Annotated in this window: 39 protein-coding genes; 15 read left to right on the forward strand and 24 right to left on the reverse strand. The window is 47.1% G+C overall.

Going from position 1 to position 44,253, the window contains the following annotated elements:
- Positions 1-752: 752 nt before the first annotated feature.
- A complete protein-coding gene (locus ACUVJL_RS26105; RefSeq protein WP_445248497.1) occupies positions 753-1,151 on the forward strand; it encodes a hypothetical protein in 399 nt (132 codons plus the stop codon).
- Positions 1,152-1,537: 386 nt separating this feature from the next.
- Here ACUVJL_RS26105 and cobT read toward each other — a convergent pair whose 3' ends face one another.
- From cobT to ACUVJL_RS26125, 4 genes are all read right to left on the reverse strand, one after another.
- Entirely contained in the window at positions 1,538-2,644 is a 1,107-nt protein-coding gene (gene cobT, locus ACUVJL_RS26110) for a nicotinate mononucleotide-dependent phosphoribosyltransferase CobT (protein ID WP_445248498.1), read from the reverse strand.
- 242 nt (positions 2,645-2,886) lie between these two features.
- Positions 2,887-3,639 (reverse strand): DUF2232 domain-containing protein, encoded by a 753-nt coding sequence (locus ACUVJL_RS26115; protein ID WP_445248499.1) that lies wholly within the window; start codon positions 3,637-3,639, stop codon positions 2,887-2,889.
- 257 nt (positions 3,640-3,896) lie between these two features.
- Positions 3,897-4,394 carry a universal stress protein gene (locus tag ACUVJL_RS26120; RefSeq protein WP_445248500.1) on the reverse strand — a complete coding sequence of 166 codons (498 nt, stop codon included), beginning with the start codon at positions 4,392-4,394 and terminating at the stop codon, positions 3,897-3,899.
- Positions 4,395-4,484: 90 nt separating this feature from the next.
- The gene (locus tag ACUVJL_RS26125; RefSeq protein ID WP_332955597.1) at positions 4,485-5,195 is read right to left on the reverse strand and encodes a Crp/Fnr family transcriptional regulator; all 711 of its coding nucleotides are present in this window, start codon (positions 5,193-5,195) and stop codon (positions 4,485-4,487) included.
- A gap of 292 nt (positions 5,196-5,487) precedes the next feature.
- Here ACUVJL_RS26125 and ACUVJL_RS26130 point away from each other — a divergent pair, with 292 nt between their 5' ends.
- The 7 genes from ACUVJL_RS26130 to pgsA all read left to right on the forward strand — a co-directional run bounded on the left by ACUVJL_RS26130 (position 5,488) and on the right by pgsA (position 13,317).
- A complete protein-coding gene (locus ACUVJL_RS26130) occupies positions 5,488-5,682 on the forward strand; it encodes a hypothetical protein (RefSeq protein ID WP_445248501.1) in 195 nt (64 codons plus the stop codon).
- Between the two features lie 203 nt (positions 5,683-5,885).
- A complete protein-coding gene (locus tag ACUVJL_RS26135) occupies positions 5,886-6,119 on the forward strand; it encodes a hypothetical protein (RefSeq protein ID WP_445248502.1) in 234 nt (77 codons plus the stop codon).
- A 164-nt stretch (positions 6,120-6,283) separates the two neighbouring features.
- Entirely contained in the window at positions 6,284-8,590 is a 2,307-nt protein-coding gene (locus tag ACUVJL_RS26140) for a hypothetical protein (RefSeq protein ID WP_445248503.1), read from the forward strand.
- A 26-nt stretch (positions 8,591-8,616) separates the two neighbouring features.
- On the forward strand, positions 8,617-10,659 hold the full coding sequence (locus tag ACUVJL_RS26145; protein WP_445248504.1) for a hypothetical protein: 2,043 nt from the start codon (positions 8,617-8,619) through the stop codon (positions 10,657-10,659).
- A 272-nt stretch (positions 10,660-10,931) separates the two neighbouring features.
- The gene (locus ACUVJL_RS26150; RefSeq protein WP_445248505.1) at positions 10,932-11,645 is read left to right on the forward strand and encodes a sugar transferase; all 714 of its coding nucleotides are present in this window, start codon (positions 10,932-10,934) and stop codon (positions 11,643-11,645) included.
- Positions 11,646-11,735: 90 nt separating this feature from the next.
- The gene (locus ACUVJL_RS26155; RefSeq protein ID WP_445248506.1) at positions 11,736-12,581 is read left to right on the forward strand and encodes an ADP-ribosylglycohydrolase family protein; all 846 of its coding nucleotides are present in this window, start codon (positions 11,736-11,738) and stop codon (positions 12,579-12,581) included.
- 217 nt (positions 12,582-12,798) lie between these two features.
- Positions 12,799-13,317 (forward strand): CDP-diacylglycerol--glycerol-3-phosphate 3-phosphatidyltransferase, encoded by a 519-nt coding sequence (gene pgsA, locus ACUVJL_RS26160; RefSeq protein ID WP_445248507.1) that lies wholly within the window; start codon positions 12,799-12,801, stop codon positions 13,315-13,317.
- Positions 13,318-13,514: 197 nt separating this feature from the next.
- On the opposite strand, the gene ACUVJL_RS26165 is transcribed toward pgsA, so the two are convergent.
- The 6 genes from ACUVJL_RS26165 to ACUVJL_RS26190 form a co-directional block, all read right to left on the reverse strand.
- Positions 13,515-13,724: a type II toxin-antitoxin system HicB family antitoxin gene (locus ACUVJL_RS26165; protein WP_445248508.1), complete on the reverse strand. Its 210-nt coding sequence runs from the start codon at positions 13,722-13,724 to the stop codon at positions 13,515-13,517.
- A complete protein-coding gene (locus ACUVJL_RS26170; protein WP_333132296.1) occupies positions 13,711-13,977 on the reverse strand; it encodes a type II toxin-antitoxin system HicA family toxin in 267 nt (88 codons plus the stop codon). The genes ACUVJL_RS26165 and ACUVJL_RS26170 overlap by 14 nt, the downstream gene beginning before the upstream one ends.
- Before the next feature lie 114 nt (positions 13,978-14,091).
- Complete coding sequence (locus tag ACUVJL_RS26175) at positions 14,092-15,837, reverse strand: diflavin flavoprotein (protein WP_445248509.1); 1,746 nt, start codon at positions 15,835-15,837, stop codon at positions 14,092-14,094.
- Between the two features lie 63 nt (positions 15,838-15,900).
- On the reverse strand, positions 15,901-16,143 hold the full coding sequence (locus tag ACUVJL_RS26180) for a hypothetical protein (protein ID WP_445248510.1): 243 nt from the start codon (positions 16,141-16,143) through the stop codon (positions 15,901-15,903).
- Positions 16,109-17,251 (reverse strand): RNA-guided endonuclease InsQ/TnpB family protein, encoded by a 1,143-nt coding sequence (locus ACUVJL_RS26185; RefSeq protein WP_445248511.1) that lies wholly within the window; start codon positions 17,249-17,251, stop codon positions 16,109-16,111. Before ACUVJL_RS26185 ends, ACUVJL_RS26180 begins: the two co-directional genes overlap by 35 nt.
- Before the next feature lie 528 nt (positions 17,252-17,779).
- Complete coding sequence (locus ACUVJL_RS26190) at positions 17,780-19,507, reverse strand: diflavin flavoprotein (protein ID WP_445248512.1); 1,728 nt, start codon at positions 19,505-19,507, stop codon at positions 17,780-17,782.
- Between the two features lie 623 nt (positions 19,508-20,130).
- On the opposite strand from ACUVJL_RS26190, the gene ACUVJL_RS26195 reads away from it, so the two are divergent.
- A complete protein-coding gene (locus tag ACUVJL_RS26195; protein WP_445248513.1) occupies positions 20,131-20,421 on the forward strand; it encodes a hypothetical protein in 291 nt (96 codons plus the stop codon).
- Positions 20,422-20,466: 45 nt separating this feature from the next.
- The gene (locus ACUVJL_RS26200) at positions 20,467-20,676 is read left to right on the forward strand and encodes a DUF4129 domain-containing protein (protein WP_445248514.1); all 210 of its coding nucleotides are present in this window, start codon (positions 20,467-20,469) and stop codon (positions 20,674-20,676) included.
- 370 nt (positions 20,677-21,046) lie between these two features.
- Here the strand turns inward: ACUVJL_RS26200 and ACUVJL_RS26205 are convergent, their stop codons facing one another.
- Complete coding sequence (locus ACUVJL_RS26205) at positions 21,047-22,891, reverse strand: Calx-beta domain-containing protein (protein ID WP_445248515.1); 1,845 nt, start codon at positions 22,889-22,891, stop codon at positions 21,047-21,049.
- 676 nt (positions 22,892-23,567) lie between these two features.
- Here ACUVJL_RS26205 and ACUVJL_RS26210 point away from each other — a divergent pair.
- A complete protein-coding gene (locus ACUVJL_RS26210) occupies positions 23,568-23,915 on the forward strand; it encodes a DUF4350 domain-containing protein (protein ID WP_445248516.1) in 348 nt (115 codons plus the stop codon).
- A gap of 274 nt (positions 23,916-24,189) precedes the next feature.
- Here ACUVJL_RS26210 and ACUVJL_RS26215 read toward each other — a convergent pair whose 3' ends face one another.
- Positions 24,190-24,411 (reverse strand): hypothetical protein, encoded by a 222-nt coding sequence (locus ACUVJL_RS26215; RefSeq protein ID WP_445248517.1) that lies wholly within the window; start codon positions 24,409-24,411, stop codon positions 24,190-24,192.
- A gap of 115 nt (positions 24,412-24,526) precedes the next feature.
- Here ACUVJL_RS26215 and ACUVJL_RS26220 point away from each other — a divergent pair, with 115 nt between their 5' ends.
- A complete protein-coding gene (locus ACUVJL_RS26220) occupies positions 24,527-24,985 on the forward strand; it encodes a hypothetical protein (RefSeq protein ID WP_445248518.1) in 459 nt (152 codons plus the stop codon).
- Between the two features lie 211 nt (positions 24,986-25,196).
- On the opposite strand, the gene ACUVJL_RS26225 is transcribed toward ACUVJL_RS26220, so the two are convergent.
- Entirely contained in the window at positions 25,197-27,302 is a 2,106-nt protein-coding gene (locus tag ACUVJL_RS26225) for a GAF domain-containing sensor histidine kinase (protein ID WP_445248519.1), read from the reverse strand.
- Between the two features lie 321 nt (positions 27,303-27,623).
- Between ACUVJL_RS26225 and ACUVJL_RS26230 the strand changes: the two genes are divergently transcribed.
- Positions 27,624-28,538: a pantothenate kinase gene (locus ACUVJL_RS26230; protein WP_445248520.1), complete on the forward strand. Its 915-nt coding sequence runs from the start codon at positions 27,624-27,626 to the stop codon at positions 28,536-28,538.
- Between the two features lie 53 nt (positions 28,539-28,591).
- Here ACUVJL_RS26230 and ACUVJL_RS26235 read toward each other — a convergent pair whose 3' ends face one another.
- The 3 genes from ACUVJL_RS26235 to ACUVJL_RS26245 all read right to left on the reverse strand — a co-directional run bounded on the left by ACUVJL_RS26235 (position 28,592) and on the right by ACUVJL_RS26245 (position 31,391).
- The gene (locus tag ACUVJL_RS26235) at positions 28,592-29,398 is read right to left on the reverse strand and encodes an alpha/beta fold hydrolase (RefSeq protein WP_445248521.1); all 807 of its coding nucleotides are present in this window, start codon (positions 29,396-29,398) and stop codon (positions 28,592-28,594) included.
- 161 nt (positions 29,399-29,559) lie between these two features.
- Positions 29,560-30,015 carry an NUDIX hydrolase gene (locus tag ACUVJL_RS26240; protein ID WP_445248522.1) on the reverse strand — a complete coding sequence of 152 codons (456 nt, stop codon included), beginning with the start codon at positions 30,013-30,015 and terminating at the stop codon, positions 29,560-29,562.
- Between the two features lie 161 nt (positions 30,016-30,176).
- Positions 30,177-31,391 (reverse strand): RNA-guided endonuclease InsQ/TnpB family protein, encoded by a 1,215-nt coding sequence (locus tag ACUVJL_RS26245; protein ID WP_445248523.1) that lies wholly within the window; start codon positions 31,389-31,391, stop codon positions 30,177-30,179.
- 841 nt (positions 31,392-32,232) lie between these two features.
- Here ACUVJL_RS26245 and ACUVJL_RS26250 point away from each other — a divergent pair.
- Positions 32,233-32,424: a hypothetical protein gene (locus tag ACUVJL_RS26250; RefSeq protein ID WP_190738786.1), complete on the forward strand. Its 192-nt coding sequence runs from the start codon at positions 32,233-32,235 to the stop codon at positions 32,422-32,424.
- 99 nt (positions 32,425-32,523) lie between these two features.
- Here ACUVJL_RS26250 and argH read toward each other — a convergent pair whose 3' ends face one another.
- The 8 genes from argH to ACUVJL_RS26290 all read right to left on the reverse strand — a co-directional run bounded on the left by argH (position 32,524) and on the right by ACUVJL_RS26290 (position 42,764).
- Positions 32,524-33,909, reverse strand: a complete 1,386-nt coding sequence (gene argH / locus ACUVJL_RS26255; RefSeq protein WP_445248524.1) for an argininosuccinate lyase — start codon at positions 33,907-33,909, stop codon at positions 32,524-32,526.
- Between the two features lie 288 nt (positions 33,910-34,197).
- Positions 34,198-34,437: a hypothetical protein gene (locus tag ACUVJL_RS26260; protein ID WP_445248525.1), complete on the reverse strand. Its 240-nt coding sequence runs from the start codon at positions 34,435-34,437 to the stop codon at positions 34,198-34,200.
- Positions 34,427-35,914: a PP2C family protein-serine/threonine phosphatase gene (locus ACUVJL_RS26265; protein ID WP_445248526.1), complete on the reverse strand. Its 1,488-nt coding sequence runs from the start codon at positions 35,912-35,914 to the stop codon at positions 34,427-34,429. Before ACUVJL_RS26265 ends, ACUVJL_RS26260 begins: the two co-directional genes overlap by 11 nt.
- A 690-nt stretch (positions 35,915-36,604) precedes the next feature.
- Complete coding sequence (ftsY, locus tag ACUVJL_RS26270) at positions 36,605-38,365, reverse strand: signal recognition particle-docking protein FtsY (RefSeq protein WP_445248527.1); 1,761 nt, start codon at positions 38,363-38,365, stop codon at positions 36,605-36,607.
- Positions 38,366-38,562: 197 nt separating this feature from the next.
- Positions 38,563-39,195, reverse strand: coding sequence for a transcription antitermination factor NusB (gene nusB, locus ACUVJL_RS26275; RefSeq protein ID WP_445248528.1), 633 nt, complete (start codon positions 39,193-39,195; stop codon positions 38,563-38,565).
- Between the two features lie 28 nt (positions 39,196-39,223).
- Complete coding sequence (locus tag ACUVJL_RS26280; RefSeq protein WP_445248529.1) at positions 39,224-40,243, reverse strand: RRXRR domain-containing protein; 1,020 nt, start codon at positions 40,241-40,243, stop codon at positions 39,224-39,226.
- A gap of 492 nt (positions 40,244-40,735) precedes the next feature.
- A complete protein-coding gene (locus ACUVJL_RS26285) occupies positions 40,736-41,461 on the reverse strand; it encodes a DUF502 domain-containing protein (protein WP_445248530.1) in 726 nt (241 codons plus the stop codon).
- A 70-nt stretch (positions 41,462-41,531) separates the two neighbouring features.
- Complete coding sequence (locus ACUVJL_RS26290; protein ID WP_445248531.1) at positions 41,532-42,764, reverse strand: RNA-guided endonuclease InsQ/TnpB family protein; 1,233 nt, start codon at positions 42,762-42,764, stop codon at positions 41,532-41,534.
- Positions 42,765-43,795: 1,031 nt separating this feature from the next.
- Here ACUVJL_RS26290 and ACUVJL_RS26295 point away from each other — a divergent pair.
- The gene (locus ACUVJL_RS26295) at positions 43,796-44,191 is read left to right on the forward strand and encodes a hypothetical protein (protein ID WP_445248532.1); all 396 of its coding nucleotides are present in this window, start codon (positions 43,796-43,798) and stop codon (positions 44,189-44,191) included.
- Positions 44,192-44,253: the final 62 nt, after the last annotated feature.

Raw genomic sequence — 44,253 nt, forward strand, 5'->3', positions numbered from 1 at the left:
ATATATAGATGGTTGCGACCCACTCACTCGGCTGTAATAACAAAACGGTCATAGTAGCAGTAATATGCTTACCGGGAAACTGCGAGAGAAAGGAGGAAAAGGCAGACCGCTGGTTAGTATGGTATGCCCTGCTGTAAAAAATAACCCATGTTTGTTGTACGAAAAGAGTTTTTGGTCTTAGGAAATAGGACTTCTGCGTGGGTTCCCTACGAGGGGATAAAGGGCGTAAAAGCTCAGAGATGCTGTGTAAGACTCCGATCGTCTTTGATGACGAATATTCAGCAATGAATATCCCCAATAGAGCGACGGCAAACGAGACACGAAGCCCGAATTATAACGGTACTCCGTTTAGTTTGGGTATTTCACATCCGCGACAGCTTAATAACTAAAAATCCACTCCTCTGAATCCTAAAAGCGCTGGCGAGGGCGAAGTCAATCTAATAGGACGCTGCACGATCCGACTCTCAGAAACCAGATTTTTTAACTCTGATTGAAGGTTTCAACGAAGTATGGGGGTTAAAAAACCTGATTCCTGCGTCCAAGACTATCTAAAACCTAAAATCTAAAATCTTAAATCTAAAATCGACTCATGAATGCCGATCGATTATCTTCAGCCTGAGTCCATAAATTTACCGTCAGGATTGGGAACACAACAATTACATCAAAAATTAAATAATTTAGTGATAAATCAGAGTTATGTAAAGATTTCCCTTATATGTAAATATATAAGTTACGATCCAAAGGATGATTGTATGGAAGCGCTCCGCCAGCAAGTTACAGTATTGACGCAACAAGTAGAAGCCCTCTACAAACTCATAGAAAATCTCAATGAAAAGTTCTTGGAGTCCGCCCAGGAGACGAAGCTGGCCCAGCAGCAGAGAAACGACTGCTCTGGAACGGTAGGAAATGACAAAATCTCGTCTTATCAAAGCTACAGCCGTCTCGACGGGCTCCTCGAACACAAAGACATACTGTTAGATGACAGCTACTTCGACAAGAATTCTCAAAGTCTGGACAAAGAGCTGAGCGCAGAGATTCAAATCCAGCGCTTAACAGCTCAGCTAACAGCAGCTTACAATCGAATTGCCGCCTTGGAAGAACAGTTGCTCGCCAAAAGAATCCACTCGCAACAGGTAGGCGGGTCAAATTAACTATTGCTAGGGGGGATCGGGCATTAATCTCAAAAAAAATACAATTTGCGTTGATTTATGCTCGTCAACTTATAGGGTCATTGCAGAGAGTTTTTTCTCTCGCGCAATTAACAGGAACAATACTTCAAAGCGACATATTGTGTATAAAATTATGTAAATCTGAGAACAGAAAGGCTACAGAAAATGATATAATTATTCAGCCAAAACGAAGCGGGTTGAGCAAGACAACCAGGTTCGCAGCTCGATCGCCGCATCTGAATTTTTAATGTTTAATTCCTCACACTCCTGGACGCACAGAAAACTAAAAACCCCGTTTTTGAGTGTATTCCTCGCTGCAAAACCCCAATATTTGAAGTAAAAAACGGGTTTTTGGCATCCACGACTATCTAATGTTTAATTTCAGACCGCGAGGCTAAAGCTTCAACAGCTTGAAGGAGTTGAGTAGGAGTCCAATTTGCAGCCAAGCCACTGGCGATCGCACACCCTCCCGCACCGACACCTTCCTTAACATAGCCACGATCGTAAGCTTGCAGTTGCCCGTAGCGAGATCCAGCAAAACTTAGCTGCGCGCCCAACAGAGGCACACCGCCGATCTCCGACGCAAGTCCTACAGTGTCTCCTGTTGGGTCTTTCGCCACCCAGCGCGTAGTCCCCACCGCGACTTGTTCGGGAAGCCATAGCAGAGCATATTCACGGGCTAAGGCTTGCATCAAAGCGTACACGGCCAGCATTTGCGTGCCCCCGGCTAGGAGCACCCCGCAAGTCCGACTCGCGGCGATCGCCATTGCAGCCACCGCTATTTGCATCGGATCGCCCACCGCCGCTACCAATTCCAGGGGAGTGCTGTTTTGTCCGTTAATTTCCCACTCAGCATTATTGAGTCCCGCTGTCACCGCAGCTAATTTTTGAGCGTGATTGCAGCGAGGGTGAGAACTGTTAACTTTGCCCGCCGCTGCAATACCCAAACCCATTAACACGCCCAAAGCAGTAGTCGTTCCTCCAACTACGCACTCCCCTAAAATTAAATAGCTGCCATTAGTTTCAGCGGCCAATTTAGCTCCCCAAATTAATCCTTGTTCGAGCAAATGTTTGACTGTTTCGAGTTCTAAAGCATTCCCAGAAATCACACACTTTGCCGGAGTGCCGCCCAAATCAATTGCAGGTACCGGAGGCGGGATGGGCAAACCAGCATTAAATAGGTAAAGGGGAATTTCCAAAGCTTCGACTACAGCGCGAGATATCAGTACCGGCGAGGCACCCGCTTCTAGGGGCGGCAAAGGATATTGGGGCGACGGTTGGGGACCGTTATACAAAAATTCTGCATCGGCTAAACAAGTAAATTGTCGATCGTGCGGGGTTGCTCCTGCTGCTGAAATCCCCGGAATTAAGCCAGTAGCGGTAAATCCTAACACGCAGGCAAATATCGGTTTTCGTCCCCGATAGCGTTCCAGCCACCGCTGACCCTGTTCAATTTCTGTATAAATATGAATCATAATTAGTCATTAGTCATTAGTCATTAGTTAGCAGTCATTAGTCATTAGACCTCTCCAATAATTATTGTGGAACAGGCATCCTGCCTGTTCAAGACTTGCTTTTCAGGAGAGGTCTATTAGTCATTAGTCATTAGTTATTTAGTAGCAATTAGCAATGCCCGATGCCCGATGCCCGATGCCCGATGCCCGATGCCCGATGCCCGATGCCCGATGCCCGATGCCCGATGCCCGATGTCCAATAACTACTCTTCATAATCGATCAAAAGTTGCACCCAGCGCGGCGGCCGTGGAATCGGATTTCCCAAACGATCTAACAGCAGCAAAGCTACTAAATGCACTACAAATAAATAGACAATATTGTTAACCAAAATCATCCCGGCGGCGATCGCCCCAATCGTGTTAAGACTTGGTACACTAAGCCAGCCCAGCTTCACAAAAACCCATTCCACTATCTCTGTTACCTGGGCTGTTACGTAAACCCAGAGGTCTTGGCCCACCAAAGCTGACAGCAGCCAAAACCGAAAAAAGAAGCCGACAGTACCAATTAGCGCACCCACACTAATAGACAAAGACCAACTCGCTTTGCGCCTCCAAAGTCCTCCCAGCGCAACTCCCATAATTCCAAAAGGAATCACGTATAAAATGCTCCGCGTCGGGCCCATGAGTACCGACAGCAACAAACCCGATACCAAAGCTGTCATCCAAGCGGCTCGGTGGCCCCAGCGCAGGTAAACTAGGGCGATGGGTATCGGGAAAAAAACCCGCAGCAAAGGCCCCAGCGGAAAGTAATAATTTACCAGCCATATCAAGCTAGCGGTACTTGCCAAAAATGCCGTTTCTACGACCCTTAAAGGCGCTTCCCCTAATTCGCGCCGCGGCTCGGGATTTGTGTTCTCGCCAGCCATTGCTGAAATATCGGCGGTTTGCGGGTCGTTATTTGTACTGGGTGAACTGCCGGAATTAGACGCAGCATCTGCTGACAAAAAATCACTCATCCGATTTTAGATTTTAGATTTTAGATTTTAGATTTTACGGTCCTGGGGGGCTATACGGCTGATTCCCGGTTAGACGATTTTAGATTTTAGATTTTAGATTTTAGATTGTACGGGACTCGCGCGCGATACGCCTGATTCCCGGTTTCACTATTTGGATACTTCGCCGCCAAAATTAATCTTGCTCGCAGAAACCGGGTTTAGGTACGAAGGCGAGTCTTATTTTAGATGGACTTTCTCAGCAAAAATTTTCAGCAGCATCATTTTTCGGCTTTGACTTCCTGAATTACAAAAACCGAACAAGATGCGTGGTGAACGACATAATTGCTGACGCTGCCGAGGAAAGCTTCTGTGAACCCCGTGCGGCCGCGCCTCCCCAATACTATTAAATCTGCGCCCCAATTTTTGGCGGATTCACAGATAGAATGCCCCGGATCGCCGTCCATTTTGCAGTCAAATTCCACCTGCAATCCTTGTTTGGCTGCGGCGTCGCAGTAATTTTTCAGCAAACCCGAAGCGTGTTTTTGGTCGGTTTCCAGCCGCAAACGTTGAGCTTGATAAGCTTGATTCATTAACTCGGCATTCATGCCCAAATCTACCGGAATTGGCACTGCTGTCTGGCCGAGCGAGTTGACAGTAACGCAGTTAAATAGCATCACCTGGGCGCGATCGATCAGAGCTAATTCTAAAGCTTGACTGAAGACGCGGTGGCTCAGTTCAGAATCATCTAAGGGAACAAAAATTTTCTTAAAACTCATAGCTTTACCTCCGGGGGGAAATCATCAATATCAGTTACTTAACAGAGAGAGCTTGTGAATTAGATTCAATGAAAGCCAACTCTGATGCTTCTAGACTAACAGACGCTCCAAGGCGTGCAGGTCGGGAATGCACAAAACGTCACGTTCGCGCTGAATAGTTCCTTTTTTTTCGAGCTTGCTGAGCACTCGCGTTACTGTTTCGCGAGCCAGCCCGCTGAGGCTGCTCAATTCTCTGTGTGGCAGGTTGGGAATTTCTGTACCTCCTGTTGACATGATTTTCCCTTGCCCCTCTGCCAAAAATAATAGAATATCTGCTACTCGCGAGGTACTGTCCGACTCTCGCAAACGCAGGCGGCGGTTGACTTGTCGCAGGCGACGGGCCATCAGTTGAGCTAGGCGAATGCCTGCGAGCGGCTCGGTATGAATGAGCTGCACAAAATCTTGAGATGGCATATTGCCGATCAGTGTCGGCGCTAGGGTGATGACATCTGTCGATCGCGGTGCTTCTTCGATCGCGGCCATTTCCCCGAACAGTTCTCCTTTTCCTAAAATATTCAGTGTTACTTCTTTTCCGTCTAGGTTGTAGGTGCGAATTTTCACCCAACCATCCAATATAAAATACACGGATGTTCCCCAGTCATTTTCGAGTAAAATCACTTGATTTGACGGATGACTGCGGGTAACAATGTGGAGAGTTGCTCTCTCGATTACAGGTTGGGGCAAGCCTGCAAAAAAAGGAGTAGAAACTATCAATTGATTTATATTGGACTGCGGATCTCGGGTGTTAAAGCGGTCTTCCATGAGGCCATCATTTTAATTTATGCGCTTGATCTGCGCTGGGCAGTTAGAAATAGCTTGCAGCCGAGTCATTCGATTTGAGATTCAAGATTTGAGAAACAAGTATCTAAAATCTGCAATTTTACCTCTAAAGTTTTGCGGTCAAAGGTCGAATATGGGAATTAATAGCCTTAAGCTCTGATTGCGAGCTAGAAACTAAAGAATATACCATAATTTTTTAGATACATACCACTGAGCAAATTTTATTAACAAAATTTTAGCCGGGTGGCAAGGGACTGAGCCGATCGAATTACCTTTGAAAGCACTTCGCGAAGACAAGCTTAACACTGCTGAGAGATTTGTTGTCAGCGGGCCCCGCACTCGATCGCCAGAATCAGGAGAGCACAAGCCTCCAAGCACGGCAGACAGATCCCAAATCCGACTGCAACTGCCCCGAACAAGTCAAATGTCAGCACGATCGGCAAAATCCACAGCTATTGCGAGCCTTTAGGCTGGCGCTCTTGGCGAGCAAAACCGACGCAGTTGGCAGCAAACTTTTCTGCCCCCCGAGATTATTGTATCATTAGTATCTAGTCATGAATACATATAAAAGGCTATTATAAAAGGTTACTCAAACCGACTGTACGGGGACAATCCCGAATCCCGGCATCCCAAATCGCAAATTGTTTGAGGTTTTTTCTAAGTCGGTGAAAGATGAAGAGAGAGTGGCGCGTCGCCACCCTAGCCAAACTCGGGGTGACGGGTGTGGGGCCCGCCGTTGTTGCGGGTGGGGGCATTCATTTCGTGCGATCGCAGCTATCCCGAGCACTCAGCGGCCCTCCGGGCCCGCTTGAAACTCCAAAGCAGCCGCACAATTTGACAGCACTTGCAGTTGATAGAAGCGGGAATTTGGTGCAGAAGTACCGGCTAACCTATCATAGGCAATAGAAGTTATCGGAAGACAAAAGGTTAATTAACAGTTGTCAGAAAATATTAGTCAATTATTGACGGACTCGCATTCAGATTATTCTATCTATTGCCATCGCTGCCGCCTGACTTCAGTCTTTTTTCGGTAAAGTTTCTCCCAAGCCGCATTCCCAGAGGTTCCGCCCTTGAATTCTCAGAAGTACAAAATTCAAGCATTGATTGCTGAGATTGACGAGGTACTCAGCAAGCCCGCACCCCGCTTGCCTTGGACGGGTTCGATGGATACTGTCCACCAGCGCCAACTTTTAGAGCGAGTTCGCGCTTATCTGGTTTCCTCAGACTCAAACCTAACCGCAGGCTCGGGGCCCGCCAGCCCAAATGTCCGCCCGCAACCAGTTCCAGTGCCCAAAGTGCCGCAAGCGGCCCCTCGCCCCTCAGCAGCAGAGCAAATCATGCTTGCCGTAACCGGAGAAATCAGCCACCTGCGTTCAAGCCTGACGGAGCCGCTTCAAGAAGACATAGAAGCTCTGCGGATGCAGCAGCAAGCTCTAATTCAAGAAATCAAACAGCTAGAAGCACAACGGCAGCAGCAACAATCGCTGGCTCAGCAACAAGCAAACCAACAGCAAATCATTTCTGAATTCTTGCAGGTACTGACTGCGCGCTTGCAAGAAACCTTGACTAGCAATTTCTCCCAAATTCTAAGTTCCCTAGAAAATCAGTTATTGCAAAGCAGCGCAGCACCTTACTCTTTGGGCAGTGCACAATCAGAACAACCGGCTCTTGAGGTAACAGTTAACCCACAAACCTCAGGAGAACACCCGCAGATGACGGCGGCTCAAAGGTTGGACCAAATGCAACTGTTCCAATCTCGTGTGGACAGTCTGCTGATGAGTCTCGATTCTAGGATGGGTACTGTGTTCGAGGCTTTGCAAGCAAATCTGGAAAGCTATCAAGCTTCCTTGGGACAAGGACTCGAAAATATGCATGGTTTGAGCCAGCAGAGCGAGGCGATGTTCGTGGCTTTGGTCAACCACTTGGCTGCACAGTTGGGGCGAGAAGTGTCTTCCTACGTGCAGCAGCCGATCGATTTAGCAAATCTCGAAACCGTCATCCCACCCGGAGCCGATGGGTCTGAAGCCACTGGCGCCCTCTCAAATACTCCGATCGAGCAGTCAGCCGCCGAGATTCAGAGTGGAGAGTTGGTGCAGTCCAATCGTACCGGCGAATTCGGAGAACAAAACAGATTGCGCTACGCCGATACAGAACTTTCTCCGCAATTGGGACAGTCCAAGGGCGACGGCGATCGCCTTCAATCCCCAATTTCGCTCCCGGAGTTGGCAGATAATTTGTTCAGTTCGGCACCGGAAAAACCTCAACCGAAAACTCCGTTTTCCGGCGCGGAATCGGAAAATATGTTAGCAGAAACAGGCGAAGATGTTGAGGATTTGTATGCAAGTTTGTTCGCGGGAGAAGCCGTCGCTGAAGTAGAATTAGAAGTCGAAACTTTCCCGATTGAAAAGACAGGAAGTGAGGTAACAAGTGAAGCTGTACAATATCAAGCTGCAGCGCCTCATGAAACGACCGAATCCCAAAATATGACCGAAGATTTGTTCGTAAATCTGCTGGATGAAGGCGAATCGCTGGAAAATATTTTAGTAGGTGAAGATTCAGAATTCGTAATCGGTAATTCTGTAAACGATCTAACTTTAGATACTGCCAATTTATTTGAACCGCAAGTTGCAACAGTATCTCAGGTTTCAGAACCGCCAGCCTCAACCGCCTCGCGGCAAATTGACCCGGACGAACGAGAAAATCTAGAAACGGCTCAAAACCGAGGCGAGCCGGAAGATGCTGCTGTGCTTCAATCAGGCTCTTTGCCGTTGAGAACCCCTGCTGAAATTAGCCGGAACCTCCCCACTGCCGAACCCCGTGTGCCGAGTTCTGGTGATGTTCACAGTGGCGAGTTCGACCCCGGATGGCAGCGGCTCGATGATGCCTACATCCAAGCTTCGCCGGACGAGGATTTGCTGCCGCTCGAGGCATTAGAAGATGACCTCGATCGAGCTCTAAATTTGGATAACAATACTCTGGAACAGTTGGAGGCAGACCTCTACAATCTGGAGGGATTGGAAAATACTAGCTCCCGGCGATCGATTTCTGAAGCCGCTAACAGCTTGGATTTATCGGCGAGTTCCCCTTCCGGCGGTGTAAAAAATCCCTTTGCTCTTGCTGCAGAGGAAGAACTCGGCACGCTGGAGGATTTGTTCTCGGATGTGTTGGAACTCTCATTTGAGGATGAACCCTTTGTTTTGGAAGACGAACTTGATGATGATTTGTTTGCTGAGGAAGACGAATCGAACTTGACGCTAGACGAGATTTTGGCTAGTTTCACCGAGAGCGATCGACCTTTGACTGATTCTCCCCCTCCAGAAACTGCCCCAACTAACGAACTGCGCTCGAGTCCTCCAGAAAATAAAAAAAAAACCTAATTTCGACAGAGAGTAAAGCAGGACTTGTGGAGAGGGAAACCGAGTTGAGTGAGTTGGCGCCGCAGCAGCAAAAGTCGGCGCCGTATTCTGTTGCAAGTGCGATCGCCCCGGTCTACCCTGACTCAAACACTCAATCCCGGGAACGCCCGAATTCTCGCTGGTATTTGGGTATTGATTTCGCCTCCAGCGGACTGTCGGCGACTTTGCTCGATCGCGCCTGCAGTCAGTTGTACCCGATTTACTGGGAAGCATCGCAGGCTGAGGGTTCCGAGAAAGTCGCCAGCTTTCGGATTACGCAGGCTGCGGTGCTTGCGGAAACAGCCCCAGGGATCCCAGGGTCTCCGGTGACAATCAAGTCGGTGGGATTCCGGCAGTTGGCTTTGCCTGCGGGAGAATTTTTACTGCAAAATTTTAAATTGCCTTTAAAGGTGGGCATTCCTTATCAGCGGGAGGCTGCTGGGATGTACGAACCGCTGTTGCAGTGGTCGCCCTTGCAGGCTTTTTCGATCGCCTTGCCGCTGCAAGGTGTGCGGGCACTGCTGGCTACTTTGAATCCGAGGAAGCAGGGGCAAAAATTTGGCGGCCTTGGGGAAGTTTTGGATTCTGCACCGAGGGCGATTTTTGCAGGATTGCCAGTTTCCCATTTAATCTGTAGGGCTTCGGGACTGACGGCCCCAACTCTCGATGCGGCGCTTTTAGACTTGCAGGGTGTAATTTTGGGGACTCCGGCCGGCTGGTCGGATGCTTATAGGTTTAACCTGCGGGAGGCTGTTTTGGGCGCGTCTCTAGTGGCTTCGGCTTCGCAAATTTTTGTGGTGGAAGATGCTATCGCCACTTTGATTGCTGCTGTAACTCCTGTGAACAATGCCACAAAAGTGCAGCCGTGGGCCGGGGATTCTGCTCAGGGCCCTCAAGAAGCTGCACCCCTGACTGTGAATGCTTCGTCTTTTAGCGGGGGAACTTTGATTTTGAATGCGGGGGCGGCGACGGTGGAATTAGCTTTAGTTGAGTTGCCGTCCAATCTTGAAGATTTAACTCGTGCTGATTTTACTTGCCACAGTTTTGCTTTTGGTGGCGATGCTTTCGATCAGGATATTATCTGTCAGTTGTTGGCTAAAAATGAAACTTGGGGAATGTCGATCGATTTGCCACGTCCGGGTCATCCTGATTTGCCGAGCCGCTATCAATTGCAGCAGCGGTTACAAGGTTCTGCTTTTGGGCTGCAATTGTTGGAGGCGGCAAGGCACATAAAAGTTATTTTGCAACATCAAAAAAGTTTTGCTTTCGATATTGACCAGCAGCTTTGGGATGTGAAGCGGAAAGATTTGGAAAGCCTAGTTTTAGTGCCTTTTGTGCAGCAGTTGAACCGCGAATTGAATGCTTTGCTCAGCCGCGCGGGAATGTCGCCGGCGGGGATTAATCAGGCGATTTGTGCAGGGGGTATGGGTGCTTGGCCTGCGATCTCCCGCTGGTTGCGGCAGAAGCTGCCGAATGCTATCGTGGTTCAAGACCATGAATTGGAGGTCGATCGAGATATTTTTGACATTCACAATTCTGCATTAAATTCTAATTCTCAAAGTACAAATTTTTCAGGAAAAATTGGTTTAGTTGCCTGCGGGTTGGCAAGTTTACCTCTCTATCCTCAAATTTTGGATTTGTCGCAGCAGCAGTACAGCGACTTTTTTCTGCTGTGGGAATTAATGCAGGTTTTGGGCGGGGAAACTCTGAGCTTTCAGGAAATTTTGCAGTTGTTGGAGAGCCAAGGCGTGAATACCCGCACCTGTGAGCCCCGGATTCTGCGGATTTTGGAAGGAAAATTGCCGGGGGGAGTTGTTCCTGCGGAGGAAGATTTCATGCTGCTGGGCGAGGAGTCCAGGCAAAATCCCGATTGGGAAGCAATTTTGGCCGAGCCGCTTTTCTTTGAAGATGTCTCACGGGGTTATCGCTTGAATGTCGAACACGCCTCTGTTGTTCGCGAATATTTAGGCAAACTCGCCAATAGCAGCCAGCAAAAATTGTTAGAGCCGCTAACTATTGCTTGGGATGTTCGCACCGATATTTATCGCTAAACGGCAAAAAACCTTTTTCTCAGTGGAATCCTCCCTGTCTTCCCGAAAGATTCCTTGTAGAAACCGGGTTTTTTGCGGGCAAGACTCACTTTTTTATGTAAATGTACTTAAGTTTACTAAAAACTTATACTCTTTCAGAAGAAATACACAGAAACTTTATAAAAGTGTTGTTGCTTTTTAAAGATTGTGCAAAGCTCAGCATTTCACGTTCTGCAGATTTAGCTAGACCAATAAGATGAACGTGAGATATCGTTATAGTTGACACAGATCACATGAAAGTTCCGATGGGTGCCTGTAAATCATCAGTATTGTCAGAAATGCTGTACTTATTTTATCAAAAAACAATTACTTACAAAGTGTGTGTATCAAAAGAGCCGGTTCACCGCTCCGTCACGTGTAAGGTAAAGCGGTCGATCGATATTTTGGGCTCGCTGCTGGGACTGGCAATTGCTGCTGCGGTGGCGGTGCCGGTGGCAGTGGCGATGCTGTTGGACAATCCGGGCCCGCTGCTGTACAGTCAAGTCCGCTGCAGCTTCAAAGGGCGACATTTCAGAATGTGGAAATTTCGATCGATGGTTGTCGATGCAGAAAAGCTCAAACATTTAGTCAGCAACCAAGCCAAGGGTCACATTTTTAAGAATGAAAATGACCCGCGAATTACTCGCGTCGGCCGCTTCTTGCGGAACACGAGTTTGGACGAGTTGCCTCAATTCTGGAATGTGTTAGTCGGCGACATGAGTTTGGTGGGAACTCGACCGCCAACTCCCGATGAGGTTGCTGCCTATGAGGAGTTCCACTGGCAGCGTTTAAATGTCAAACCCGGGCTGACTGGGGAGTGGCAAGTCCACGGACGGTCTGGAGTTAAAGACTTTGACGATATTGTGCAGATGGATCTCGACTATCAGCGCAAGTGGTCTGTTGTCTACGACATCACTCTGATTTGCCAAACAATTTTGGTTGTCTTGAGTAAAAACGGTGCCTGTTAGATAGGTAGGCTGTTTTGGGTTGGTTTTTTATTTTAAATTTTAGTTTAGGAGAAAACAGGGGAGAAAATATTTGGAAACGGGATTAAATATATGTTAATAGAATTAGCGATTGGTGACGCTTACGGTGCGGGTTTTGAATTTGTTGACCCGCAGACCATTGAATTGTACAACAATCTCAACGGCTACATCAAGCATCCCCGTCACGACATCGGGCCTGGATGTTACACAGACGATACACAGATGAGTTTAGCCGTCGCAGAAGCTATTGTCAGCCGAGAACCTTGGACGCCGGAACTTTTAGCCACCAAATTTGTTGCAGCTTTTCACCGCGATCGCCGATTCGGTTATGCTGGCAAATTTTACAATTTTTTGCTACAAGTTCAAGACGGAAAAGAATTCTTAGAAAAAATACACTCCGCTAGCGATAAAAGCGGATCTGCGATGCGATCAGGCCCCATTGGCATTTTTCCTACTATTGAAAAAGTCATCGAAAATGCTACCATTCAAGCTGCAATTACTCACAACACTCCTGATGGCATTAAAGCAGCTATAGCGGCCGCTTTGATGTCCCATTACTTTATTTATCAGCTAGGTTTAAAGAAGAATTTGGGAAATTTTTTAGAACAGCACGTCCCTGGTGAGTGGTCGATACCTTGGCAAGGAGAAGTCAGCACTAAAGGTTTGGTCTGTGTTAGAGCAGCTATTACTGCTGTCATGCTCCATGATAGTATGAGCAAACTGCTCCAAGCTTGCATTGCCTTTTCGGGAGATGTCGATACAGTAGCAACTATTGCTTTAGCTGCTGGTTCCTGTAGCAGTGAAATTGCCCAAGACCTGCCAGCAAATCTGGTACAAGGATTAGAAAATCAATCTTACGGCCGAGATTATATCATAGAACTGGATCGGCAGTTAATGAATTGCAGGAGCGACTTCTGACCGAAAGCATCCAGGATACAAGCCCCCCGATTCATCGGTGGAGAAATAAAAAACGTGTATCCGATGAAACTTGCCCCCCGAATTTATCCGTGTGATCAAGGCTTCAATCTAAAATCTAAAATCTCAAATCTCAAATCTCAAATCGATTGACTTCTTCCTGATATCTGTTACATCCGTTAAATCCCGTACACTGCGTGTTGCCGAACTTCTTTCTATTATGAATTGGCCTAATTTGATTACTTTTTCTCGCTTGGTGGGAGTGCCTTTTCTGCTCTACGGTTTGTACGACCCAAGCGCGCAAAGTCGCTGGATTTGCACCGCGATTTTTGTGGTAGCTGCGGCTACTGATTGGCTGGACGGCTATTTGGCTAGGAAGCTGAATCAAATTACCGATTTGGGAAAGTTTCTCGACCCTTTGGTGGATAAATTGTTGGTAATCGCGCCGCTTTTAGTGTTGATTGAGTTGGGGAAAGTACCTGCTTGGGCAGTGTTTTTGATTTTGGGGCGGGAGTTGACAATTGCGGGGTGGCGTGTTAATAAAACTACGATTTCTGGAGCTAATATTTGGGGGAAATTGAAGACGGTGAGTCAGATTGTGGCGATCGCACTTTTAATTGCTCCTCTGTCTGAAGCGTGGAATGTTCCTACACTTATTGCTTTTTGGATTTCTGTAGCTTTAACTTTGATTTCTGGCGCTATTTATCTGTGGCCGGAAAAGACTGCTGAGGACAAGTAATATCAATTCCGGTTGCACTCATACCGGAATTGTTGACTGTTGACTGTTGACTATTTGAACAATACCGATGCCAGCGAAAGCGATATAAAGGGGAGAAAGTTAATTGTTTTAATGCAAGTTTGCATTTCTATGTGGAGAAAAGAGAGGCGATCGAACTTTAGTAAACATCAGGACAATCGCCTAAAACTCCCCTTAAACTAAGCCGAAATTAAGCGACCTTTCGGTTGAGGAATATAACGCCCCAATTCCTGAGCCGTCTCAATCCACTCCTGCATAATAATCTCGATATTTTGTAGTGCTTCTTGATAAGTTTCGCCATCCGCAGCGCATCCGGGTAATTCCGGCACTTCGGCAATAAATGCTTGGTCTTCTTGACTCCAGTAGAGGATAATTTCATAGCGAAGCATCGTTTTCACCTCCTAGTTGGTGTTTGAGAATTACCTCACGAATTTGCCTGACTTGATAGGCTTTGGCTTGCGAGCCTTTGGGTTGAAGATTTAGGATTTCTTCAACACCATCTTTAGCAAATATGTGGTGACTGCCGCGAATCCGTTCCTCAAAGCCGAGTCTGCGTAAAAGTTGGCAAAGTTGAGCAAAGGGTATGTTGGCGTCGGAATTACCAAGTAAGATTTTAGCTAGCAGTTTGTCTGGTTGACTCACGCTCTGTCCAAGTTATCAGTTATTTTATGATGACATATTTATGAGTTGGCGATCGAAAGTCATTCGTCAGAAATCAGAAGCCCGAATCAAAAATTCTGACGAATGACAAATTCCTTAATAATGACTCCCTGATTTCCGGTAATGCACCGCTGTCACTCCGTCATTTTTCAGCAAATGACCGTTTTCAACCGCCGCATAAACTACCCAGTGATCGCCGCATTCCATCCGACTTATCACTTCGCATTCCAGATAAGCCAGAGCATCAGTCAAAACCGGACAGCCGTTGCTAGCTTCCATTGTTTCGACTCCGGCAAATCTGTCTTCTCCCGGAGCAAAGTTTTTCATGAAATACTTCCGCAACTGTCGCCCTTCTGCTAAGATATTGAGCACAAATTTATCCCCGGCGTACATCAAAGCTTCGATCGATCGATCCTTGGCAACCGCAATCGTCACACCGGGCGGATTAAACGTGGCTTGCGACACCCACGAAGCCAGCATCGCACTCGCTACCTCCCCCCGCTTCGCCGAGAGTACGCACAGCGAACCAACCAATCTCCCTACTGCTTGTTCAGTGCGATCGCTCCCTCCAGTCAATGTCGGTTTCGGTGCCCGCAATTTTTGCGATCGAATCAAAGCTTGAGCAAAATCCGTTCCCGCTTCTTTGCACTCGTGAATCGTCGCCGCCGTCGGCTTAAATTTGGCTCGAATCGGCTCAAATCCAATTCGATAGCCAGCATCTTTCAGCTTGTTTTCCACTAAGTCGATCGCCTCTCCACTCCAGCCAAAAGAACCGAAAACCCCCGCTAATTTGCTCTTAGTTGCTGTAGATAAAACAATTCCCAAAGCAGTTTGAATTTGCGTCGGAGCGTGTCCTGCTAGCGTGGGAGTTCCGATGATAAATCCCGCGCATTTCTCGATCGCCTCTTGAATTTCTCCCGGTTCCGCAAATTCGCAGTTGATACTTTCCACCGCAACGCCGGCTTTAGTAATTCCTTTGGCGATCGCCTGCGCTAAAGTCGCCGTATTTCCGTAAGCCGAAGCATAAATCAAAGCAACTGTCAAGTCTTTTGAATTTTGTTGCTGGCTCCATTCCCGATACAAATTGCTCAGTTCATTAAGGCCGTAACGGACGATCGGGCCGTGACCGGGAGCATAAAATGCGGCTGGTAAATTGGCTAATTTATCCATGGCGGCCAGCACTTGTTTTGCCTGAGATGCGTGGAGGGAATCGTAATAATAGCGCCGATCTTCGCTGTAAACGCTCCACCCTTCATCGAATACTTGGTCGCCGCAAACGTGAGACCCAAATAGTTTGTCAGTAAACACGATTCGAGTTTGCGGATCGTAGGTGCAAAGTTCATCAGGCCAGCGAGGAGTCGGAGTCGCGATGAATTTTAAGGCGTGACCTTTTCCTAAGTTGAGAGTTTCTTCCCCCCGAACGATCATAATGTTTAATTCTTGGTCTGGAAAAGCGGCTCGCAAACCAATTGCGGCGGGATTCGTGCAAACCAAAGCTACTTGAGGAGCTAATTCTAACAGAGCTTTAATTGTTACTGACCTGTTAGCATTAAAATGCCCCAAAATTATGTAATCCAGCTTTGTCAAGTCCAACCGTTGCTGCAAACATTCCAGATAATTTTGAGTAAAAGATTCCCCGGGCGGGTCGAACAAAGCAGTTTGGTCAGCTTGAATAATATAGCTATTTGCTGTCGTACCCTTTTGCAGCGAATACTCGACTTCAAATTTGAGTCTGTCCCAAGTGCGCGATCGCACAATAAAAGTATCGGGTGCGATCGGGATAAACTGCACGTCGCGGGGTTTGGCCTGTGATGCGAGTCTAGGAGTCAAAGTGTTAGTCATTAATTGCACCTATGAGAAACTGAACTACAGAACTTCTTTTGATTTCGTGCCAAAACTTGGTATCTACAATGTCAAACCTTGCACCTCGATCCTGTAAAGAGTGATGCCGTCGCTGTCAAATTGCTGACATTTTTTTGCGAGGTCGATCAAAGATGCCTGTGCTTCTACCCACTCCTCGTACCAAGGATGCTGGGGGTGTCTGCTGGCATCGCTTCTGGCAATAATAATTGTTTGACATACTCCCCTGCCTAAAGGCGAGGGGATTCTAAGCTCAGACAGCAATTGCAGGCGAAGCCTGTCTAACATTGCCTAACTTAGCGGTCGATGCCCCAACCGCTTGAATATTTTTAGCTGCGTTTTCATCCCGTCCGTTCACCGATTGACAGGACGGACAGCGCCATTCACGAACTGACAGATCCAACTCTTTCAGAACGTGTCCACAATGCGAACAAGTCTTGCTGGATGGATACCAACGGTCGATGAAGACTACTTCTTTTTCTTTCTTCTTAGCAACCCATTGAAGAATTGAGAGGAATTCACCAAATGCCAGATCCGAGATTTTGCGTCCCCATAAGCGCTGCATCCCTTTGAGATTCAACGTCTCAAAGCACAATACATCAAACTGATTCGTCAAATCATGTGCCAACTTCCAAAACCAATCAGAGCGGCGATTAACTACGTCTTCATGTTTGCGGACAAGATTCAATCTCGCTCGTTCTCGATTCGCTGAACCTTTCCGTTTCTGGGAGTGCTGACGACTGGCTTTCTTGATGACATTGAGTGATTGTTTGAGGAAGTGAGGCGATTCGATTTTGGAACCATCCGAGACGGTGAGGAACGTTTTCAGCCCGAAATCAAAGCCAGCGATGCGACTCGTCTCGACTCTAATTTCAGGCCGGGTCACGTCGTCAACAACCACGACCATGAACAGTTCTCCGAGCGGAGTCCGTTTAATGGTGAGTGTCTTGACGTTACCCTCAATGTCTCTAGAATTCCAATACTGATAGACCTTGCTCCCAATCTTGATGCGATTGCCTCTCAAGAATTTGTAGCCAGCCTGCTTGAGGGTGAAGGATTTGTATTTTCTAACCTTCTTAAAGTAGGGGGGTCTAACTCCTTTTTTGTGATGCTTAAAAAACAATTGGTAGGCTTTTTCAATGCGTTGACAGATATCCTGTACAGCTTGAGAACCGACTAATTTCCAAAACGGGTTACGTTTCCGCAGTTTTGCGATATGAGCCTGAAGTTTTGCACAGTTCAAATGCTTACCCCAAATCCGGTAGTACCGTTTGTGGAGGGCAATGCAATGGTTATAAATCACCCCGGCGGCATTGATTGACCGCTTGAGATGTTTATTTTGCTTGCTTTGATAGAGCTTGAACTTCAGTGTCTTCATGTTAGTATTGTAGATCATTTAGATCTACTCACGCAATGAAAAAGAGCGTATTTTTCAGACTGACCGAATAATAATTTAAGAAGCTAGAAGCTTATTGCTAATCAATAGGAATATCTTTCATCAGATATCTTAAGGGAATTCATTAGAAACCTTAAGACAAAGAAAAAGCCGTCCTAAAGGGACTGGGCTTTAGACCCATTTTCTCGGTAATCTCGGTCTTCTAAAAGATTAGCAGGCATTGGCAATTCCTAAGAGTGAAAATGGAGTCAGCATAACAACGGTTGGCCGGGTAAGGTGCGCGGCGTGGCGCACCCTACGTTTAGACTTTTTGCGTAAAAGAAATCAGGTTTCTCCCCAGGGAGAGTGGGGCTAAGAAAGATAGGGGAAGAAAAACAGAAGATGATTAGCAAACTAATTTAATCTTTTTTTCCCTCTTCCTGACCTCCGTTACATCCGTTAATCTTGTACCCTGCTGTGTTGCGGAACTTTCCGACCTCCGTTACATCCGTTACATCCAGATTCACTGCGCGTTGCCGAACTTGCTTCCTAATAGTGATTTCCCACTTTGCGGTGGTGAACAGCAGGCAGCGCCTCGGGATTGGATACGCGGCCGTTATCGACGATCGCATATACGATATGATGATCCGAAAGTTCCATCCGGCTGACTACTTCGCATTCCATGTACGCCAAAGCATCTGTCAAAATCGGAGAACCGTTGGTAGCAGGTTGAGTTTTAACTCCGGCAAATCGATCGGCACCAGGAGCAAAACGCTTTAAAAAGTGCCTCATCAAGGTTTGATAATTGCCTTCTTCCAGCACGTTGAGAACAAATTTATCTCCCGCGTGCATCATCGATTCGATCGCCCGATCCTTCGCTACTGCTATTGTTAAACCCAGCGGTTTAAAGCTGGCTTGCGTTACCCAAGAAGCCAGCATCGCCCCGCTAACATCGCCTTTTTGGGCGGTAATGATGTACAGTCCGCCACTGATCCGTCCCAAAGCTTTATCGAGCTCGCTGTCGAGGGATTTCATCTGTTTGACAGCCTTGTCCCGCGTCAGCCACTGTCCCAAGTCGGTGCCGGCTTCGTCGCAAAGTTGATAAATCGCTTCTGTCGGCGTTTCTTTAATCAAAATGTTGGGAAATGCTTCTTTTAAACCCAACTCTTTGAACTTGTTTCGCAGCGGGTAAATCGATGCGTCATCGCCGCCGCCGGATTCGCACAAACCGAAAGATTGTTTGTTGTTAGCCGCAACTAAAATTGTGTTGATAGCAGCTTCGGCATTCGCAGCAGCAGTACCACTACTCGGCGGCGAACAAATCACGATACCGGCGGCGCTACCGACAAGTTCGCGGACTTCTTGCAAGTCGGCGATTCTCAAATCCATCATTTCCACAGCGACACCGGTTTTGGTGATACCGTGGGCGATCGCTTGGCTGAGTCGATCGCTAAATCCGTAGTCGGAGGTGTAAAATACCGCTACAGTGGTTTCTGCCTTAGCTTGCGCTTGGCTCCACTTTTTGTAGCGTCCGGTAAGTTCCACCACATTGTGCCGCAGCAGCGGCCCGTGACCGGTTGCCACTGTACCAATTTCTCCCAACTCTGCCATCCGCTTCATTGCAGCGAGTACCGATCGAGCATTGGGAGCCATCAAACACTCATAATAAAAGTGATAATCTTCCTCAACTGCTGCTAAATCGTCATCGAAGGTGCTGTCGGAACAGTAGTGCATCCCGAAAGCGTCGCAGGTAAACAGCACTTGAGTTTTGCTGTCGTAGCTGAAAATAGTATCAGGCCAGTGCAAGTTCGGCGCCGATACGAATTCGATAATGTGGCCGTTTCCTAAATCTAGTTTGTCCCCGTTTTTTACTACCAATCGCTCAAATGGTTGGTGTACAAGGTTTTCTAAAAATTGAATTGCTACTTTTGCCCCCACGACAATCGCTTGGGGTGCCAGCGCCAGCACGTCTTTGACTAAACCGCTGTGGTCTGGTTCGGTGTGGCTGATAATTAGATAGTCAATCTCTTTGGGGTCAATTTCCCCCGTCAGAGTTTCCATGTATTGCTGGCGAAACTTCTCGTGCGAGGTATCGACGAGGGCTGTTTTTTCACCGCGAATGATGAATGAGTTGTAAGTTGTACCGTTTTTGAGTCCGAATTCGATGTCAAAGCGGTCTCTATCCCAGTCCAGGCATCGAATTGCCGTTGTATCAGAGGCAATTTCGACTTTTTCCACCGTCAATCTGCGTTGGACTCGTTCAGTCAGCGCTACCATCAGTGCCTCCTTGTCTGTTACCCATTACCTTATTGTTTCCATTCTGACACGTTTCTTTTGTAAATCTTTATCAAATTTCCTATCACTCAGTTAAGCATCCCAAAAGTGAGATCTATCTCTTGACAAAAAGGAAATATGTGTGCTAATGCAACCGAGTTCGATCGGTTGGGCGATCGAGGTACTGAGTTTTGCATGGAAATTCCTATCAAGCAGTCAATTAGTTATAGCCTTTCTCAGTAACATGAGGTGCTCAATTGGCATAGGGCATAGGGCATAGGGCATAGGGCATAGGGCATAGGGCATCGGCCTCCGTGGCCTGGGTGGGCATGGGCATAGGACTTGCCCCCATACCTCACCACGCGATCAAACCGCTATAGTAGCAACTTAACAGTTGTACAAAATGTGCAGTAAAATGAGCCAATAAAAAATCCCAAATCCACAAGCCCAAATCGATTAAGTGAAGTAAAGTTATGTCTGAAAGTTCCTTTGATAAAACTAACTTGGGTTAACAATTAGGACAGTGGCAACAGCGAATGGAGGAGTGGTGGGAACTAAAAACTGCCCAAAATATAGCCTTTCTCAGTAACATGAGGTGCTCTCGCGGGCATAGGGCATAGGCCTCCGTGGGCATCAGTTGCGAGCGGTGTGTACCTCATTTTATTGAGAACCGCTATATACCGAATGTCAAATTGCCATCTTGGTTTGATTCCCCCATCTTGGGGGCGATCGCTAAAGCCACCTTTTGGTTAATCTTAGCATTGCTCGCAGTCTGGGCGAGTTGGCAGATTTGGCAACTGTTACGTTTTTATATTCATAATTTCAAAAAGAGGAATCAAACAACTGATGGAAGTGCGAAAAAAACAATTAACGATTTGTCCGTAGCAGAGTGGTTGTTGCGATCGCAAAATTTGTAGCAATAAGGCAAATACCGCCAAGCTTGCCGCTGTCTTTACATGGCGATGTTGCAGCGGTTAAATGATGCGGGAACCGTGGTTAACCAACCCAGCCGCACTGATGGCGAATATTTGCAATTAATCCAGCAATTACCCCAGCCAGTGCCTTACAAAACTTTGATAACAATACATGAGCAACTATATTTTGGGAATACGGAAGCTGACGCCTCAACCTTTGAACAGTGTCAGCAAGCTTATCAACAGATTAAGGATTAAGTAGGTAAGGGCAAAAAAACAATAATATCCAATCGATAATTTTAGGGGCGGGTTTTACCAAAAATAATTGCCAAAAACCGACAATCTCAAAAACCCCCACCCAATGGCAAATCGCCATCTAATTCTTTCAATATACAAGGGTTCAATGTCGTACTCGAATAACGGGCGTAGCATCTAAGAGTACCACCTTGAAAGAGTTCTATAAAAAGCATTTAACTACTTGCGGGACATATAGCGGTTGTCAAGCGTGGTGAGGTATGCCCTATGCCCTATGCCTTATGCCCTATGCCCTATGCCCTATGCACGTCGGAACATGTTACTGAGAAAGGCTATATTAGTAGAGCAAGGATTCCTCGCCCTACTAACAGCCTTAAAGCAGAGTAATTGAAGTCGATGCCGGAGCGCCGACCGGACCTGGGCCAAAGCCCAAATTCACCGACCCACCAGTCAAACCAGGAGCATTGTAAATCATCAGACTAACGCTAGTTTGACCGGGATTAAAGCTAACCGTGCCTCCAGAAGGAGTCACAGGAAATGAACTGACAATGTAGTAGTCTACGTTGTTCACAGGTTGAGCACCACCAGGAGCAACAATCAAATAGTCGATCGAAGCCGAAACCGAAGTATTGCCAGTCCGATTAATGGTAAAACCTCCCATAGAACCATCAGCAATAGAACCAGTAGACGAACCGTAAGAGAAGAAAGTCGGAGGCACAGCAGTAGTATCAATAATGCTCAAAACAGCCGCTGACGGACTAGCCAAACTGCCACCACTCAAGAACAAATTCACCGTTTCATTATTCTCCGTGAGACTGTCAAATAAAGTTTGAACCAGAACTGGTACGCTAGATTGTCCGGGTGCAAAATTGATCGCTTGAACCACACTGACGTAATCCACTTGAGAACCCGTAGACATAGCAGTACCGTCACCCGTCCGGAACGAAATCGTAGCCGGTATCGAAAGGTCGCCACTGCGATTGATGGTAATCGGCGCAGTGCTGCCCTCGTTGACGCTGTAAGTAGCCGCACTGAAGAAAAACGTGTTTTGACCGGCAATTGGCGCCGGAGTTGTCGCCGGAGTTGGCGTCGGAGTCGGAGTTGGCACTACATTATTAATCGTCAAAATTGACGGATTACTGCCCACATTGCCACCGCTTAGCACCAAATTCACCGTTTCTGACGGTTCCAGTATCATGTCGCTCAAAGCCGAAATCGTGAAACTAGCGATAGTTTGCCCCGCAGCAAAATTCAGGGAACCAGCCGCCACAGTGTAATCCGGTGCCGTGCCTCCAGAAGTTGCCGAACCGTCAACAGAAGCGTAGCTAATCGATGCAGCCGCCGTGCCACCAGTGCGAATAACGTTAATCGTAGCCACGCCGCCTTCAGCCACTGTGTAATTTGGTTGCTGGAACTGGAAGAGACTTGCAGGCGTCGGCGTCGGAGTTGGTGTCGGCGTCGGAGTTGGCGCCACATTAGAAATCCCTTGATATTGAATGCTCCGCACTAGGTAGTCGGAACCATCGCTTTTGAAGGAGGTGGCGGCGTAGGCAGCGGTGGGGCTATCGTAGGCTTTGGCGGAGAACCGCATTTCGTCAAAAGTAACGCCGGTGAGAGAGTCTCCTACTATCTGGAATGTTAAATTGCCAGTGGGGTTATCGCCAATGAAAGTCACTCCATTTGGAGACACAGTGATCGGTTTTGGAGCGGGAGGAGCGTTGAGGCGAGTGATCGTAAAATTGCTGGCCGATATCGGCACCCCATTATTAAAGAGTTGCAGCAAACCAACTTCATTGCCTTGATCGCCCACTCCAGGACTTGTTTTGGGACTTAATGCACTCAGGTCGATAGTGGCGCTAGTAATGTCTTGGTTATCTGCCCATTTCACCTTCAGCACCTGAGATTGATTGGTGTTGGGGTCATGGTTGATTTCCGCCCGAATTTTATTGACGTCGGTGAACCAACCATCATAAGCGGATGGGACACCAATACCAGCGAAACTGCCGTAGCTCAACCAGCTTTTAGGGTTGTCGTTCGTTGCGAAGGTGAGGTTGCTGATGACACTAGGGTTAGTGTAGTTCGTTTCCCCGCCATCAAAAGCTATCCCAGACAGTTGGATGCCTTGACTCTGGGCGGCAGTAGGCCATTGTGTAATTAGGTCATTGATGCTGCTGTAATTATTGGTTTGACCCAAAGAACCAGTGAATGAAGTAGCCATCGCTTCTCTTTTGATAATGAATAATTAAGGAGTAGAAGTGACTGAAAACCAGATGTTGGGCTTTCTTTATAGCGAGCGGTCACTTCAAGAAACATTTCGTCATAAGTACGTGCTGGTAAATCCAGTAAAAATGCTTGCCCAATAAGCATCTGAAGGCTTTCTTGCCCCCGATAAAATGTTGAGTGTAATTAGTTACACCTACGGGCACGTACTTAATAGAAATGGTTAACTTTCATCATCAATAATAACTTTTATCCGGAAAAATTGCTATTTTTTTTTCAGCCCTATCAAAAGCTGGTTTTCCACATCTGTAGAGGAGAGCTTAAATCCCACATTCCCGGCCCCCTAAGAGGCAGCGTTCACTGCTTCAGCGGACAAAAGTGAATCAGGAGAGACAATTATGAGTAAAAATACTCGGCAATTTATATGTCTAAGCATAACCAAGTTGGGAATTCCTGAAAATTCAGATTCGGGCGTAAGTTAAATCTGATTCTATTAAAAATGCGATCGGTAAAAAAACAAGTTTATTGCTGATCCGTAATGTGATTGACAATCGCCCTCAAGATGTCAAATGGATTCTATATGAGGAGTGAGTTGATCCATTCAAAACCAGCCCTCATGTTATATTTATTTGTACTTACTTACTTGACGAGCGATTAACTTATCAAAAAATAGGTTGTGGTTGTTGGGAGCGATCGCCATTACTGCAATAATTATCATTACCCTGCTATTTGCTCCTGCTAACAACAAAGTCAACAGCGGTTCTACTTATAATAGAGCGCCGGACGGCTACGGAGCATGGTATACTTTTATGTCAAAACGGGGAACCGAGGTTCAGCGCTGGCAAAAACCTTTTGAAGACTTTGCTAAAAACCAAGATGCAAAACCGCCCAGTACACTTTTACGTATCTCTAGTAAATTGATACCAGAAGTTGTTTCTTATACAGAAAAAAAAGTTGGTGGAACAGGACAATACTTTAGTAATTTTGGGAGTTCGCGCCCCGGTGACACCAGCACCTTTTAGTAGCTTGCACCCAGCTTCAGCCGGGGAAATAAAGATAGACACGGAGCGGAGATATCCCAGCGACACAAAACAAGTGACTGTTGACTGTTGACTGTAGAAGGAGGCGTGGAAAAACTCAAGGGTTGAGTGTTAACTGTTGACTCGATTTTATTATTCCGAGGCAACCGGAAACGATATAAAAAGTTATGTGGAATGCTGGGGTAATAGTGCGAACGTCGTGAATTATATGTTAGGTAGAGCGATCGCGCCTTTGTAGATGCGATGGCTACTGCCGTTAATCCTGTTGGAGTTGTTCCAACACCCAGAAGCAGAGTTTTAGGGCAGCGATCGCCCAATTTGCTTCTGGGTTAAGCAACCGGGCAAATGCAATGACACCCCACTCAATACTTGTGTGGATGAATTGATTTCTCGCTTTGGCTGACTTTGAGCCCACCCAGGCTAAACCATAAACTTCTGGGTGGCGAAGGGCGATTTTCAGCATGATTTGGGGATTCATGGGGAACTCCTAAGTTCAACGTTTTCTATAACTTTGAATTTAGGGGTTGCCAAATCGAGAAAAAATTGCCGATAAATAGAGATAGATAGAAGTAAATCGTTACAGGCTTTTTTCTGTGGACTCAACCGCGAACCTTTCCCAGCGCCAGTTTTTAGAAGAGATAGCGACACACTACAGTTTCACAGGTGAGACGCGCATCGTGTTCCTACTCCGCTTCGATCCAGCGAATGCTTCCAAAAATCGTACTGTCCTGCTTAACAATATCCCTTGGAACAAACAGCCTGTTAATCGGGAGCAAAAATTCCAAGACGAGTTAGATCAAATTTGTCACGTACTGTTACAGGATGGCTGTCCGATTAGCAAACGAAAGCCGGGACGCGCACCCAAAGGCCAAAGTCCTTGGGAACAGGCATTTAAATGGTTGTGGGAAGAAAAGTTTCGGGAATGGCAGCGGAAGCAAGCTCAAAATAAGGCTGTCCCTAGCGAACAGGCTCAAAAAAATGCCGTCTGCCACTATTTGGCAGAAATTGAAAACAGATTCAAGTACATCCGGCTACTTCACATTCGGGAATAACAGTTAAAGAAATCATAGGTTGGGAAAAAATGCAGAAAAAAGTTGATGCTAATGTCTTTTTAGAGGCTGTTTATCAGGTCTATCAGCAGCAAGTTGACAATTAATATCAAGCCCGGTTAATTACTTATAAATCCACGGGCATGGGGAATTAGGCATGGGAAATTGGGCATGGGGAATTGGGCATTGGTCATTAATCTGACTAAAGCAGGAATTATGCACTTACCCTCTGATTTGTCAGCGGCAACTCTACAATAAACTCAGTTCCTTCGCCAACCTGACTGACGCAGCTCAGCTTGCCGCCGTGAGCTTGAACAATTACCTGATAGCACACTGAAAGTCCCAAACCAGTGCCTTTACCCACAGGTTTAGTAGTAAAAAACGGGTCAAAAATCTTGTCTTGAATTTCTGGTGGAATGCCTGATCCCGTGTCGCGGACAGAGATTGTTACCCAGTCCGGCTCGCTTTGCCAACTGCGGATGGTTAATTCCCCCGGTTTGAGCGTTGACTGGAGCGCATCTAAAGCATTGTCAATCAAATTATAAAATACTTGGTTCATTTGACTGGCATGACATTTGACGGGCGGCAAACTGCCGTATTGTTTGTGGATTTTGATATTTGTTTTTAGCTTGTTTTGCAGCATCATGAAACTGCTTTCTAAACCTTCATTCAAATCTACCGCTTTTAATTCAGCGTGGTCTAAACGAGAGAAACTTCGCAGCGTCATCACGATCGAGCGAATCCTGCCGCTGCCTTCCCGCATTGAATTGAGCAGTTTACCAAAGTCTTCTCGAATGTAATCTAGTTCTAGTTCTTCATTGATTCTGACAATTGCCTCCGCTGCTTCCGGGCAGGCATTCCCGGCCAGTTCGAGAGCTTCGTTCAAGAGTTGAAAATATTCTTGAGCGTGAAACAAGTTAGCGTGGATGAAATTGTTGGCGTTGTTAATTTCGTGAGCAATTCCCGCTACCATTTGCCCCAAACCTGACATTTTTTCGCTTTGAATCAATTGCTGCTGTGTCGATCGCAATTCTTGGAACGCTGCTTGCAATTGCTGGGTTTGAGCTTGAGATTTGACCGCAGCTTCTCGGACTTTACTGTAAAGTTCTGCTTGCTGAATGGCGATCGCCATTTGGTCGGCTAGCTGCGACAGCAACTCCATTTCTTGCGGCTGCCAATTGCGGGTATCCCCGCACTCGTGAGCGATCAGCAAACCCCACAGTTTACCGGGAAATTTTAAATTAGAACTTCCGGGTGTAGGGATTGAATCTTCTTCGGTTCTGGAGGTAACAATCGGCACGATCAGATTAGCTTTTACCTGCAAACGGTCTAAGAAATCAACGTGGCAAGGCTCTAAACCGGCATTGAAAATATCATTAATTGCTTTGACTCGCCCTTGCTGGTAAAGCTCCGCGTAATCTCCCCGGAAACACTTATCCGCCCCCATATCTCCTAAAATTGAAGGCCAAGGAACCGTCATGTTTTCAACAACAACTTTTCCCTGCCAGTTGTCTTGAAACTGGTAAATAATTACTCGATCGCACTGCAACAGTTGACGAACTTCCCTCACCGCTGTTTCCAGGATAGTTCCCAGATCCAGGGTACTGCGAATTTGGTTACCAATCAGCCGCAGCAGCGATTCTCGTTCGGCTTGGCGCCTGGTTTTGCTGTAGAGTTTGGCTTGATTGATCGCGATCGCCAATTGCGATGCTACCCCTTCTAAAAGTTGCTGTTCCCAATGGGTCCATTCCCGTTCGCGATCGCACTGATGCAAGCCAATTATGCCATTCATTTCACCTTGATAGCGAGTAGCTACTGCCAGCATTGACTTAATTTCCAAAGTTTCGGCAATGTTTCGCGTTTGTGCGTTCAATCCCGGAAAATCGAGAAACTTGGTCACTGCTAGCGACTCTTGCTGAGACACGACTGCAGTCAAATGCGGGTTGTCAGTCATCGGTACTTTCATGCCCAGTTGGATCGGATAGTCCCCCGCGTTGTACTCTCCCCGCGTGACTAAAGTTTTGTCTGTATTTGATTCTTTGACTAAAATGCTCACCCGGCTGGACTGTAGCGCTTGCCCCAGCAATCGGCAGGCCGATGTCAAAATTTCTTCTATGTCAAGTGTACTGCGAATTTCGTTATTAATTTGGTTCAGCAAGTTTGATAACTGAACTTGCTGCTGCATCTGCAAAATTAGGGCTTTTTGTTGGTCTATTTCTGGCTGCGAAAGACTTTCTTCCTGTCTCCAATTTTCATGTTCAGGCAACCGCGAAGTTACTCTCTGCCAGGGGTTTTCGTGTTCTTGTATTTTTAAAGACATATTTACTCTGCACTTGTACAGTATTTTGGTTGATCATGGTTTTTGAGACCTGTGCTTACCCCGCCAAGAGCCCGATCGCAGTTACCAGGACTTTTGGACTATCTTAAGACATTATAAATGATGCAGCCTGAGCATAGCAATTATTTGCTTTACCAATATTTATAAATATCAAGTATGCGCTCTGCCGCCGACAATACTAATTGGCGCGCGCCATTGAACTTGGTCTGATCTCAAATAGAGTTAACCGCCCGGTTAAGCGAAGAAAATTAATTTAAAATACCTCTTTAGTTCAATCTTTGCGCGCGCCCTCGATCAATCAACATGGAAAACTCAATTCCCAACAATTTTCCTTCGCCACCAAGCAGAGACAACCTTACATCTGGATTAAGAGGTAAAGGCAAGATTAAAATAGCTTTAGCGATCGGCAATTCGCGGCTGCACTGGGGATTATTTGCGGGCTCAACTCTGGAGAAAACATGGGATACAGAGCATCTCAATGCTGATGCTGTTTCTCGGATCTCCGAGGAGGAAAAGGCAGAATATTTGGTGCAAACAGTAATGAGGTCGATCAAGGAAATATCTGCTCAAAATCTCCTTTGTCTTCCTGCTACTCCCGCTTTTTCTAGTCCTCACACAGTTTCTTTAGTTCCGCTGCCTCTAGTTTTAGCCTCAGTTGTTCCCCAACAAACAGCAATTTGGCAGAGTTATCCAGATGTCCGGATTATTACTTTAGACCAGTTGCCGATCGGGGGACTCTATCCTACCCTGGGAATTGACAGAGCTTTGGCTGTACTTGGTGCTGGCAACCAATTCGGTTGGCCAGTTTTACTTATAGATGCTGGTACAGCTTTAACATTTACTGGGGCTGATGTCAATAGGTATTTAGTTGGGGGCGCCATCTTACCGGGTTTGGGTTTGCAGTTATCGTCGCTCGCTAAAAAAACCGCTGCATTACGGTTAATCAGCTTACCAGAAAATCTGCCGCATCGCTGGGCGAAAGACACTGCTGGGGCAATTCAAAGCGGAGTTGTGTATGCGACGGTGGCAGGAGTTAGGGATTTTATTGAAGATTGGCGGTGTTTGTTTCCTGATAGCAAAATTGCACTCACGGGGGGCGATCGAACTTTGCTTTTAAAATACCTCACCGCAGCCTTTCCCCATACGGCTTCCTGGGCCTTAATTGAGGCACCAGAGGCTATTTTTTGGGGAATTAGCTTGTTAAGTGTTGACTGTTAACTGTTGACTGTTGACTGTTGACTGTTGACTGTTACCAATTACCAATTCCCCATTCACTTAGCAAATTCTCGAATATACTTAGCAACAATCTCCGGGACTTCCTGCGGCAAATTGCTTTTCCCGGGACTGACAAATTGCAGTTCGGCATTAGGAGCCAGAGCAGCATAGGATTGACACAGAGACGAAGCTGCGGGGGTATCTTCAGAACCGTGCAACAGCAAAACAGGCGCTTTCAGCAAAGGCAAATGCTCATCAACTAGATCCGCTGTAATTTCGGCCCGCCGGCGCCGGAACAGCAACTCCACGGCAACTGGGGACTGCATCAACTGCTGTCTGAACTTTAGCAGTCCATCAATCTTGTTTTGGCGGCCGAGCAACTTAGCAATTGGATAGATCGATCGTAGCAACCAGAAAGCAAGCGGTGGTTTGCTGTAAAGCCAGTTAGCCGTCTGCCACCGCCCCCGTCGGTTGCCAACCTTGACGCCTTCAGGGGCCAACAACACCAAACCCTGAACTCTCGCGGGATATTTGATAGCGTAGCTGGCAGCCACCCAGCCACCCACAGAGTGACCGATTAAATAAACCTCTCGCAGCTTCAAAGTATCGAGGTATTGGGCGAGACATTCTACTTCCAGGTCGATCGAATAATGAATATTCGGGCGTTCCGAGTCGCCAAACCCCAGCAAATCTGGTGCGAAGCATTGGTAGTAGGGGCTCAAATGTTCGATCGTCCTCAGCCACTGGCTGCTGTCGAGCCAAGAACCGTGCAAAAATACTAAATTCGGGCCTTGACCGACTTCGTGCCAAAAGATTTGCCCTACAGAGAGTTTGACCCGAGAATTGCGTAGCGGTGAGTACATCCGGTTAAATATTTAGCAATAAAAAGATGATTAATTTAATGTTCAGAGATTGTGAATAAAAGTAGGAAAACATTAAAAATTAATTACACCGAGGACCAGGGAACTTTTGACGGCTTTGGTAATTCCGGACTTTGCTGCACCAAGGTAGATGCCCCGCCAGTTTACGCCAAAGTGGTCAGGCCTTGAAAATAGTCCTGTAAGTGCTGGTCGTTATCATGGCTGAGCGGGCCCTGCGGCAGCGCTGCGGGCAAAAAAGCCTCAACCTCGCTAATTTCAAGCGTATCCTGAACTTGCATATTTCCCTGCACCTCTGCTGCCACCACGATACAAATCGAGTGCAGGCGAGGATCTCGATCTGCAGCCGAATAAACGCCCACCAAGCGACGGATTTTGACTAAATCGAGTCCTGTTTCCTCCGCTAATTCTCGCCGCACTGTCGTCGGAATATCCTCTCCCCAATCCACCATACCTCCGGGCAGTCCCCAGCGACCGTTGTCGCGGCGGCGAATTAACACAATTCGCCCGTCAGGCAATACGGGAATCACCGCAGTACCAGTGACGGGATGTCGAAAAATTACCCCTAGCACAGTTTGTACAAATTGCCACAATCGACGCATAAACTCAAAAGCTTGTTTAGGAGAAAGTAATTTCAGGCCTCCTAGCTCTCGGCTCCGGAGTCTTAATTTTTAATTTTTCATTCAGGCCCCTTGTCTGGCAAGTCTGCTAAGATCTCCGCTGCGTGAGATTCTGGTTTGACTTTGCGTTGACACTCTCCGCCCTAGAAGGGCGAAGATTCTTGGGTCATGAGGGAACCAGTGCTTAACCCCTCGCCAAGCATCTGAACCGTATGTCCTACGGCTGCAAGTCCACGTTGCCTCACTACTTGAGCGGAGGCAACGTCCCTATCAATTTCATATCCACATTCGCCGCACCGATGAATCCGTTGGCTTAACTCTTTCTTGCCCGTATGATAGTTGCAATTCGGGCAAATTTGACTGGTTCCATCCGGATTCACCTTGGCAAAATAGACTCCCCGCTTCCAGCATATCCACTCTAGGATTGAGAGAAACTCTCCAAACCCGGAGTCTAGGGTGTGTTTGGAAAACATCCCTTTCGCCCAAGCCTTAAAGTTCAAGTCTTCAGCAAATATCATTCCAGCTTCGTCGCAGAGTTTATGCGCCAACTTGAAATGAAAATCTTTGCGAGTGTCGCGAATATGTTCGTACAACCTAGCAACTTTGGCTTGCGCTTTTTGCCAATTGTTTGACCCTAATTTTTTGCGACTAGCTCGCTGTTGGAGCAATTTCAGCTTCCCTTGGAGGTCTACAAAAAATCGAGGTCTAGCGATTTGCTCTCCCGTTGAAGTTGCCAAAAAACTTTTTAACCCTAGATCTATACCCACAGCTTGCCCGTGTGGCATGACATGGGGAACATCAACATCGGCTTGCAACGTTACCATCACGTACCAACCGGATGCCCGTTTTACCAATTGGGCTTGCTTAGCAACAAAACCGTCCGGGATAGGACGAGACATTCGCATTTTGACCCAGCCCGCGCCAGGAAGTTTAACTTGATTTTTTTTGACGGGATTGACACCCAACTGAGGGAATAGCAGCGAGCGCATTCTCCCCTGTTTTTTGAACCGAGGAAAACCTCTTCCTGACTCCCACATCCCAATGAAAGCTTTCTCCAACCTTCTCAATACCTGTTGCAGCATTTGAGAATGCGCGGCATTGAGGTTAGGGTTGTTTTTTCTGGCTTGAGTTAAAGCTTTGCACTGGGAAGCAAATGTGGGTCGGGGGGCATCTGCTGGAATGATGTATTCAGTCTTGAGACTGCAAGCGTCTATCCGGCACGACCTTGAGTTATACCAATCCTTGCGCTCGGCTAGCGCAAAATTCCAGACCTTGCGAGCCGTTTCTAGCCACATCTCGTAGGTCTGGATCTGCTGTTGCGTTAGCTTTAAAGCGTAGGTATAAGTCAGGTTTAACATTTCTCAAGTGTATCTTAAAAACAGCCCTGCTATTTTTAAGGCTTCTTTTTGATTAAAAGTCCCCCTAAAAGGGGGAGGCTTTAAACCCATTATTTTTGGTAAACCTCTTCAATCCTACCATCAGGGTCGATCGCGATCGGTCGATCGAATAATTCCCATAAATTCTTTTCCCATAATTTTTTTTACTCCGTACCAGCCGTAGTTGGCCTGCGCGACTTCGGGCTGTGAGTCGCACAGCCTGGGGTATTATCCCGATGGTAAAAGTAGAGTACAACTCATCGCCCTCAAAAATCTGCAAGAATCTGGGCAAGGAGACCTCGCGCGTCGGGCAAGCCCAAGACAGGAGCGTGAGTCACGGGTCTTAACCGTCCTTTGTCGTATTTGTCAAGAGTGTATAAAAATATTCGCGCTTAGATGGAAAACATGGCGTCCCGATCGCGCCCGGATGCCAAGCGACTTGAATCCCCGTGTTCTTTTTTCAGGGTCTTGTGCTGGGTGTGCTATAATCGTCATCGGTCTAAAATTGAGTATAACTAGACAACGTAAAAACTTAACTGAATTAGTTGAGTGCGTAGTCACACCTAACGGTGTTGCGGTTTAGGAAAGCTAAATTTGAACAAAACCTAACTACATTAAAGAGAACTGATCAAGTACGGTAGGGCATACCGGAATTCACGCTTGGGGAGAAGGCACCTATAATGCGACTGGAGCAATCCTGTCGCAAGCAAGTGACTTCGCTGAACCAAGAATCTCAGTCACCAAGAGTGCTACAGAGTGTCAACCTTAAGAATCCCCGGGCTTTCACGCCCGGGGAGTGTCAATGTTTATTAGTGAGGTCAGAATGGCTAAGCGCCGCAATCTCAAGAAAGAGAAGGCACAACGAAATCAAGCATACGCTCGCAAGTTTCGCAAGCGGAGAAATCAAGATATGTTCTCCAACAAGAGAAGACGATTTGACGGCGGTAACGGCGGTGGCATGGGCGCCATGAGCGGTGGCGGCAGAGACAAAGACATGGCTGCTGCTGAAGATTAATTGAGTCAGGCTATCTGCCGAACTTAGAACTAGAGTGGACAACACGATCGTTTTAAGGAGAGATAGCCAGCCGGAATTTGTCCAATAATTCCACGATGTTTAGGCGATCCGATCGCGCGCAGCGATAAGTGATTTTTTCACTTGTTCAAACCCGGTACCCCCGTAACTATTGCGAGCCGCCACCACTTGCTGAGGTGCGATCGCGCTGTAAATGTCTGTATCAAAGGCTGGGTGCAAGTCTTTCCACTCCTCAAGTGTCAAATCTTTGAGGAGTTTGCCCCCCGAGAGGCAAGTTTTGACGACTTTGCCGACGAGGTTGTAAGCTTCCCGGAAGGGAACGCCTTTGGCGGCCAAGTAGTCTGCTACGTCTGTAGCGTTAGAAAAGTCTTCGGTAACGGCCGCGGCGAGGCGATCGCCATTAAACGCGATTCCTTCCCGCAGCAAAATCGTCATTGCTTCCAAGCAACCCTGTACCGTTCTCACGGTATCAAACAAAGCCTCTTTATCTTCTTGCAAATCTTTGTTGTAGGCCAAAGGAAGTCCCTTCACTACTACCAACAAGGCTTGCAAGTTACCGAACACCCGCCCCGCTTTGCCCCGCACCAATTCCGGCACGTCGGGATTTTTTTTCTGGGGCATGATGCTAGAACCCGTAGCGCAGCTATCTTTGAGCGTAATAAATCCAAATTCGTGAGAAGACCACAAAATCATTTCTTCTGACAAGCGGCTCAGGTGTACCATAATCAAGCTCGCGGCAGCGAGAAATTCTATGGCAAAATCTCGATCGCTCACTCCATCTAAGCTGTTAGCATAAACCTTGTCAAATTGCAACAGCTCGGCAGTATAATGTCGGTCGATCGGGAAAGTCGTCCCCGCCAGCGCGCCGCAACCCAAAGGCGAAATATTCACCCGCTTGCAGATATCGCCGAGGCGTTCCCAATCGCGATCGGTCATTTCAAAATAAGCTAACAGGTAATGAGCCAAACTGATCGGCTGAGCGCGCTGCAAATGAGTGTAACCCGGGATTAAAGTTTCCACGTTACGATCGGCAATATCGAGCAAAACCCCTTGAAATTCCCGCAACTGATCTCGAATTTCTGCGATGCGATCGCGCAAATACAACCGAGTATCAGTACCTGCTTGGTCGTTGCGCGATCGGGCCGTGTGTAGCTTTTTCCCCGCATCCCCCACGATATCCGTCAGCCGCTTCTCTACAGCGAAGTGAACGTCTTCTGCCTCAACTCCCGGCACAAAAAGCCCTTGGCGGTATTCGGATCGGATCTGTTCCAAACCGTTGACTAACTGTTCGCCTTCTGCTGCGGAAATAATCCCCGTTTTTGCCAGCATTTTAGCGTGAGCGACAGAACCCGTCAAGTCGTACTCAATCAATTCAATATCGAAGCCAATACTAGCATTGAAGCGGGCGATCGCCGGGTGCAGCGCCGATTCAAATCTTTGACTCCAAGTTTTTTGTTGTGTTGTCATTGCTCAAGCTAAAACTAGATTATATATCTCTTGCAGAAGTCTATAAAAACCGATTTGTAGCAAAGACTTTAGTCCTTCCTCCGGTTTGTAGTCGGGACTAAAGTCCTCCCTCCCAAATTCGGCAAGAAAAAACTCAAGTCCTGACTACCAACTTTTTATACATCTCTTGACAAAAACAAACTGAAGTCTTGACTACAAAATTGGGAAACTTTTGCTGCATCAGAAAGAAGTGAAGTTTTGGCTAAAAACCTTTTAAATCCATTCCCGATACCTTCAAAGACAAGAACTCTAAGGAATAATCCCTTTAATGAACCAGCCAATAAAAATACCTATAAAAAAAGCTCCTATTTGACCAGTCGAAACAAAATTGTTCCAAGCTTTCTGGAAATTCTCAAAAATGTCGTAGCTTTGACCCAAAAGCACCGTCGAACTCAAATGAGATTTCAAAACTAACAGGTGAGCAGCATCGTTCCAATTAATCGAGCTGGTTAACCCAGCAGTAATTTCCGGCATTAAATTAACTATCATGGTGATTTTCTCCTGTTAAAGCTGTTAGCCTAAGTACAACCAGTGTCATGTCATCTTCATTGCGATTGCCGATGCCGATAAACTGGTGAACCCGATCGAACAAATAATCCAAAATTTCTTCAGAATGCTGATAATTTTGACAGGCCCACTGAAAAGCCGAGGTCAAGTTATCCTCATCAAACCGATCGCCCCTTTGATTAGCAGCATCCGTAAATCCGTCTGTGTAATAAATAATAGTATCTCCTGGCTGCAATTGAACATGGGCTTCTTGGTAGTGGGAATCAGCCTCCAGCCCAATTAACATTCCCTCCAAAGTATCGAGCTGAATAATCGAATTAGTTGCAGCTTGCCACAGCAAAGGCGGATGGTGAGCAGCATTGCTGTAAGACAGAACGCGAGTTTTCGGGTCATACTCCGAATAAAACAGAGTCACAAAACGGTGGGAATTTTCCAAATCCGCGTGCATTACCCGGTTTAAATGTTGCAAAATTCTCGCAGGGGAGTGCCGGTTCAAAACCTCCGCCCGCAGCATACCCCGTGTCATCGTCATCAGCAGGCCAGCCGGCACTCCTTTGCCCATCACATCGCCGATCACGATGCTCCAGCGGCCCTTGTCGATTTTGGACTTGAGATTTTTAATCAGGGATGGGGGGTCTTCCCCCTCATCTTCCTTGCCGATCGGGTCATAGTCAGCGGGAATAAAATCATAATAATCTCCGCCGACTCTGCTAGCAGGTTGGCAGCGGGCGGCCACGTCTAGGCCGGGAATTTTCGGACAACTGCGGGGTTGCAGCCGCAATTGAATTTCCGCCCCGATTTCTAACTCTCTGTCTAAGCGGTCTTTTTCAGCCAACTTAACAGTAAGTTCGTCTTTGCAAATCGCCACGGCGGTTTGATCCGCCACCAACCGAACTAATTTCTGTCTGCTGGGAGTCCAGAGATATTGCGGGTCACTGCTAAAAACATAAAGCCGTCCGCATTCCAAATTCTTAAGTAAAATGGGCGCCCCAAACAAATGAACATCCGGGCCCAAATAACGGCCGACTTGCAGGTCGAGACTAGAGGTTTGCCCAGGGGTTTCCGAAAAAGATGCAGCATTCGCGCCCGCACCTGCTGTAGCTTGCCTAGTGGCTATTTCCAGCGCTTTTCGCATATCTTGGCACTGCCGTCCTTCCTGACAGTGCAACTGCTGGAACCTGACTTGACCGTTGGGTTTGAACAGCACTAAAGCTCCCCCGTCGGCGTCAGTAACGCGAGTCGCCACCAAAGGCACCAACTCCAAAAATTGGTTGAGATTGTTAAAACTGCGCAGGGCAAATCCCAGCGAACCCAACATATCTTGAACGTTGTGCTGGTATCGGTGCAAACGCGCCACCAGTTCTTTGAGGGCAAATACTGGCGTCGCGTCGGTGGAATTGCGACCCGGAGGGCGGTCAGCAGGTTGAGGTGAGGGGCGAGGCAAAGGCACAGCAGTCATATTAAACTTGTGATTTTCGATCTTAGATGGAAAAGGAAGGATTGAGGACTTACGGGCCACTTGAACAGAAACCCGTTTTTTTTCGAGCAAGTAGTTTGGTTTGAGCAAGTAAGTTGGGCAAGCCGGACATTGGTATCAACTTAAGTCTGAAATTCTTAAGAAATCTCATTTATAGCTGAGTCTATATCCCCCTAAATAGATGGCGCTTGCTTTACTTGGGGGGCCCAACCGACCGCCGCGGCTCCCCGAATCGTTGCGGGAAGTTTGACCATTTCCTGCCCCCCCGACTATCAGGGGGGGCGCCAGGGGGATCGGGAAGACTGTGTAATCAGACAGCAGACTGATACTAAATTTGAGCTTAATTTGACACGCTTTGATATCAAATCCCTTAGCATCGGAATAGTAAATTCGAGTTCACGGTTGACTGTTGACAGTGAACCGTCAACAGTCAACAGTCAACATCCTTCCGGTGTTACCGGAAAGGATAGGACTCGGGCTTTGATCCCAACCAAGTAATAACAGAACGAAGGTATTGTTTCTAGATATTTAGTTTTTACTCGCCACCTGGTGGCGCGAGGCGCAAGTCCTGCGATGGTAGTTTGAGGTTAAGGATTTGAGATTTTGAACCTCTGTATCCGCCTCCAAAAATTGGGACGACCACAGATACCTCATCAATCTAAAATCTAAAATCTAAAATCTAAAATCGAGTAGGGCTTCCACAAATTCGTAACTAGAAAACGGACGCAAGTCTTCGATGCTTTCCCCGACTCCAATAAACCGGATTGGCAGACCAAGCTGCTGCACAACTGCTAGGGCAACACCACCTTTAGCAGAACCGTCGAGTTTTGTCAATACTACTCCGCTTAATTTTGCCGATTCTGCGAATACTTCTGCCTGTCGCAAACCATTTTGACCGAGTGTGGCATCCAAGACCAGTAGAGATTCTACGGTAGCGCCTGGGGCTTTCTTATCTACAATGCGACGGATTTTACTTAATTCGTCCATCAGATTTTTTTTGTTTTGCAGGCGGCCTGCGGTGTCTACGATCAGCAGTTCTGTGCCTCGGGCGCTGGCGGCGGCGATCGCATCAAACACGACAGCAGCCGGGTCGGTATTTTTCCCGGGGTTGGCAATAATTTCGACCCCACTGCGGGAGCCCCAAACTTTCACCTGTTCGACGGCGGCGGCGCGGAAAGTGTCGGCTGCAGCAATCAGGGTTTTGTAGCCGGATTTTTGAGCAATGTGGGCTAGTTTGCCGATCGTAGTAGTTTTGCCCGCACCGTTGACTCCTACAATTAACCAGATGTTGAAAGTGTCTTTTTCCGGGGCAAATGTCAGGCTGTAGGCGGGATTGCCGGCGGCGGTGGAGGCACAGGGAGCGTCTAGAATGTCGCGCAGGATGGTTTTGAGGTAGGCTAGAGCCTGTTCTGGCGGCAGCACTTCTTGTTTGAGTCTTTCTTGGAGGCGAGTGATAATGATGTCGGTGGCTGCGACTCCGACATCGGCTTGTAGCAGCAAAGTCTCAATTTCCGCTACCGCGTCTTGATTGAGCGGGCCTTGACCCACGATCGCCTTTAGTTGATTAATTAAGCTGCGGCGAGTTCTTTCTAAGCCTTTCCGCAGTTTTTGCAGCCAACTGATTTCTTCAACGGATACTTGGTCTGGGCGGCGGCCTTGACTGGCTAAAATTTCTGAAGACCACAGGAAGCCTTCGTCAAAGGCGAAACCGGGAATTTCTTCGATAATTGCCGCTCTCTCGGCGGCGGCTGCAATTGCCTCTGGTTCTTCAATTGCGGTTTCTTTGAGACGTTCGATGCGCTCCATCCGATCGGCCTGAGCTCTGGCCCAAAACGGCAGGGCTTCCGCTGCTGCGCCATCAGATGCGAGTGATTCGGTTTCTACAACCTCAGTTGCAGGTTCGGCAATTTCTATATTTTCTGCTGTAACTTCTAATTGTTGAGCAATAGGTGCAATGTCGATCGCCCCGGCTGTTGGTTGCAGAGTTTGTGCAATTTCTGCGGGCTCTGCTGCATCGAGTTCGATCGCATCTGTAGCTTCAAGTGCCGGTGGTGCCGCAACTTCTGGAACTTCTGCAACAGTTGGTGCTGTGGGTGCTGGTTCGAGTTCGTCAGCCTCCGTTGCTTCAATAGTCGTCGGTTCTGCAACTTCTGCAACTGTCGCGATTTCTGTGGAGGCTGCTGTCACCTCGGGCGCTGCTGTCTCGGAAACTTCTGTTTCGGGCTTTTGCTGTTTTTGAATATTTTTGTAAGCAGCTTTAGCCCAATTGAGATAATCTTCGGCTACAGCGGGAGAGCTTTGCTCTGCTGCTGCATCTGTTTGAGGCTCAATCGGTGCGGATTTTGTCGACTCATCTGTCGGCTGTTCGGGGGTTGCCTCTTCTTCAGAAGATTTGCTTTCGCTGTACTGGCGACGAAACCAATTAAATACCATAGGAAATTGGGAATAGAGAATAGTTATTAGTCCTTAGTCAGTAGTCCCTAGTGTAGAGCCGATTGCCGATTGCCAATCACTAATGACCAATGACTACTGACTAAGGACTATAGTTATGAGTCCTTAGTCCTCAGTCCCTAGTGTAGAGCCGATTGCGGATTGCCAATCACTAATGACCAATGACTACTGACTAAGGACTAGGGACTAACAACTTCTGCATTGATTTTATCGACTACTCGGCGGAGGACTCCGTTGATGAAGCGATGTCCTTCGTCGCCGCTGTAGCGTTTTGCGAGTTGGACGGCTTCGCTGACGCTGACTTGTTCGGCTAAGCCGAGATATAGGATTTCGGCGATTGCGATTCTCATGATATCTCGATCGATCCGGGCCAAGCGTTCTATTTGCCAGTCTACAAGGGCTTCCGAGAGCAATTCGTCAATTTGAACACGGTTAGCGCTGACTTTCGTCAGGATTTGCAAAGCATAGGTGCGGACATCTTGCTGGTTGGCTAGCTGGATCAGTTCTGGAAACTCCATAGCTGAACCGAGACGGTTGATCGCGGTTTGGGTGAGTTCCACTGCTTCCCGCACCATTGCCCTAGAACTTTGTATATCGGCGGCGCGGATTTCGCTAGCAAGCAGTTTGTCGCTACTGCGCTGCACTTCGGATGCTGCTGCTTCTAGGGCTTCTTGAACTTCTGTTGTCAGGGCGCGGATGGCCGCGAGGACAACATCTTGCAGTTTCTTGGCTTCTAAGAGTTCTGGATTCGTCGGCAGTTGGCTGATGCCGAGGAGTGCGAGTTCGCGTGCTGTTTCGCGGGCTTTTTTCATCAGAAAATGGGTGGGAAACCCCGTCCTTTTAGGACGGCTTTACAGTTCGCCATGAGTTGTAAGCCAGAAACTTACAATCCGTGGGCTTTGCGTTTTGACACAGGCGTTTTCCTGTACCAAGACTGTGCAGGCTAATGCGAGATTTTTTCGCATCTTCGCCACCTACGTAACACTTTCCATACTTAGGATGCTTGACAATCCCCCCACGCTTCAATCCTTGCGACATGGAGCCACCGTAAGGACGGCGATATCCGTTTTTCCCAGGGTTAAAAACGTGCAATTGTCTGCGATAAATGCGGATGGGCTTACATTCCATCACCACCATATTTTCTGGTGATATATCGCCACCTACCAACAGGTAAGCTAGCACCCAAGAATCGACACAATGCGCATCAAAAACATTGGATAACTTTGCCTTAGATTTTTTTAGACCTAATCTTTGACGAGTTAAGTAGGTGTCGGTATAGCTATCAAATAGGGTGACAGGTGCAATTCTTTCCAACTCGGAATAACACCCTTTTTTGCCAATTTCTAAAGGCGAAAATGACGTATTCCACGTGTGACAATCTTTTTTTGTCACTGCTTTTACATCCTCAATTCCAATACCTGAGAGAGGAAAGATGGTATCAAAAACTTTGACTACTCGGATTTTGAATTGCCAGCGCGCCTTAGTGCTCGGAGGAATCGGGCCACGCGAACGGTTTTGACGAGGTTGGCGACAAGGTGTTTTTCGATTACGTCTTGCACGTCTGGCATTTGTACTTGTCTCTTCAGCCTCTTTCACCCAATCAACAGAATGAAACTGCTGATTTAAGTAGGTGTGAGCTTTTGATTTAACTGTGTACCCCTCACGTTTAGAACCCGGATCGATTCCAACTGCTACGGGTTGAGTATGACGATTTGAAGGTTCAACGTTTAAGCGAACACAAAATATCCCTTTACGGAAAAATGGTGTTGCTTTTCCAGATTTAATCCAACGCTCTGCCCTTGCGGGTGTTGTTGGCATTAAAGGACGTTGCTCACAGTCTACTACAGGAACGTATTGCATGGTGTTTGTTTGGCGATAAACCTAACTGTTTAATTTCCTTCGACTTTGACTAACGGAGTGGTTACGGGTTAGGAATAGCGCCTATAACATCCTTTGAAGTGCCACCTTCAGTTAGTTCAAATTGGCTTCTCGACCGTTGTCTAGTCCTACTTGCGCTTGTGTTCCACCTATGGCTTGGTTTCCCTACAAGCCCCATCCCTTTAGGGTGGGGTTAGTGACAGTTTTTAGATAGCAATTGAGAATGTAGGAAGTTTTTCGATCGCGCGCGGACTTGAACTTTAGCAGAAAACCCAACTAAAAGCGGTACAATGCCAGCTGTCTGACTCACCAGCGGCGGGTAGTTTACAGATACTTCGCCCTCAAACCCAAGATTTATGCTCGAAACCGGGTTTCTAAGTATAGGCTTTCTCGGTTTGGGCTGGTTTTGTCCAAATATTATCTGCTATGGAGAAAGTTTGCACGACCGGCGCGGGTCACTAAAGATGTCTTGGTTCACTCTTCTTCGACTGGGACGGGCTGGTATCTTGATTCAGATACTAAGGGTTCGAGTGTTTTGCCCTTGATGTTTGCCGGGGTTACTGGAACTGAGTTGCTGGGGTTGACGATGCCACCAGAGATGATGACTTTAAAGGCATCTTCGATCGACATTGACAAATTGACTAAATCTGCCTCCGGGACTATAGCGTACCATCCAGTGGTGGGGTTGGGAGTCGTGGGGATGAAAATGCCGATCGGGGTTTCGCCCGACAGATGAGGCGGCATATCGTTAGTCTCGATCGTACCGGTCACAAAAGCTAAAGTCCAGATTCCCCGGCGGGGATATTCCACCAACACCACGCGGCGAAATTTGTCGTTTGATTTGAGGAGGGTTCCCAGCAGTTGTTTGAGAGTTTTGTAAACCGAACCGGCTAGGGGAATTGCCTGCAACAGGCGTTCGCCAAAGTCTAGCAACCACCTCCCGAAGATATTGCGGGCCATCAAACCAATGATTGTAATGCTCAGCAGAGGTACAGCCAGCCCTACTAAGAGATTTAGCAGATTCACCAAAATCGGGTTGAGTCCGTCAAAAGGGTTGATCTGCTTGGGAATTTTAGTGAGAAAATTGATGACCCAACTGGCGACGGTAATTGTCAGCCAGATGGTGGTAGCTAAGGGAATCACTACCAGTAGACCTGCGATCAGGTCGTTTTTTAAGTCTTGTTTGATGCGTTGGAGCACGGCGGGTCAAATCTCCTCGTAACTGATTGCCAATAAGGTGAACAAACCTGAGAGTAACGACTCAAGCGCCCTAACTCGTGGACGAGTATAGGGTGGACTTCTGAGCTAATCCTGCGTCTACATAGGAAACACACAGGCTCGCTTTAATTAGTGTCCGCCCGACAGCAATGTTTTTAACATTAACCGCAGCATTCACATCCCGATCCAATTCCCAACCGCAGAGGTGGCAACTATGCCATCTGTTGGCAATGGTTTTACGGATGCAAGTACCGCAACTAGAACAGTTTTGGGTTGTGCCGTTGGGATGCACAGCTATAGTCATCTTGCCAGCACTTTGGGCCTTGCAAGCCACAATAGCTATAAATTCACTCCAACCAGCATCTAGAATAGATTTCGCCAACCTAGTTTTCGCCCAACCTTTTACATTCAAGTCTTCAAAGCCAATTACGTCGTACCTATCAAGTAATTGCTTTGCCGTCTTGTAATGAAAATCTTTACCTTGCCTAGCCACTTTCTGATGATGTCTAGACAAACGTTTAACCGCCTTACCTCTGCGATTACTGCCTTTCTTCTTACGAGAAACAGACTTGTTTAATCGCTTTTTGACCTGTCCAGCTTTCCTGGCAAACTCAGGGATTAGCACTGTATCGGCATGACTGGTATTCAAAAACTCATTGAGTCCCATATCAATGCCCACTAACTTTTCATGAGAGAAATCAGGGCTAATTACTGGCACTGATTCATATTGCAAAGTTAAGGTCACATAGTAGCCATCAGCAGCAAATACGATAGTCGCAGTTGGGATTTTGAAGCCATCACGAATAGGACGATGCAGGATAATCTTCACATCACCAATTTTGGGCAATGTGATGCGATTACCTTTAATGCAGTCCTGCTTCATATGGGTGTAGGTGAATCTGTGATATCTGCCTCTACCTTTAAATCTTGGCTTGCCAGAACGCTTGCCTGACGAATCCGCCTTGATATACCTGTCAAAAGCTTTCTTGACTCTCTCAATGCAATTGAGCAATACCTGAGAGTGAATGCCTGCGTATTCACGGAATAGGTTTTTGGTATTCAGTAAGTCTTTCTTCTGCCAATAATACTCAGGTTGTTTGACTATTGGAGCGATACTGCATGATACAAGAGAGCAAGCATCAACCGGGCTTCGAGTGGACTCAAACCAGTTGAACCGCTCTGCCCGCCTCCCGTTATACTGCATACGCAACAAGCCTAGCCAATAGTCAAATTGACTGGCTTGCTCTTGGTTCGGGCGTAATTTGTACTGATGGGCTGTTATCATGACATAATTGTACCATATATAAGCCAGTAAATACCATGAAAAAGATTACTTTTCAGCTTTCGGACAAGGAGTTTGAATTGCTTGAATCATATTGTAGTGAGACAGAAAGAGGAAAAACAGAAGTTTTAAGGGAGTTGATAAGAAGCTTAAAAGTTACCTCTAAAAGCGAAGATAATTGTTCGTCGGCGGGGTATCGAACCCCTTGACTCACGCGCCTTTCATCCCGACGCTCACCTGAGGACAGGTAGAGCGCGGGGGTTCCCGTTTAGCAGAAGGAAGAAACTACACGACCCAAGAGTGAAATTCACCATTTTTATTGTTTTCTATCCGACCTTTGGGCACCCTTTCTTCAGGGAAGAGTTAGGGGGTAGTGACTCGTTGTGCTGTACTTGTATTGTAAAGAATTATTGCAAATTAGTGGCTGTCTTTAATATGCGTGATCCTTGAACCACTTTACCCTATTGTATATTTTAAGACAATTTAGCTCCGCTGTGAACAAATAAGCTCACAGCAGCGTTGAGGCTGCAGGAGGCGGGGCCTGTCCTGTAGAGGGCTTTTGGGCTTCTTCCACCCATGAATTGTTAGGGTGGGGCTGGTTAAGCTGCTGCACCATCCTAGATTGTCTATTATGTTCGAGGGGGAGAGGGCGAGAAGGGCAGAGGGGGAGAGGATTTGATGACTCGGGAATACGGCATTGAAATATGCAGTTTAATAAATGCAGAACACCCACAGGGAAAATCAAATTTTTGTGGAACAAGCCGAAAGGGCTGTGATTGAGAAAGGTGACATATCTTAGGTTAATTTTTGTAAAATATAAGGTACTTCTTAGACTATTTGATGATAGTTTGAAAAGCCGTAAAATATACATTCCTAGACGCATTCTGACTCCTCGAAACCGGGTTTTTTACGCCCGTGTGCGGGCTCGGGCGAAGTCTAATCGTCCATCTTTCCCCGGTTTCTGGATCCCCATAAGTCCAGAACTAATATAGTAAAATTTATTTCCGGTGGCGGGACTACCAAAAAAATAGCTTATGTTTAAGACTGGAGGACTGTTTGAAGAAAACCCTATTCAGGGAAATGTTGCGGGTGTTTCAGCGGAAAGACCAGACTTATTTTGCAGTAAGTTCGATCGCTTAAATCCGAGTGGTCAAATTGCGGTCGGCGATACCAATGTTTTATTTGATACCAGCTACAATTTGACTCGAAAACCAGATTGGGCGGCCGCTGCGACTGGTAGTGCGATCGACCTTTTGGATCCATTCACCAACTTCGACCTGCGGGCGTCAGGAGGCGACAATCTTAAATTTTATAGTAGTCTAAAGCCCCAGACCGATATCTCCACTCAAGTTCAGAAAGACGAACTAACAGGGATGGATTTTGCTGTTCCTGATATTAGACCTCTTGCAAAAGTCCTTTTCATCAATTGATGGGACGGGCAAGATGCCCATCCCACAAGAAAAAATAACTCTTGTGGGATGGGCATCTTGCC

This window comes from Microcoleus sp. OTE_8_concoct_300 (assembly GCF_031383065.1).
Lineage (GTDB): Bacteria > Cyanobacteriota > Cyanobacteriia > Cyanobacteriales > Microcoleaceae > Microcoleus.

Coding starts and splice junctions, on each gene's coding strand:
- ftsY (WP_445248527.1), bottom strand. CDS start 38,365: ATGGTATTTAATTGGTTTCGTCGCCAGTACAGCGAAAGCAAATCTTCT.
- ACUVJL_RS26165 (WP_445248508.1), bottom strand. CDS start 13,724: ATGCTTCGCTATGAAATTATCCTCTACTGGAGTCAAGAAGACCAAGCA.
- ACUVJL_RS26190 (WP_445248512.1), bottom strand. CDS start 19,507: ATGGTAGCGCTGACTGAACGAGTCCAACGCAGATTGACGGTGGAAAAA.
- ACUVJL_RS26200 (WP_445248514.1), top strand. CDS start 20,467: ATGTTGCAGCGGTTAAATGATGCGGGAACCGTGGTTAACCAACCCAGC.
- ACUVJL_RS26105 (WP_445248497.1), top strand. CDS start 753: ATGGAAGCGCTCCGCCAGCAAGTTACAGTATTGACGCAACAAGTAGAA.
- ACUVJL_RS26120 (WP_445248500.1), bottom strand. CDS start 4,394: ATGAGTTTTAAGAAAATTTTTGTTCCCTTAGATGATTCTGAACTGAGC.
- ACUVJL_RS26115 (WP_445248499.1), bottom strand. CDS start 3,639: ATGAGTGATTTTTTGTCAGCAGATGCTGCGTCTAATTCCGGCAGTTCA.
- ACUVJL_RS26205 (WP_445248515.1), bottom strand. CDS start 22,891: ATGGCTACTTCATTCACTGGTTCTTTGGGTCAAACCAATAATTACAGC.
- pgsA (WP_445248507.1), top strand. CDS start 12,799: ATGAATTGGCCTAATTTGATTACTTTTTCTCGCTTGGTGGGAGTGCCT.
- ACUVJL_RS26280 (WP_445248529.1), bottom strand. CDS start 40,243: ATGCAATACGTTCCTGTAGTAGACTGTGAGCAACGTCCTTTAATGCCA.
- nusB (WP_445248528.1), bottom strand. CDS start 39,195: ATGAAAAAAGCCCGCGAAACAGCACGCGAACTCGCACTCCTCGGCATC.
- ACUVJL_RS26260 (WP_445248525.1), bottom strand. CDS start 34,437: ATGATAGTTAATTTAATGCCGGAAATTACTGCTGGGTTAACCAGCTCG.
- ACUVJL_RS26135 (WP_445248502.1), top strand. CDS start 5,886: ATGAAGAGAGAGTGGCGCGTCGCCACCCTAGCCAAACTCGGGGTGACG.
- ACUVJL_RS26215 (WP_445248517.1), bottom strand. CDS start 24,411: ATGAATCCCCAAATCATGCTGAAAATCGCCCTTCGCCACCCAGAAGTT.
- ACUVJL_RS26150 (WP_445248505.1), top strand. CDS start 10,932: ATGAAAGTTCCGATGGGTGCCTGTAAATCATCAGTATTGTCAGAAATG.
- ACUVJL_RS26250 (WP_190738786.1), top strand. CDS start 32,233: ATGGCTAAGCGCCGCAATCTCAAGAAAGAGAAGGCACAACGAAATCAA.
- ACUVJL_RS26185 (WP_445248511.1), bottom strand. CDS start 17,251: ATGATCTACAATACTAACATGAAGACACTGAAGTTCAAGCTCTATCAA.
- ACUVJL_RS26290 (WP_445248531.1), bottom strand. CDS start 42,764: ATGATAACAGCCCATCAGTACAAATTACGCCCGAACCAAGAGCAAGCC.
- argH (WP_445248524.1), bottom strand. CDS start 33,909: ATGACAACACAACAAAAAACTTGGAGTCAAAGATTTGAATCGGCGCTG.
- ACUVJL_RS26245 (WP_445248523.1), bottom strand. CDS start 31,391: ATGTTAAACCTGACTTATACCTACGCTTTAAAGCTAACGCAACAGCAG.
- ACUVJL_RS26180 (WP_445248510.1), bottom strand. CDS start 16,143: ATGTTAGACAGGCTTCGCCTGCAATTGCTGTCTGAGCTTAGAATCCCC.
- ACUVJL_RS26175 (WP_445248509.1), bottom strand. CDS start 15,837: ATGACTAACACTTTGACTCCTAGACTCGCATCACAGGCCAAACCCCGC.
- ACUVJL_RS26295 (WP_445248532.1), top strand. CDS start 43,796: ATGTTTAAGACTGGAGGACTGTTTGAAGAAAACCCTATTCAGGGAAAT.
- ACUVJL_RS26230 (WP_445248520.1), top strand. CDS start 27,624: ATGGAAAACTCAATTCCCAACAATTTTCCTTCGCCACCAAGCAGAGAC.
- ACUVJL_RS26265 (WP_445248526.1), bottom strand. CDS start 35,914: ATGACTGCTGTGCCTTTGCCTCGCCCCTCACCTCAACCTGCTGACCGC.
- ACUVJL_RS26155 (WP_445248506.1), top strand. CDS start 11,736: ATGTTAATAGAATTAGCGATTGGTGACGCTTACGGTGCGGGTTTTGAA.
- ACUVJL_RS26125 (WP_332955597.1), bottom strand. CDS start 5,195: ATGGAAGACCGCTTTAACACCCGAGATCCGCAGTCCAATATAAATCAA.
- cobT (WP_445248498.1), bottom strand. CDS start 2,644: ATGATTCATATTTATACAGAAATTGAACAGGGTCAGCGGTGGCTGGAA.
- ACUVJL_RS26235 (WP_445248521.1), bottom strand. CDS start 29,398: ATGTACTCACCGCTACGCAATTCTCGGGTCAAACTCTCTGTAGGGCAA.
- ACUVJL_RS26225 (WP_445248519.1), bottom strand. CDS start 27,302: ATGTCTTTAAAAATACAAGAACACGAAAACCCCTGGCAGAGAGTAACT.
- ACUVJL_RS26240 (WP_445248522.1), bottom strand. CDS start 30,015: ATGCGTCGATTGTGGCAATTTGTACAAACTGTGCTAGGGGTAATTTTT.